This window comes from Pseudomonas soli (assembly GCF_021283165.2).
Lineage (GTDB): Bacteria > Pseudomonadota > Gammaproteobacteria > Pseudomonadales > Pseudomonadaceae > Aquipseudomonas > Aquipseudomonas soli.
In genome coordinates this window covers 4529329-4584230 of sequence record NZ_CP128543.1, presented here as the reverse complement: position 1 = coordinate 4584230, position 54902 = coordinate 4529329, and the positions used below count along the sequence as shown (strand labels likewise).

Annotated in this window: 59 protein-coding genes, 1 pseudogene and 1 riboswitch (2 of these 61 only partly in view); of the genes and pseudogenes, 39 read left to right on the top strand and 21 right to left on the bottom strand. The window is 65.1% G+C overall.

All coding sequences use genetic code 11. From position 1 onward, the window contains the following. Nucleotides 1-43, bottom strand: the 5' end (the start) of a protein-coding gene (locus LU688_RS21190; RefSeq protein ID WP_038706633.1) for a ribonucleoside-diphosphate reductase subunit alpha. It extends 2837 nt beyond the left edge of the window; only the first 43 of its 2880 coding nucleotides appear in the window; its start codon is at nt 41-43; the stop codon falls past the left edge of the window. A 775-nt stretch (nt 44-818) separates the two neighbouring features. Between LU688_RS21190 and LU688_RS21185 the strand changes: the two genes are divergently transcribed. Next, a complete protein-coding gene (locus LU688_RS21185; RefSeq protein ID WP_038706632.1) occupies nt 819-1514 on the top strand; it encodes a response regulator in 696 nt (231 codons plus the stop codon). After that, complete coding sequence (locus LU688_RS21180) at nt 1511-3115, top strand: ATP-binding protein (RefSeq protein ID WP_094011797.1); 1605 nt, start codon at nt 1511-1513, stop codon at nt 3113-3115. The genes LU688_RS21185 and LU688_RS21180 overlap by 4 nt, the downstream gene beginning before the upstream one ends. Here the strand turns inward: LU688_RS21180 and LU688_RS21175 are convergent. Both LU688_RS21175 and LU688_RS21170 read right to left on the bottom strand, forming a co-directional pair. Beyond that, nucleotides 3112-3813: a 4'-phosphopantetheinyl transferase family protein gene (locus LU688_RS21175; RefSeq protein WP_094011798.1), complete on the bottom strand. Its 702-nt coding sequence runs from the start codon at nt 3811-3813 to the stop codon at nt 3112-3114. The two genes, LU688_RS21180 and LU688_RS21175, sit on opposite strands and share 4 nt — an antisense overlap. A 159-nt stretch (nt 3814-3972) precedes the next feature. After that, nucleotides 3973-4764: a dienelactone hydrolase family protein gene (locus LU688_RS21170; RefSeq protein ID WP_094011799.1), complete on the bottom strand. Its 792-nt coding sequence runs from the start codon at nt 4762-4764 to the stop codon at nt 3973-3975. A 123-nt stretch (nt 4765-4887) separates the two neighbouring features. Here LU688_RS21170 and LU688_RS21165 point away from each other — a divergent pair, with 123 nt between their 5' ends. The 4 genes from LU688_RS21165 (at nt 4888) to LU688_RS21150 (ending at nt 9228) form a co-directional block, all read left to right on the top strand. Further along, nucleotides 4888-5493, top strand: a complete 606-nt coding sequence (locus tag LU688_RS21165) for an outer membrane beta-barrel protein (protein WP_023632176.1) — start codon at nt 4888-4890, stop codon at nt 5491-5493. Between the two features lie 86 nt (nt 5494-5579). Next, entirely contained in the window at nt 5580-6257 is a 678-nt protein-coding gene (locus tag LU688_RS21160; RefSeq protein WP_023632177.1) for a response regulator, read from the top strand. Beyond that, nucleotides 6254-7594, top strand: a complete 1341-nt coding sequence (locus LU688_RS21155) for an ATP-binding protein (RefSeq protein ID WP_094011800.1) — start codon at nt 6254-6256, stop codon at nt 7592-7594. The genes LU688_RS21160 and LU688_RS21155 overlap by 4 nt, the downstream gene beginning before the upstream one ends. Before the next feature lie 311 nt (nt 7595-7905). After that, nucleotides 7906-9228, top strand: a complete 1323-nt coding sequence (locus LU688_RS21150) for a dicarboxylate/amino acid:cation symporter (RefSeq protein WP_023630780.1) — start codon at nt 7906-7908, stop codon at nt 9226-9228. A gap of 57 nt (nt 9229-9285) precedes the next feature. Here the strand turns inward: LU688_RS21150 and LU688_RS21145 are convergent, their stop codons facing one another. Then, the gene (locus tag LU688_RS21145; RefSeq protein ID WP_046854519.1) at nt 9286-9780 is read right to left on the bottom strand and encodes a SprT family zinc-dependent metalloprotease; all 495 of its coding nucleotides are present in this window, start codon (nt 9778-9780) and stop codon (nt 9286-9288) included. Between the two features lie 140 nt (nt 9781-9920). Next, nucleotides 9921-10520 carry a Yip1 family protein gene (locus tag LU688_RS21140; protein ID WP_023630778.1) on the bottom strand — a complete coding sequence of 200 codons (600 nt, stop codon included), beginning with the start codon at nt 10518-10520 and terminating at the stop codon, nt 9921-9923. Between the two features lie 263 nt (nt 10521-10783). Here LU688_RS21140 and ttcA point away from each other — a divergent pair, with 263 nt between their 5' ends. Continuing rightward, a complete protein-coding gene (gene ttcA, locus LU688_RS21135; protein WP_023630777.1) occupies nt 10784-11608 on the top strand; it encodes a tRNA 2-thiocytidine(32) synthetase TtcA in 825 nt (274 codons plus the stop codon). A 4-nt stretch (nt 11609-11612) separates the two neighbouring features. Continuing rightward, nucleotides 11613-12284 carry a DNA-3-methyladenine glycosylase I gene (locus LU688_RS21130; RefSeq protein WP_023630776.1) on the top strand — a complete coding sequence of 224 codons (672 nt, stop codon included), beginning with the start codon at nt 11613-11615 and terminating at the stop codon, nt 12282-12284. A 33-nt stretch (nt 12285-12317) separates the two neighbouring features. Here LU688_RS21130 and LU688_RS21125 read toward each other — a convergent pair whose 3' ends face one another. Genes LU688_RS21125 through arsC form a run of 3 tightly spaced genes read right to left on the bottom strand, consistent with a single transcriptional unit; the run spans nt 12318 to nt 13679 of the window. After that, entirely contained in the window at nt 12318-12731 is a 414-nt protein-coding gene (locus LU688_RS21125; RefSeq protein ID WP_031315197.1) for a DUF2069 domain-containing protein, read from the bottom strand. Continuing rightward, nucleotides 12724-13329, bottom strand: a complete 606-nt coding sequence (wrbA, locus tag LU688_RS21120) for an NAD(P)H:quinone oxidoreductase (RefSeq protein WP_038706629.1) — start codon at nt 13327-13329, stop codon at nt 12724-12726. Before wrbA ends, LU688_RS21125 begins: the two co-directional genes overlap by 8 nt. Next, nucleotides 13326-13679: an arsenate reductase (glutaredoxin) gene (gene arsC, locus LU688_RS21115; protein WP_023632208.1), complete on the bottom strand. Its 354-nt coding sequence runs from the start codon at nt 13677-13679 to the stop codon at nt 13326-13328. The genes wrbA and arsC overlap by 4 nt, the downstream gene beginning before the upstream one ends. An 86-nt stretch (nt 13680-13765) precedes the next feature. Between arsC and LU688_RS21110 the strand changes: the two genes are divergently transcribed. After that, the gene (locus LU688_RS21110; RefSeq protein WP_023632209.1) at nt 13766-14233 is read left to right on the top strand and encodes a TlpA disulfide reductase family protein; all 468 of its coding nucleotides are present in this window, start codon (nt 13766-13768) and stop codon (nt 14231-14233) included. Nucleotides 14234-14307: 74 nt separating this feature from the next. Here the strand turns inward: LU688_RS21110 and LU688_RS21105 are convergent, their stop codons facing one another. The 4 genes from LU688_RS21105 to LU688_RS21090 form a co-directional block, all read right to left on the bottom strand. Beyond that, nucleotides 14308-14712 (bottom strand): META domain-containing protein, encoded by a 405-nt coding sequence (locus LU688_RS21105; protein WP_023632210.1) that lies wholly within the window; start codon nt 14710-14712, stop codon nt 14308-14310. After that, nucleotides 14713-15147: a hypothetical protein gene (locus LU688_RS21100; protein ID WP_094011801.1), complete on the bottom strand. Its 435-nt coding sequence runs from the start codon at nt 15145-15147 to the stop codon at nt 14713-14715. Nucleotides 15148-15178: 31 nt separating this feature from the next. After that, nucleotides 15179-16168: a 2-hydroxyacid dehydrogenase gene (locus LU688_RS21095; RefSeq protein WP_094011802.1), complete on the bottom strand. Its 990-nt coding sequence runs from the start codon at nt 16166-16168 to the stop codon at nt 15179-15181. Nucleotides 16169-16299: 131 nt separating this feature from the next. Then, nucleotides 16300-19056: a response regulator gene (locus LU688_RS21090; protein WP_094011803.1), complete on the bottom strand. Its 2757-nt coding sequence runs from the start codon at nt 19054-19056 to the stop codon at nt 16300-16302. Between the two features lie 196 nt (nt 19057-19252). Between LU688_RS21090 and LU688_RS21085 the strand changes: the two genes are divergently transcribed. The 7 genes from LU688_RS21085 to LU688_RS21055 all read left to right on the top strand — a co-directional run bounded on the left by LU688_RS21085 (nt 19253) and on the right by LU688_RS21055 (nt 27587). Continuing rightward, entirely contained in the window at nt 19253-19969 is a 717-nt protein-coding gene (locus LU688_RS21085; protein ID WP_094011804.1) for a response regulator transcription factor, read from the top strand. Nucleotides 19970-19972: 3 nt separating this feature from the next. Further along, complete coding sequence (locus LU688_RS21080; protein WP_160290649.1) at nt 19973-21373, top strand: HAMP domain-containing sensor histidine kinase; 1401 nt, start codon at nt 19973-19975, stop codon at nt 21371-21373. 94 nt (nt 21374-21467) lie between these two features. Next, nucleotides 21468-22367: a cysteine synthase CysM gene (gene cysM / locus LU688_RS21075; RefSeq protein WP_023631413.1), complete on the top strand. Its 900-nt coding sequence runs from the start codon at nt 21468-21470 to the stop codon at nt 22365-22367. Further along, nucleotides 22367-23725: a 23S rRNA (uracil(1939)-C(5))-methyltransferase RlmD gene (gene rlmD, locus LU688_RS21070; RefSeq protein WP_094011806.1), complete on the top strand. Its 1359-nt coding sequence runs from the start codon at nt 22367-22369 to the stop codon at nt 23723-23725. Before cysM ends, rlmD begins: the two co-directional genes overlap by 1 nt. A gap of 99 nt (nt 23726-23824) precedes the next feature. Beyond that, nucleotides 23825-26065: a GTP diphosphokinase gene (relA, locus tag LU688_RS21065; RefSeq protein ID WP_038706624.1), complete on the top strand. Its 2241-nt coding sequence runs from the start codon at nt 23825-23827 to the stop codon at nt 26063-26065. A gap of 122 nt (nt 26066-26187) precedes the next feature. Continuing rightward, the gene (gene mazG / locus LU688_RS21060) at nt 26188-27021 is read left to right on the top strand and encodes a nucleoside triphosphate pyrophosphohydrolase (RefSeq protein WP_023630168.1); all 834 of its coding nucleotides are present in this window, start codon (nt 26188-26190) and stop codon (nt 27019-27021) included. Between the two features lie 26 nt (nt 27022-27047). Beyond that, a complete protein-coding gene (locus LU688_RS21055; protein ID WP_023630169.1) occupies nt 27048-27587 on the top strand; it encodes a DUF2058 domain-containing protein in 540 nt (179 codons plus the stop codon). Between the two features lie 46 nt (nt 27588-27633). Here LU688_RS21055 and LU688_RS21050 read toward each other — a convergent pair whose 3' ends face one another. The 4 genes from LU688_RS21050 to purM all read right to left on the bottom strand — a co-directional run bounded on the left by LU688_RS21050 (nt 27634) and on the right by purM (nt 30496). Next, nucleotides 27634-27816: a hypothetical protein gene (locus LU688_RS21050; RefSeq protein WP_023630170.1), complete on the bottom strand. Its 183-nt coding sequence runs from the start codon at nt 27814-27816 to the stop codon at nt 27634-27636. Between the two features lie 249 nt (nt 27817-28065). After that, nucleotides 28066-28776 (bottom strand): DUF3108 domain-containing protein, encoded by a 711-nt coding sequence (locus LU688_RS21045; protein WP_023630171.1) that lies wholly within the window; start codon nt 28774-28776, stop codon nt 28066-28068. A gap of 8 nt (nt 28777-28784) precedes the next feature. Beyond that, entirely contained in the window at nt 28785-29438 is a 654-nt protein-coding gene (gene purN / locus LU688_RS21040) for a phosphoribosylglycinamide formyltransferase (RefSeq protein ID WP_023630172.1), read from the bottom strand. Beyond that, nucleotides 29438-30496, bottom strand: a complete 1059-nt coding sequence (purM, locus tag LU688_RS21035; RefSeq protein ID WP_038706623.1) for a phosphoribosylformylglycinamidine cyclo-ligase — start codon at nt 30494-30496, stop codon at nt 29438-29440. Before purM ends, purN begins: the two co-directional genes overlap by 1 nt. A 342-nt stretch (nt 30497-30838) precedes the next feature. On the opposite strand from purM, the gene LU688_RS21030 reads away from it, so the two are divergent. The 5 genes from LU688_RS21030 (at nt 30839) to LU688_RS21010 (ending at nt 35323) form a co-directional block, all read left to right on the top strand. Beyond that, the gene (locus LU688_RS21030; RefSeq protein ID WP_094011807.1) at nt 30839-31894 is read left to right on the top strand and encodes a DUF2066 domain-containing protein; all 1056 of its coding nucleotides are present in this window, start codon (nt 30839-30841) and stop codon (nt 31892-31894) included. A 12-nt stretch (nt 31895-31906) separates the two neighbouring features. Beyond that, nucleotides 31907-32980, top strand: a complete 1074-nt coding sequence (locus LU688_RS21025) for an AI-2E family transporter (RefSeq protein ID WP_038706621.1) — start codon at nt 31907-31909, stop codon at nt 32978-32980. Between the two features lie 197 nt (nt 32981-33177). Further along, nucleotides 33178-33882, top strand: coding sequence for a DnaA regulatory inactivator Hda (gene hda / locus LU688_RS21020; RefSeq protein WP_031314897.1), 705 nt, complete (start codon nt 33178-33180; stop codon nt 33880-33882). 125 nt (nt 33883-34007) lie between these two features. Further along, complete coding sequence (locus tag LU688_RS21015) at nt 34008-34643, top strand: C40 family peptidase (protein WP_031314898.1); 636 nt, start codon at nt 34008-34010, stop codon at nt 34641-34643. A 146-nt stretch (nt 34644-34789) separates the two neighbouring features. Further along, nucleotides 34790-35323: a C40 family peptidase gene (locus tag LU688_RS21010; RefSeq protein WP_094011808.1), complete on the top strand. Its 534-nt coding sequence runs from the start codon at nt 34790-34792 to the stop codon at nt 35321-35323. A gap of 63 nt (nt 35324-35386) precedes the next feature. On the opposite strand, the gene LU688_RS21005 is transcribed toward LU688_RS21010, so the two are convergent. After that, nucleotides 35387-35965, bottom strand: a complete 579-nt coding sequence (locus tag LU688_RS21005; protein ID WP_023630053.1) for a hypothetical protein — start codon at nt 35963-35965, stop codon at nt 35387-35389. Between the two features lie 149 nt (nt 35966-36114). Continuing rightward, a riboswitch (cobalamin riboswitch) is annotated at nt 36115-36332 on the top strand. Nucleotides 36333-36444: 112 nt separating this feature from the next. Here LU688_RS21005 and cobO point away from each other — a divergent pair. The 14 genes from cobO to LU688_RS20935 all read left to right on the top strand — a co-directional run bounded on the left by cobO (nt 36445) and on the right by LU688_RS20935 (nt 47778). After that, the gene (gene cobO, locus LU688_RS21000; protein WP_046854540.1) at nt 36445-37056 is read left to right on the top strand and encodes a cob(I)yrinic acid a,c-diamide adenosyltransferase; all 612 of its coding nucleotides are present in this window, start codon (nt 36445-36447) and stop codon (nt 37054-37056) included. After that, nucleotides 37053-38348 (top strand): cobyrinic acid a,c-diamide synthase CobB, encoded by a 1296-nt coding sequence (locus LU688_RS20995; protein WP_094011809.1) that lies wholly within the window; start codon nt 37053-37055, stop codon nt 38346-38348. The genes cobO and LU688_RS20995 overlap by 4 nt, the downstream gene beginning before the upstream one ends. Further along, entirely contained in the window at nt 38345-38995 is a 651-nt protein-coding gene (gene bluB, locus LU688_RS20990) for a 5,6-dimethylbenzimidazole synthase (RefSeq protein WP_094011810.1), read from the top strand. Before LU688_RS20995 ends, bluB begins: the two co-directional genes overlap by 4 nt. After that, nucleotides 38992-39900, top strand: a complete 909-nt coding sequence (gene cbiB, locus LU688_RS20985) for an adenosylcobinamide-phosphate synthase CbiB (protein WP_094011811.1) — start codon at nt 38992-38994, stop codon at nt 39898-39900. Before bluB ends, cbiB begins: the two co-directional genes overlap by 4 nt. Further along, nucleotides 39893-40885: a threonine-phosphate decarboxylase CobD gene (cobD, locus tag LU688_RS20980; RefSeq protein WP_094011812.1), complete on the top strand. Its 993-nt coding sequence runs from the start codon at nt 39893-39895 to the stop codon at nt 40883-40885. The genes cbiB and cobD overlap by 8 nt, the downstream gene beginning before the upstream one ends. Next, nucleotides 40882-42336, top strand: a complete 1455-nt coding sequence (locus LU688_RS20975) for a cobyric acid synthase (RefSeq protein ID WP_094011813.1) — start codon at nt 40882-40884, stop codon at nt 42334-42336. The genes cobD and LU688_RS20975 overlap by 4 nt, the downstream gene beginning before the upstream one ends. 1 nt (nt 42337) lies before the next feature. Beyond that, nucleotides 42338-42859, top strand: coding sequence for a bifunctional adenosylcobinamide kinase/adenosylcobinamide-phosphate guanylyltransferase (gene cobU / locus LU688_RS20970; protein ID WP_094011814.1), 522 nt, complete (start codon nt 42338-42340; stop codon nt 42857-42859). Continuing rightward, complete coding sequence (gene cobT / locus LU688_RS20965; RefSeq protein WP_094011815.1) at nt 42856-43911, top strand: nicotinate-nucleotide--dimethylbenzimidazole phosphoribosyltransferase; 1056 nt, start codon at nt 42856-42858, stop codon at nt 43909-43911. Before cobU ends, cobT begins: the two co-directional genes overlap by 4 nt. Further along, nucleotides 43908-44477, top strand: coding sequence for an alpha-ribazole phosphatase family protein (gene cobC, locus LU688_RS20960; protein WP_094011816.1), 570 nt, complete (start codon nt 43908-43910; stop codon nt 44475-44477). The genes cobT and cobC overlap by 4 nt, the downstream gene beginning before the upstream one ends. A gap of 1 nt (nt 44478) precedes the next feature. After that, nucleotides 44479-45210 carry an adenosylcobinamide-GDP ribazoletransferase gene (locus LU688_RS20955; RefSeq protein ID WP_038706612.1) on the top strand — a complete coding sequence of 244 codons (732 nt, stop codon included), beginning with the start codon at nt 44479-44481 and terminating at the stop codon, nt 45208-45210. Nucleotides 45211-45389: 179 nt separating this feature from the next. Then, the gene (locus LU688_RS20950; RefSeq protein ID WP_023632908.1) at nt 45390-45794 is read left to right on the top strand and encodes a MarR family winged helix-turn-helix transcriptional regulator; all 405 of its coding nucleotides are present in this window, start codon (nt 45390-45392) and stop codon (nt 45792-45794) included. A gap of 64 nt (nt 45795-45858) precedes the next feature. Further along, nucleotides 45859-47061 carry an MFS transporter gene (locus tag LU688_RS20945; protein ID WP_094011817.1) on the top strand — a complete coding sequence of 401 codons (1203 nt, stop codon included), beginning with the start codon at nt 45859-45861 and terminating at the stop codon, nt 47059-47061. Beyond that, the gene (locus LU688_RS20940; RefSeq protein ID WP_256586229.1) at nt 47058-47180 is read left to right on the top strand and encodes a hypothetical protein; all 123 of its coding nucleotides are present in this window, start codon (nt 47058-47060) and stop codon (nt 47178-47180) included. Before LU688_RS20945 ends, LU688_RS20940 begins: the two co-directional genes overlap by 4 nt. 46 nt (nt 47181-47226) lie before the next feature. Next, nucleotides 47227-47778: a glutathione peroxidase gene (locus LU688_RS20935; RefSeq protein WP_023632422.1), complete on the top strand. Its 552-nt coding sequence runs from the start codon at nt 47227-47229 to the stop codon at nt 47776-47778. Between the two features lie 38 nt (nt 47779-47816). On the opposite strand, the gene LU688_RS20930 is transcribed toward LU688_RS20935, so the two are convergent. Next, on the bottom strand, nt 47817-48077 hold the full coding sequence (locus LU688_RS20930; RefSeq protein ID WP_094011818.1) for a DUF2798 domain-containing protein: 261 nt from the start codon (nt 48075-48077) through the stop codon (nt 47817-47819). 116 nt (nt 48078-48193) lie between these two features. Between LU688_RS20930 and LU688_RS20925 the strand changes: the two are divergent. Then, a pseudogene (locus LU688_RS20925) lies at nt 48194-49112 on the top strand (LysR family transcriptional regulator). 147 nt (nt 49113-49259) lie between these two features. Beyond that, nucleotides 49260-50156: an RHS repeat-associated core domain-containing protein gene (locus tag LU688_RS20920; protein ID WP_160290648.1), complete on the top strand. Its 897-nt coding sequence runs from the start codon at nt 49260-49262 to the stop codon at nt 50154-50156. Nucleotides 50157-50347: 191 nt separating this feature from the next. Here the strand turns inward: LU688_RS20920 and LU688_RS20915 are convergent, their stop codons facing one another. The 3 genes from LU688_RS20915 to LU688_RS20905 form a co-directional block, all read right to left on the bottom strand. Next, entirely contained in the window at nt 50348-51625 is a 1278-nt protein-coding gene (locus LU688_RS20915) for an OmpP1/FadL family transporter (protein WP_046854555.1), read from the bottom strand. A 144-nt stretch (nt 51626-51769) separates the two neighbouring features. After that, nucleotides 51770-52252, bottom strand: coding sequence for a hypothetical protein (locus LU688_RS20910; protein WP_094011820.1), 483 nt, complete (start codon nt 52250-52252; stop codon nt 51770-51772). Between the two features lie 244 nt (nt 52253-52496). After that, on the bottom strand, nt 52497-52721 hold the full coding sequence (locus LU688_RS20905) for a hypothetical protein (protein WP_023632427.1): 225 nt from the start codon (nt 52719-52721) through the stop codon (nt 52497-52499). A gap of 937 nt (nt 52722-53658) precedes the next feature. Here LU688_RS20905 and LU688_RS20900 point away from each other — a divergent pair. Together LU688_RS20900 and LU688_RS20895 are read left to right on the top strand one after the other, a co-directional pair. Continuing rightward, nucleotides 53659-54078: a tetratricopeptide repeat protein gene (locus LU688_RS20900; RefSeq protein WP_038707589.1), complete on the top strand. Its 420-nt coding sequence runs from the start codon at nt 53659-53661 to the stop codon at nt 54076-54078. A 210-nt stretch (nt 54079-54288) separates the two neighbouring features. Continuing rightward, nucleotides 54289-54902, top strand: the 5' portion of a protein-coding gene (locus tag LU688_RS20895) for a DNA recombination protein RmuC (RefSeq protein ID WP_177182929.1). The gene runs 745 nt beyond the window's last position; the window shows 614 of its 1359 coding nt (coding positions 1-614); it begins with the start codon at nt 54289-54291; its stop codon lies beyond the right edge, outside the window.

The window sequence follows — 54902 nt, the reverse complement described above, 5'->3', positions numbered from 1 at the left end:
GCGCCTTGGCCTGCGGGTTCTCGCGAGTTGTGTCGGTTTGCATGGGTGGGTGTCTCCACAGTTTCTAGTTTGTTCAGGCGCCGTTGTCGGGCGCCACCGTTCCGTCCACTTGCTCGATGGCCCGGGCGGGGATGCGCGTGAAGCACACGCATCCGCCCGCTCGGGCTTACCGACTTCGGGACAGACTCAGGAATTAGGGGCAGTAACCTGCCGCTCCCTGGCCGAAGTCAAAGGTTCTGGGCGTACCCAAAATCTGTTGCTGATGAGTGCGGGCCTTGCCTGCAACACTCATACCCGAACAAGGCCGTCTGCGGCTTGCCTCGGTCGCCCTCCGCAGGAGCGGTTTGGCTGTTGAAATCACCTTAAGTTCAGCCAGAAAATTCGCTTGAATTTGCCTGTTGACTTGTGTTTGTGATTTTGCGCAAAACCCAATATCTAGTGGTTCGCTGCGATGGGGATACAAGATAATGCGGTCCAGGGGGCTTTGCAAGGTCGGCGCCTGTGGATAACTTGTGGGTACTTTGTGAGTCATCCGTGGGTATTCGCTGTAGGCCTTGTCCCAAGAGGTTTGCACGATTTTTTGCCTGTGCTACGCCGCCGCGAAGATTTTTTAGGGCGCGCACCCTATCACAAAAAACGGTTCAGTCGAGGGCTGTTTGCGGTGGTTGGCAGGGGTGGGGGCGGGACGTAGTATCCGGGGCTGATGTTGCGCTTTGGTGAAGGCGGATTTGCTCTGCAATCAAAGGGTTGTGCTGGCCCCGCGATAAGGCCGGCACGGATAACACAAGGCCAGACAATAAACAGAAGAAGGGGAGGCCATGGACCAACCAATCAATCGCATCCTGATCGTCGAGGACGACCAGCGCCTGGCCGAACTGACTGCCGAATACCTCCAGGCCAACGGCTTCGAAGTGGCGGTGGAGGGCGACGGTGGCCGCGCCGCGCGGCGCATCATCGACAGCCAGCCGGACCTGGTGATCCTCGACCTGATGCTGCCCGGCGAAGACGGCCTGAGCATCTGCCGCCGCGTGCGCGGCCAGTACGCCGGCCCCATCCTCATGCTCACTGCCCGCAGCGACGAGCTCGACCAGATCCAGGGCCTGGACCTGGGCGCCGACGACTACGTGTGCAAACCGGTGCGCCCGCGCGTGCTGCTGGCGCGTATCAATGCCCTGCTGCGCCGCAGCGACGCCCCGGAGCGCCGCCAGGACCTGACCTTCGGGCCCCTGCATATAGACAGCCGCCAGCGCGAGGCGCGCCTGCACGGCCAGCTGGTCGACCTGACCGGCGCCGAATTCGACCTGCTCTGGCTGCTGGCCAGCAACGCCGGACGCGTGCTGTCCCGCGAGGAGATCTTCACCTCGCTGCGCGGCGTCGGCTACGACGGCCAGGATCGCTCCATCGATGTGCGCATCTCCAAGATCCGCCCCAAGATCGGCGACGACCCGATCACCCCGCGGTTGATCAAGACCCTGCGCAGCAAGGGCTACCTGTTCGTCGGCGAGGCGCCATGAACTCGATCTTCCTGCGCATCTATGGCGGCATGCTCGCGGTGCTGGTGCTGGTGGCCGTGCTCGGTGTGCTGAGCCTGCACCTGCTCAACGAGATCCGCGCCGGCCAGCACCGCGAGCGCCTGGCCCAGGGCACCTTCAGCCTGATGGCCGACAACCTGGCGCAGCAGAACGCGGTGGAGCGCACCCGTTCGCTGGTGATCTGGGAGCGCCTGCTCGGCGTGCCGCTGGACCTGCAACCGCTGTCGGCCTTTACCCTCGACGGCGGGCAGCGGGCGCGCCTGTACCGAGACCTGGTGGTGGTGGAGAAGACCGGCCCGCATGCCGCCCGGGTGCTGCGCCGGGTTGGCCACGAGGACCTGCTGCTGGTGGCCGAGGTCAAGCAGATCAGCGAGCAGCTGGCCCGCGCCACCCTTTATCTGTTGGCCGACGAACTGGTGCGCTACCCGGTGACCGAGCAGCAGGCGCGCCTGGCGCAGCTGCGGCAGAGCAAGGGCTTCGGTTTCGACATCGCCTTGCAGCGCATCGAGCGCGCCGCCCTGGACGACGACCAGCGCCGCCGGGTGGAGGAGGGCGATACGGTGATGGCCCTGGGCAGGGACGGCGATTCGATCCGCGTGTTCTCGGGGTTGTCCGGTTCGCCCTGGGTGCTGGAGATCGGCCCGTTGTATCAGCTCAACCCCTATCCGCCGCAGTTGCTGATCCTCATCGCCTTTCTCGGCCTGTGCCTGATCGGCCTGGTGGTCTACCTGCTGGTGCGCCAGCTGGAGCGGCGAGTGTCGGGCCTGGAGGTGGCGGCCACGCGCATCGCCCAAGGCAGCCTCGACACCCGGGTGCCGGCCGGCGATGCCGACTCGGTGGGGCGTCTGGCCGAGGCCTTCAACGGCATGGCCGAGCACCTGCAACGTTCATTGACCATGCAGCGCGAGCTGGTGCGGGCGGTGTCCCACGAGCTGCGCACGCCGGTGGCGCGGCTGCGCTTCGGCCTGGAGATGATCGAGAGCGCCGGCAGCGACGAGGCCCGGGCCAAGCACCTGGCGGGCATGGACGGCGATATCCAGGATCTGGACAAGCTGGTCGACGAGATGCTGACCTACGCCCGCCTGGAGCAGGGCGCGCCGGCCCTGCATTTCCAGGTGGTGGACCTGGACGAGCTGCTGGCGCGGGTGATCGAGGAGCTGGCACCGCTGCGCGCCGAGGTGCGGGTGGTGCGTGGCGTATGCCACGGGCTCGACGGTGGCGACGCCCGGGTCGAGGCCGAGCCGCGCTACCTGCACCGGGCCCTGCAGAACCTGGTGCGCAATGCCATGCGCCATGCCGAGTCCGAAGTGCGCGTGAGCTATCACCTGGGGCAGCAACGTTGCCGCATCGATGTGGAGGACGACGGCCCCGGGATTCCCGAGGGCGTGTGGCACCGCATCTTCACCCCCTTCACCCGCCTCGACGACAGCCGCACCCGGACCTCGGGCGGGCATGGCCTGGGGCTGTCGATCGTGCGGCGGATCATCTACTGGCACGGCGGCCGCGCCCTGGTCGGGCACAGCGAGCAGTTGGGCGGGGCGTGTTTCAGCCTGAGCTGGCCGCGGGAGCAGCCACGCGACTAAACGCTGATCAGACTGAGCAGGTGGCCGTCCTGCAGGCAGAACTGGCCATCCAGCTCGACGCCGTGGTGCCATTCGGCCGACAGGTCGGTGAGCAGGCGCAGGCGCGCGTGGCCGTCGGCGGACCATTCCAGCAGTTCGGCGTGCTCGAAATAGAAGCGCTTTTTCGTCAGTGGGTAGAGCGTCTTGAACAGGCTTTCCTTGAGCGAGAAGGTCAGGGTCACGGCCAGGGCCTGTTGGCTGCGGTCCAGGCGTTCCAGTTCCGCAGGGGTGAGGATCTCCCCGGCCAGGCGTTCGGCGCGGTCCTCGCCGAGCAGGGTTTCCTGGTCAAGCCCGAGGCCGCGGCATTGGCCGTCAGCGGCGACCACGGCGGCGGCCCAGCCCTGGCCGTGGGTGATCGAGCCGTGGATGCCGGCGGGCCAGATCGGCGAGCGGTCTTCGTGGGTAGCGGGCGCGTAGTCGCGGCCATCCAGATGTTGCAAGGCTGCACGGGCGCAGACTCGGCCTGCCAGGTACTCGGCCTGGCGCTTGGCCACCGAGCGTTGCAGGCTGGCGGTCTGTTCGATGCCGGCGCGCTGGAAATCGTCCGGCGCGAGATTGGCCGGGTCGAAGGCGCAGCTGACCAGCACCGCGCCGGGGACCGGGCGCGGCAGGGGCCAGTGGTGCTGGAGCGGGGCGCAGCAGGTGGGGAGTCTGTTCATGGCGGGTATTGTGCCAGCCTGGTGGCTGGTGGTGGAGCACAGATTTTGGGGCTGCTGCGCAGCCCTTTCGCCGGCGAGCCGGCTCCCACAGGGGGCGTCGCCATCTTTTGTGGGAGGCGGCTTGCCGGCGAAAGGGCCGCAAAGCGGCCTCGGCGATCATCAGTCGAGCGCATCCTTCAAGAACGCCTGCATATCCTTCCACGAGCTCTCGTCAGCTGCCTTGTCATAGCCGATATCCGGCCCGCCATGCTCGCCATGGCTCAAGCGGTCGGCATCCGGGTTGGTGAAGCCATGCTTGGCCCCCGGGATCCCGACGAACTTGTAGTCGGCCTTGGCCGCATCCATCTCCGCCTTGAACGCCGCCACCTGCTGCGGGGTGACCATGCTGTCGGCCTCGCCATGCTCCACCAGGATCTTGGCCCGGATCACCTCCGGCTTGGCCGGCGTCTGGGTCACCAGCGCGCCATGGAAACTCACCACGCCGTCGAGCTTCTCACCGCGGCGCGCCGCGTCCAGCACCACCTTGCCGCCAAAGCAGTAGCCGATGGCCGCCAACTGGTGCTTGTTGGTGTTGGGCTGAATCTTCAGCAGCTCCAGCCCGGCATCGAAGCGCCGGGCGGCGGCCGCTGGGTCCTTCATCGCCGCGGCCATGAACGCTTGGGCATCCTGCGGGTGCTCGGTGTTCTTGCCGTCGCCGTACATGTCGATGGCCAGGGCGTTGTAGCCCAGCGCCGCGAGGTCGCGGGCGCGGCGCTTGGCGTAGTCGTTCAGCCCCCACCATTCATGCACCACCACCACGCCCGGGCGCTTGCCCTTGATGGCGTCGTCGTAGGCGTAGTAGCCGATCAGCGCAGTGCCGTCGGCGTCCTGGTAGCGGATCTCGCGGGTCTGCACCGCCGCCTGGGCGAGGGTGGCGCCGCACAACAGGGCCAGTGCAAGCAGGGTACGCATGGTCGAGCTCCTTGTTCGGTTCGTTCAGCCCAGGTTCAGGCCGGGTTCAGCAGGGGTTCAGGGCGCCCTCCCTACTCTAGTCCCCAGACAGAAACAACGCATCCAACCCGGAGTACCTGAACCATGAAAACGCTCAATACCCTGATCGCCGCCATGGCGGTTTGCGCCGCCGGCCTCACCACCGCCGCCCAGGCCGATGACAATTTCGCCAGCCTGACCTACGGCCAGACCAGCGACAAAGTGCGCAAGTCCGGCCTGCTGCAACGCAACACCGACGGCCTGAACGCCGACGGCATCATCGGCAAGGACAGCACCTGGGGCGTGCGCCTGGGCAAGATCAACGACCAGGGCCGCTACTACATGACCTACGACAACGTCTCGGGCGATCACAGCGGCGTCAAGCTGCGCCAGGAAAACCTGCTCGGCAGCTACGACCTGTTCCTGCCGGTGGGCGATACCACCAAGCTGTTCGGTGGCGGCACCCTGGGCATGACCAAGCTGACCCAGGACTCGCCGGGCGCCAGCCGCGACACCGACTACGGCTATGCCGTGGGCCTGCAGGCCGGCGTGATCCAGGAAATCACCGACAAGGCCTCGGTGGAGATGGGCTACCGTTACCTGCGCAGCAACGCCGCCACCGAGATCGGCGCCCACGGCGGGCCGAAGGACGGCACCCTGCGCCTGACCAGCAGCGCACAGACCTACCTGGCGGCGAGCTACAAGTTCTGAGGTCGCTGTTATCCTGTACCGGCCTCATCGCGAGGATGCCCCGCGATGAGGCCGGTACAGGCATTCGCTATTGGAAGGAGAACTGCATGAAATTGCTGGTGGTCGAGGACGAGGCGCTGCTGCGTCATCACCTGTTCACCCGCCTCGGCGAGGGCGGCCATGTGGTGCAGGCGGTGGCCAACGCCGAGGAAGCCTTGTACCAGGCCGAGCAGTACAACCATGACCTGGCGGTGATCGACCTGGGCCTGCCGGGCATGAGCGGGCTGGACCTGATCCGTCAGCTGCGCAACCTTGGCCAGACCTTTCCGATCCTGATTCTCACCGCCCGTGGCAACTGGCAGGACAAGGTCGAAGGCCTGGCCGCCGGCGCTGACGATTACGTGGTCAAGCCGTTCCAGTTCGAAGAGCTGGAGGCGCGCCTGAACGCCCTGCTGCGCCGCTCCAGTGGCTTCACCCAGTCGACCATCGCCGCCGGCCCGCTGGTGCTCGACCTCAACCGCAAGCAGGCGACCCTGGACGAGCAACCGCTGGCGCTGACCGCCTACGAATACCGCATCCTCGAGTACCTCATGCGTCATCACCAGCAGGTGGTGGCCAAGGACCGCCTGATGGAACAGCTGTACCCGGATGACGAGGAGCGCGACCCGAATGTCATCGAGGTGCTGGTCGGCCGCCTGCGCCGCAAGCTCGAGGGCGACAACGGCTTCAAGCCGATCGATACCGTGCGTGGCCTGGGCTACCTGTTCACCGAGCGCTGCCGATGATCCGCTCGCTGCGGGTGCGCCTGATGCTGGCGGCGGCGTTGCTGGCGCTGCTGTTCATGCTGGCGCTGCTGCCGGCGCTGCAGAAGGCCTTCAGCTTGGCGTTGCAGGAGTCCATCGAGCAACGCCTGGCCTCGGACGTGACCACACTGATTTCAGCTGCGCGCATAGAGCGTGGCCAGTTGCAGATGCCGGCGCTGCTGCCGGACGAACGCTTCAACCTGCCGTATACAGGCCTGCTCGGCTACATCTTCGACCGCCAGGGCAAGCTGGTGTGGCAGTCGCGGGCCACGCGCAACCGCAACATCAACTATCACCCGCGCTATGACGGGCGTGGCAACGAATTCGCGCGTATTCACCAGGACGACGGCGAGGAGTTCTTCGTCTATGACGTCGAGGTCAAGCTGCTTGGCGGCAAGAGTGCGGCGTTCAGCATCGTCGCCCTGCAACCGGTCCGCGAATACCAGGACACCCTCAATGGCCTGCGCGAGAAACTCTACTTCGGCTTCGGCGCGGCGCTGCTGGCGCTGATGGTGCTGCTGTGGGCCGGCCTGACCTGGGGCCTGCGCTCGCTGCGCCGGCTCAGCTCCGAGCTGGATGACGTGGAGAGCGGCGCCAGGGATGGACTGAGCCGCGAGCACCCGCGCGAGCTGCTGCGCCTGACCGGCTCGCTCAACCGCCTGCTGCGCAGCGAGCGCGAACAGCGCCAGCGCTACCGCGACTCGCTCGACGACCTGGCCCATAGCCTGAAGACCCCGCTGGCGGTGCTGCAGGGCGTGGGCGAGAGCATGGAGCAGGGCGACCGCGAGCAGGCGCGGGTGCTGCAGAGCCAGATCGAGCGCATGAGCCAGCAGATCGACTACCAACTGCAACGCGCCAGCCTGCGCAAGAGTGGCCTGGTAAAGCACCAGGTCCAGCTCAAGCCGTTGCTCGACAGCCTGTGCAGCACCTTGGCCAAGGTCTATCGCGACAAACGCGTTGAGGTCGGTTTCGATCTGCCGGCCGATGCGCGGGTGCCGATGGAGCAGGGGGCCTTGCTCGAGCTGCTCGGCAACCTGCTGGAGAACGCCTACCGGTTGTGCCTGGGACAGGTGCGGGTCAGCCTGCGCGAAGCGCCTGGGCAACTGGAGCTGTGGATCGAGGACGACGGCCCGGGTGTGCCGCCCGACCAGCGTGAGCGCATTCTCGAACGCGGCGAGCGGCTGGACCGCCAGCACCCCGGGCAGGGGATCGGCCTCGCGGTGGTCAAGGACATCATCGACAGCTACGACGCCGAGTTGAGCCTGGGCGACTCCGAATTGGGCGGGGCTGCGTTCCGCATCGCTTTCCGGCTCGATTGAAATCGCGCAAGACTTGTAGGCGCGCGCTGGGCGGAAATCCGCCAACCTGCCCTGTACGATTTCCGCCATCGGGCGGAAATCCGCCATTTCCCACTGGCTATTACGCCCCGCCCCGGGGCATTCACACCCTGTAATCATTGGTTGTGCACCTCAAGCGGGCACTTTGGCATCGCCCTTGCTATTCACCTGGCAGAGGCCTGCCCAGGCGCTCGAACACAACGACAAATCCCTCCGGGTACAGGAGGGTTCGCGATTCAGGTGCCCCGACATCCTGGGAAGGATGCGCCGGCCCACTTGAGGAAAAACTAGCCATGACGACTCGTCAGCCGCTGTACAAATCGCTGTATGTCCAGGTGATCGTCGCGATCACCATCGGTATCCTGCTCGGCCACTACTACCCGGAAACCGGCGTAGCCCTCAAACCCTTGGGTGACGGCTTCGTCAAGCTGATCAAGATGGTCATCGCGCCGATCATCTTCTGCACCGTGGTCAGCGGCATCGCGGGCATGCAGAGCATGAAGTCGGTCGGCAAGACCGGCGGTTACGCGCTGCTGTACTTCGAGATCGTCTCCACCATCGCCCTGATCATCGGCCTGGTGGTAGTCAACGTGGTGCAGCCGGGCGCCGGCATGCACGTCGACGTCAGCACCCTCAACGCCAGCAGCGTGGCTGCCTATGCCGCCGCCGGCGCGCAGCAGACCACCGTCGGCTTCCTGCTCAATGTCATCCCCAACACCGTGGTCGGCGCCTTCGCCAACGGCGACATCCTGCAAGTGCTGATGTTCTCGGTGCTGTTCGGCTTCGCCTTGCACCGCCTGGGCAGCTACGGCAAACCGGTGCTGGACCTGATCGACCGCTTCGCCCATGTCATGTTCAACATCATCAACATGATCATGAAGCTGGCCCCGATCGGCGCCTTCGGTGCCATGGCCTTCACCATCGGCCAATACGGCGTGGGTTCGCTGGTGCAGCTGGGCTACCTGATGGCCTGCTTCTACATCACTTGCCTGCTGTTCGTCCTGGTGGTGCTGGGCGGTATCTGCCGCGCCCACGGCTTCAGCGTGATCAAGCTGATCCGCTACATCCGTGAAGAACTGCTGATCGTGCTGGGCACCTCGTCCTCCGAGTCGGCCCTGCCGCGCATGCTGGCCAAGATGGAGCGCCTGGGCGCGAAGAAATCGGTGGTTGGCCTGGTGATCCCGACCGGCTACTCGTTCAACCTGGACGGTACCTCGATCTACCTGACCATGGCCGCGGTGTTCATCGCCCAGGCCACCGACACCACCATGGACATCACCCACCAGATCACCCTGCTGCTGGTGCTGCTGGTGGCCTCCAAGGGTGCCGCGGGCGTCACCGGTTCCGGCTTCATCGTCCTGGCCGCCACCCTGTCGGCCGTCGGCCACCTGCCGGTTGCCGGCCTGGCGCTGATCCTGGGTATCGACCGCTTCATGTCCGAAGCCCGCGCCCTGACCAACCTGATCGGCAACGCCGTGGCCACCGTGGTCGTGGCCAAGTGGGTCAAGGAGCTGGACACCGACACCCTGCAGGCCGAATTGGCGTCTGGCGGCTCGCCGCTGATCGACACCCGTCCGACCGACGACCTGGGCGTGGCCGAAGGCCCGGCGCGTTGAGCGTGAGTTGAAATGCGAAAAGGCGACCCTCGGGTCGCCTTTTTCATGCGTTGACGATTATTCGACCCGTGTCTCGCCGCTGTATACCAGGATCTCCCGGCAGCGCCGGCACAGGTAGCGTCGCCCCTGGCGCACCAGCTTGTGGCGCTGGGCGGTGAACGGGAAATCGCTTTCCGGGCACGGGCAACGGTAGATGTAGCGTGTCGCCACGCGCCGCTGCACTTCGTAGTTGTGGCAACGGTTCGGCGGCAGCTCGTACACCCCGCGCATGATCAACTGCCACTCCTCGCCATGGGCCTGGATGCGCTCGCCGAACAGCTGGTGGGCGATCAGGTGGGCGACCTCGTGGGCCACGGTCTGGCGCAGGAAGTCTTCGGCGTTCTCGCGGTACAGCTGCAGGTTGAAGCGCAGCAGGTTCTCGTGCAGGTGGGCGACGCCGGCCTTCTGTCCGCGCAGCTTGAAGCTGACCTGCGGGCGCGGGAAGGGGCGTTTGAAGAAGGTTTCGGCTTGCTGGTAACAGGTTTCGACGCGTTGTCTGAGCAGCTCGGGCATGGCGGGGTAGTTCTCCTGACCGGGCATTATGCCGCAGGCAACGGGCGGCTGCCGAGCCGCCGGTCAGGCACACGAAGCGAGGCCGCCTTGCGGCGGCCCCGGTGATGCCCCAGTGTTGGTTGGATCTGGTTGGTATGCGTTCAGTTGGTATAGACGGGCCCCACGCCCAGTCCCCAGATGATCACGGTCGCGGCCATGATCGCCACCAGAACCACGAGGCCCACCGCCAGCACCGAGCTGGAGAACAGGAAGCCTTCATCCGACGGTATGTTCATGAAGGTCGGCAAGCCGACATACAGCAGATACACGGTGTAGCAGATCGCCGCCGTGCCGATCAGCATGCCCAGCCACAGGTGTGGGTACAGCGCCGCAAGGCCGCCGATGAACAGCGGAGTGGCGGTGTAGGTGGCAAAGGCGATGCACTGCGCCATGCTCGGGTTGGCGTCGTAGGTGCGCGCCATCCAGTGGATGAAGGCGCCCATCACCGCCACGCCTGCGAGCATCGCCAGGTAGGACATGATGCTCATCCACAATGCGCTTTCCATGGTCAGCATCACGGCTGGCCGCTCGCCGATCACCCAGCCGACCTGGGTGGTGCCGATGAACGCCGACACGGCGGGGATCGCCGCCAGGATCAGCGTGTGTGTCAGGTACATGTGGCTGATGCTTTCATCCTCGCCACGAATCTCCCGCCACTCCTGGTCGGGGTGGGTGAACAGCCCAACAACGTGATGAATCATACGGGTCACTCCTATCGTCGTTGCCAAACGCCCCCCGGATGGAGCGCCTATGGCCCGAGGCCAGGACACCAGGTGCTGCGCCAATGTGGCCTTATGTCGCAGTATAGGAAGCGGATTCCCGCATAAAACCGGCTTTTTAGAGCAAATCGCGCTGTCAGGACGGTTGTTGATTCCCTTGAAGTCTTTATCGGATTCACCTACTGCGCCGCCCGGTTTGTGCGTAAAATAGCCGGCTTTTGTCACACCTCGCGGATCCAAGCGCTATGGGCACCCTCTCGGTCAACCAGAACAAACTGCAAAAACGCCTGCGTCGCCTCGCCGGCGAAGCCATCACCGACTTCAACATGATCGAGGATGGCGACAAGGTCATGGTCTGCCTGTCCGGCGGCAAGGACAGCTACACCATGCTCGACGTTCTGTTGCACCTGCAGAAGGTGGCGCCGATCAAGTTCGAGATCGTCGCGGTGAACATGGACCAGAAGCAGCCGGGCTTCCCCGAGCACGTGCTGCCGGCCTACCTCAAGGAACTGGGCGTCGAGTACCACATCGTCGAGAAGGACACCTACTCGGTGGTCAAGGAGCTGGTACCCGAGGGCAAGACTACCTGCTCGCTGTGCTCGCGCCTGCGCCGCGGCACCCTGTACACCTTCGCCGACGAGATCGGCGCGACCAAGATGGCCCTGGGGCACCACCGCGACGACATCGTCGAGACCTTCTTCCTCAACATGTTCTTCAACGGCGCGCTCAAGGGCATGCCGCCGAAGCTGCGCGCCGATGACGGGCGCAACGTGGTGATCCGCCCGCTGGCCTACTGCAGCGAGAAGGACATCCAGGCCTACTCGGACATGAAGGAATTCCCGATCATCCCGTGCAACCTGTGCGGCTCGCAGGAAAACCTGCAGCGCCAGGTGGTCAAGGACATGCTGGTGGAGTGGGAGCGCAAGCACCCTGGCCGTACCGAGAGCATCTTCCGCGCCCTGCAGAACGTCGCCCCGTCGCAATTGGCCGACCGCAACCTGTTCGACTTCACCAGCCTGAAGATCGACGAGAGCGCCACCCCGCGTTTCCTCGACGTGCTGAACATCTGACCTTATGCGTGACTACCAGTGGTTGCATGAGTACTGCCTGAACCGCTTCGGTTCGGCCCAGGCGCTGGAAGCCTTCCTGCCGCAGCCGCGCACACCCGCGCAGCTGCGTGACATCACCGACGACCGCTACCTGTCGACCCTGGCCCTGCGCGTGTTCCGCGCCGGGCTCAAGCACAGCCTGGTGGATGCCAAGTGGCCGGCGTTCGAGCAGGTGTTCTTTGGCTTCGACCCGGAGAAAGTGGTGCTGATGGGCGCCGAGCACCTGGAGCGACTGATGCAGGACGAGCGCATCATCCGCCACCTGGGCAAGCTCAAGAGCGTGCCGCGCAATGCGCAGATGATCCTCGACGTGGCGAAGGAGAAGGGCAGTTTCGGCGCGTTCATCGCCGACTGGCCCGAGACCGATATCGTCGGGCTGTGGAAGTACCTGGCCAAGCATGGCAACCAACTGGGCGGGTTGTCGGCGCCGCGTTTCCTGCGCATGGTCGGCAAGGACACCTTCATCCCCACCGACGACATGGCCGCCGCGTTGATCGCCCAGAAGATCATCGACAAGCCGCCGACCAGCCTGCGTGACCTGGCACTGGTGCAGCAGGCGTTCAACCAGTGGCATGCCGAAAGCGGGCGGCCGCTGTGCCAGTTGTCGGTGATGTTGGCGCATACCGTCAACCATTGAGATCGCCGGGGCCGCAATGCGGCCCCGATACGGTCAGGCACCTTCGCCGGCCAGGCGTCGATCCTGCTGGAACTTCCAGCGCACGAACAGCAAGCCGCTGACGAACAGCCCCAGGCTCACCAGCACTTCGACCCAGCCGAACAGCGCTCGGGCGGGGTCGAAGGCGGCCAGCACGCCCTTGATGAAGTAGATATTGACCACGAAGCAGGTCCAGGCATGCGCCCGGGCGCTGCCCATCAGCATGCCCGGCAGCAACAGCAGCAGGGGGATCAGCTCGATGGCCAGGATCACCTCGACCCGCGCCCCGTGCAGGTTGGCGAACCACAGGTTGTTCACCACCAGCAGGGCGATCAGACCGAAGAAGCAGGCCAGGCTCAGGGCGCGGGTCAGCCGTACGCGTGGGGCGAGCCACTCCAGCGGCGGCAGCACCTTGGGTTTTCTAGCCACGCTGGCCACCCAGGGCCTTGGCGGTGTTGGCCAGGCGTTGGCCGAGGGCGCGGCACAGGGTGATCTCGTGCTGGTCCAGCTCGCGCTTGCCGTCAGCGCCTGCATGGTGGCTGGCGCCGTACGGGGTGCCGCCGCCGCGGGTATCGAGCAGCGCCGACTCGCTGTAGGGCAGGCCGGTTACCAGCATGCCGTGGTGCATCAGCGGCAGCAGCATCGACAGCAGGGTGGTTTCCTGGCCGCCGTGCAGGCTGGCGGTGGAAGTGAACACCGCCGCCGGCTTGCCCACCAGTTCGCCGCCCAGCCACAGGCTGCTGGTGCCGTCGAGGAAGTACTTGAGCGGCGCGGCCATGTTGCCGAAGCGGGTCGGGCTGCCCATGGCCAGGCCCGCGCAGTGGCGCAGGTCGTCGAGGGTGGCGTACAGCGCGCCGCTGGCCGGGATGTCCGGGGCCACGGCTTCGCACTCCGTGGAGATCGCCGGCACCGTGCGCAGGCGTGCCTCCATGCCGGCCATCTCGACGCCGCGGGCGATATGCCGGGCCATCTCGCTGGTCGAGCCGTGGCGGCTGTAGTACAGCACCAGGATGTAGGGTTCGCTCACGGCAGGATCTCCAGGACCTTCTCGGGTGGGCGACCGATCACGGCCTTGTTGCCTGCGACCAGGATCGGGCGTTCGATCAGCTTGGGATGCTCGACCATCGCCTTGATCAACTGAGCGTCGCTCAGGGCAGGGTTGGCCAGCTCCAGGGCCTTGTATTCGTCTTCGCCGGTGCGCAGCAGTTGGCGCGCGCCGATGCCCAGCTTGGCAAGCAGCTGTTCGAGGGTGGCGGCGTCCGGCGGGGTCTCGAGATAGCGCACGATGGTCGGTGCGAGGCCGCGTGCCTCGAGCAGTTCCAGGGCGCCGCGGGATTTCGAGCAGCGCGGGTTATGATAGAGGGTCAGATCGGTCATGACGGGTCGCATCCAGCTGGGTGTGGCGGCTATTCTAACCGCAGCGACCGACTTCAATGCTTGAAAACTTCGAGAAGGATTGACCCATGGCAAGGCGTTTGGCAGCTGCACTGGCCATCACCGCGAGCCTGCTGCTCGGCGGCTGCGGTGCGGACTACGGCGTGGACCAGCACGGCAATACGGTGAAGGCCGAACAGGTCGAGGGGCACTGGCTGGTGCTCAACTACTGGGCCGAATGGTGCGGCCCGTGCCGTACCGAAATCCCCGAGCTCAATGCTGCGGCGAAGCAGTGGGATGCCGAGGGCATCAAGGTGCTGGGGGTGAACTTCGATGGCTTGCAGGGCGCCGACCTCAAGGCCGCCGCCGAGACCCTCGGCATCGGCTTCACCGTGCTCGCGCAAGACCCGGCCGAGCGCTATGAGCTGCCGCGCAGCGAGGCGCTGCCGGTGACCTATATCATCGATGACAAGGGCAAGGTGCGCGAGCAACTGCTGGGCGAGCAGACCCTCGAGGGTTTGCAGGCCAAGATCAAGGCGTTGAAAGGCGGCGCCTGAACCCTGCATCGCGGGGCAAGTCGCATCGGCGCACCGTCGCTCCCACGTAGGAGCGGGCTTGCCCCGCGATGGTTTCAGCCTTCCTCAGGCCAGAACCGCAGCGGCTTGCCCTCGGCCGGCCAGAAGCGGATCTGCTCGATTGGCGACACGTCCCAGCGCTGCACCGTTTCCAGCGCCTGCAGGAAGCGTTTCTCCTGGTCCATCAGCGCTGGCGCGCATAGCTTGCGGGTCTTGCCGACCTTGCCGAAGCTTAAGTGCTCGCCGTCCAGCGTATAGGGCGCGAACCAGTGGTTGCAGCCGGCATTGCCATAGGCACGACCATCGCTGGCCAGGGTCAGGGTCAAGTGGCTGTAGTCGATCAGCGGGCGTTCACCGATCCACTCCAGCAGGTAGCTTTGCTCCTGCTGCAGCTTCGAAGGTTGCGACGCGCAGCCCATCAGGCCAGTGGCGATCAGCACGCCGGTCAGCAGCTGTTTCACTCAGGCGCGCTCCTGGCACTGCGGGCACAGGTGCTTGTCGCCCTGGCTGGCCCAGCCCAGCTCCTGGACACGGGCGGTGGCTGCCGGGGCGTGGCCCTTCTTGCCGAGCTTGGCTTCGGCGGCGAACTCGAAGTCCAGCACCGCGTCGCAGCCGTCGCACTTGACCTGCCACTCGTGGATTTCCAGTTCGTTGAATACTGGCCCCTGGGCCACGGCCACCCACTGCCCGGTGGGGTTGATCAGGTGGCGTACGCTGTCCACGGTCAGGCGCATGGACAGGGTTTTGCTGCCTTTGAGCGAAACCAGCAGTGCGTCGCCTTTCTGGATCGAGCCGCCGTTGCCGGTAACCTGGTAGCGGCCCGGTACCAGCGCGCGGCACTCGATCAGGGTGTGTTGCGGGTTGAAAAGGGTGTAGCGGAAATCGTGTTCGACCATGGGTCCTCCAGAAATGCCGCGTATCCTAGCATCATCCCGTGACCAGATTCTGCGGATTGCCTGCCGCCCAGCGGGCGATGTTGTCCAGGGTGATGGCCGCGATGGCATCCAGGGCCTCGCGGGTAAGGAACGCCTGGTGCGCGGTGACGATCACGTTGGGGAAGGTCAGCAGCCGTGCCAGCACGTCGTCCTGCAGCGGCAAGTCGGAGCGGTCCTCGAAGAACAGCTGCGCCTCTTCTTCATACACATCTAGCCCCAGGTAGCCGAGCTGGCCGCTCTTGAGCGCGTCGATCAGTGCCGGGGTGTCGACCAGCGCGCCGCGGCCGGTGTTGATCAGCATGGTGCCGGGCTGCAGCTGGGCCAGGCTCTGGGCATTGATCAGGTGGCGGGTATGTTCGGTCAGCGGGCAGTGCAGGCTGATGATACGTGCCTGGCGCAGCAGCTCGGGCAGCTCCAGGTAGCGGGCGCCGAGGGCGACCAGCTCAGGGTTGGGGTAGGGGTCGTAGGCCAGCAGCTGGCAGCCGAAACCGGCCATGATGCGGGCGAAGGCCGCGCCGATCTGGCCGGTGCCGACCACGCCGACGGTCTTGCCGTGCAGGTCGAAGCCGGTCAGGCCGTGCAGGGTGAAATCACCTTCGCGGGTGCGGTTGTAGGCGCGGTGCAGGCGGCGGTTGAGGGCCAGGATCAGGGCCACGGCATGTTCGGCGACGGCGTGCGGCGAGTAGGCCGGCACGCGCACCACGCTGAGCCCGAGGCGCTGCGCGGCAGCCAGGTCGACGTGGTTGTAGCCGGCCGAGCGCAGGGCGATCAGGCGCGTGCCGCCAGCGGCCAGGCGCTGTAGGACCTGGGCGTCGAGTTCATCGTTAATGAAGGCGCACACCACTTCGAAGCCCTGGGCGAGGGCGGCGGTGTCCAGGGTCAGGCGGGCGGACTGGTAGTGCAGCTCCAGGGCGTCCGCGCTGGCGGCGCGGGTGAAGCTTTCCTGGTCGTAGTGCTGGCTGCTGAACAACAGGGCGCGCATGGGGGCTTCCTTCTGTGAGTCGGCAACAGTCTAGGCCGTCAGGGAGATCGGGTATTGATCTGTGACGGCCCTGTCGCGGGGCAAGTCGCACCTCCGCTGCCACGACTCTTGCAAAGCCTGTGGGGGGGGATTCAGGCGCTTTCGCGTGCCTGCTCGGCCAGTCGGCTGATGGCCTGGTCCAGTTCGTCCAGGGCCTGCAACGCCTGGGGGCTGTCCTGCTTGAGCAAGGTCTCGCTGCGCTGGCAGGCCGCGCGCAACTGCGGTACGCCGCAATAACGCGAGGCGCCGTTGAGCCGGTGCACCCGCTCGATCATGGCGTTGCGGTCGGCAGCGTCGCGGGCGGCCTGGATGGCCTCGCGGTCGGACTCCAGCGAGGCCAGGAGCATGGCCAGCATATCCGCCGCCAGGTCGGGCTTGCCGGCGGCCAGGCGCAGCCCTTCCTCCGGGTCGAGCACCTTCAGCTCGCTGCTGTCGGGCAGGCGCTCACTGGGCCGTTCCTGTGGCGGTGATCCCAGGCTCAGGCCGGTCCATTTCATCACCACCTGGGCCAATTGGCGCTCGCTGATCGGCTTGGTCAGGTAGTCGTCCATGCCGCTGTGCAGCAAGGCACGCTTTTCGTTGGCCATGGCGTGCGCGGTGAGGGCCACGATGGGCAGGGCCGGACCGCTCTGGCTGGCCTCCCACTGGCGAATCTGTTCGGTGCAGGCACGGCCATCCATGCCTGGCATCTGCACATCCATCAGCACCAGGTCGAAGGGCTCGTCCTGCACGGCCTGCACCGCGGCATAGCCGCTGTCCACCGCCAGTACCTCGGCGCCCATTCCTTCGAGCAGGGTCTGCACCAGCAGCAGGTTGGCCGGGTTGTCGTCGACGCACAGGAGTTTGGGCATGCGTTGGCCGCCGTTGCTGCGTTGCTCGCACACCGGCCGGCGCGGCTGCACCAGTTCCAGCAGCAGGCGACGCAGCTTGCGCGTGCAGGTGGGCTTGGCCAGCAACTGGCCGTGGGCGTTGGGCAGGTAAGGGTGGTAGAGCGGCTGCTCGGTGGTGGGGCACAGCACCACGCACTGGCATCCCAGGCGCTCGAGCTGTTGGTGGTATTGCCCCAGTTGTTCCGGCGCCAGGCTGCCGAGATTGACCCCGAGCACGGCGAAGTCGAACGGCTGCCCGGCCTGGCTTGCCGCCTGCACGCCGTGCAGCAGTTGGTCGCAGGAAGCGAACACGGTGACCGCCAGGCCGCAGTCCTCGAGCTGGTGCTGCAATGCCTGGCGGGCCAGGTCGTGCCCGTCGACGATGGCCACGCTACGGCCGACCAGGGCCTGGGCGGGTTGCTCCTCGGTGTCGTCGTGGGCCTTGGGCAGGTTGAGGCTGATCCAGAACTGCGAGCCTTCGCCCGGCGTGCTGTCGACGCCGATTTCGCCACCCATCTGTTCGATCAGGCGCTTGGAGATCACCAGGCCCAGGCCGGTACCGCCGGGCTGGCGTGACAGCGAGTTGTCGGCCTGGCTGAAGGCCTGGAACAGGGTGCGCACATCCTGCGGCGACAGGCCGATGCCGGTGTCCTGGACGCTGATGCGCAGTTGCACGCTGTCTTCCTGCTCGTCCTCGAGCATGGCGCGCACGACGATGGTGCCTTCGCGGGTGAACTTGATGGCATTGCTCACCAGGTTGGTGAGGATCTGCTTGAGCCGCAAGGGGTCGCCCACCAGCGACAGCGGGGTGTCGCGGTAGACCAGGCTGAGCAGCTCCAGCTGCTTGGCATGGGCGGCCGGGGCAAGGATGGTCAGGGTGTCCTGGATCAGGTCGCGCAGGTTGAGCGGGATGCTGTCGAGTACCAGCTTGCCGGCCTCGATCTTGGAGAAGTCGAGGATCTCGTTGATGATCCCCAACAGGTTGTCGGCGGATTTCTCGATGGTGCCGAGGTAGTCGAGCTGGCGAGGGCTCAGCTCGCTCTTCTGCAACAGATGGGTGAAGCCGAGGATGCCGTTGAGCGGGGTGCGGATCTCGTGGCTCATGTTGGCGAGGAACTCGGACTTGATGCGGCTGGCCTCCAGGGCCTCCTTGCGCGCCATGTCCAGCTCGATGTTCTGGATCTCGATGGTTTCCAGGTTCTGGCGCACGTCCTCGGTGGCCTGGTCGATGCTGTGCTGCAGCTCTTCGTGGGCGCTGTGCAGGGTCTCGGCCATGCGGTTGATGCCAGCGGCCAGTTCGTCGAGCTCGTGGCTGCCCATGGCTGGCAGGCGTTCGTCGAGGTGGCCGTCCTTGAGCTGGTTGACCGCGTGCTTGATGCGGTTGATCGGGTCGTTGATGGTGCGGCTCATGCGCAGGGCGAGCAGCGCGGTCAGGCTCAGGCAGGCGAGGATCAGCAGCAGGCTGGTGAACAGGTTGCGGTAGCCGCGCAGCAGGGTGCCGTCGTGGGATAGCTCGATCTCCACCCAGCCGAGCAGGCGCTCGGCTTCGGCGGGTACGGCGTCGGTGGCCAGGTCGCGGTGATGGCCGAACACCGGCATCAGGTAACGGGTGGCATCGTTGCCGGTGCGCTGCAGCAGTTGCGTGCCGGTGCCGCCGCTGGGCGGCTGGTTGAGCATGCTGGGGCCGGCGTGGGCCAGGCGCGTGCGGTCGGCGGCGAGGAACGCCACGGCGCGCACGTCGACCTGCTCCAGGGCCTGGGCCGCGATGCGCTCCAGCTGCGCCGGGGACTGGCGGGCCAGGGCCGGCGCCGCCAGGGGCGCCAACTGCTCGGCGATCATCTTGCCGCGTTGCAGCAGCTGCGTGCGCAGGTCGCTCTGCTGCAACCAGGTGAAGTAACTGCCCAGCACCAGGGCCATCAGGCTGGCGGGGAGCAAGGCCAGCAGCAGGACGCGGCTGCGGATTCCCAAACGGTCGAGCACACCTGTCTCCTGTCATGTGCCTTGAAAAGCGCTGTTCGCGCATCAGCGGGAACGTTACTCCGCGCCGCAGGCATTTGTAAGGCTTTTGTTTGCCAAGTAAGGCCGGCTGTACGATGGCGCGTCAGTCGGGCGACGGTTGCCTTGCCAGGAGCGCTTGCCCAATAATCACGCAACTGAGAATCGATGGCAGTTGCCAATGCATCCTGAAGCTATTCACGCCACCCACATCCTGGCCATCGAGGACGATCCCGTGCTCGGTGCCTACCTGCGCGAAGAATTGCGTCGCGGCGGCTTCCAGGTGACTTGGTGCCGTAGTGCTCTGGAGGGGCTTGAGGAGGCGGGACGACAAGCCTTCGACCTGGTCCTGCTGGACATCCTGCTGCCCGGCCTCAATGGCCTGGATGCGCTGACCAGCCTGCGCCGACGCAGCGCCACGCCGGTCATCCTGATGTCGGCGCTGGGGGCCGAGGCCGATCGTATCAATGGTTTTGAACGCGGCGCGGACGACTACCTGCCAAAGCCTTTCAGTTTCGCCGAGCTGCGGGTGCGCATCGAGGCCATCCTGCGCCGAGTGGCTTTCGAACGACGGGCGTTGGCGCCGCGCAAGGAGGCGGAGCCGCTGTTGCGCTTTGACGAGCAAGCGGCCGATATCTGCCTTGCCGGCCAGTGGGCCGGGCTGACCCCCAGCGAATACCGCCTGCTCGACACCTTGTATCGCAGCGAGGACGAGGTCCTCAGCAAGCCGTTCCTGTACCAGCAGGTGCTGCAGCGCGGATACTCGCGCCATGACCGCAGCCTGGACATGCACGTCAGCCAGATTCGCCGCAAGCTCAAGGCCATCGGTTATCACGAGCGGCAGATCCGCACCGTCTGGGGCAAGGGCTATGTATTCGGCGTGGGCGAGGTCGACTGAGTCGTGCTCGATCGCCATTCGCTGTTCTGGAAATTGGCCGTCCTGCTGGTGGGCTTCTGCCTGCTGATGATCGGCCTCAGCTACAGCTGGGGTCGCCATATGGAAACCCAGGACGCCTTCCTTTCCGAACCCGCGCGTCAGGTGCTGCGTGGTTACGCGGCCGAGGCGGAGCTGGCCTGGCGCAGGGGCGGCGCTGATGGTGTCGATGCCTGGCTGGCCGAGATGCGTGGGCGCGAGCAAGGCTGGGCGGGGGTGCTTGATGGCGACCTGCAGCCGTTGGGCAACGCTGATCTCACTGCCCGGCAGGCCCAGCGCCTGACCCGCCTGCGCGGCGTTGACTGGCCGATGAGCCGGCGCAGTATCGGCCAGCCCTGGTTGCGCCTGCCGTTCCCCGGCGCGCCGGAGCAGGGCATGTTAGTGATCGAGCTGCCGGAGCGCTTCAACCCGGGCCAGTACCGGTTGTTCTGGCGCATCGTCACCAACGGCATCATTCCTGGACTGTTTACCCTGCTGTTGTGCGTCGGCCTGTACCGCATGCTGATCGTGCCGCTCAACCAATTGCGAGAACAGGCCAGCGCCTGGCACGCCGACCAACTGGCGGCGCGCCTGGATCCGCGCACCACCCGGCGCAAGGACGAGCTGGGCGAACTGGCCAGGGCCTTCGACCAGATGGCCGAGCGCCTGCAGGGCACCGTGGCCTTGCAGCAGCAGTTGCTGCGCGACCTGTCCCACGAGATGCGCACGCCGCTCAGCCGCCTGCGCGTGGCCTGCGACGGCGAAACCGACCTGCAGCGCCTGCGCGAACGCCTGCACCGCGAGGTGGACGGCATGCAGCAACTGGTCGAGGACACTTTGCAACTGGCCTGGCAGGACGCCGAGCGCGCCCCGGTGAACCTGGAACCGATCCAGGTGCCGGCGCTGTGGGACCTGCTCAGCGAGAATGCCTGTTACGAAAGCGGCTGGGCACCTGGGCAGTTGCGCTGTGCGTTGCCGGCGGACTGCTGGGTGCGGGGCAGCCTCAACGACCTTGCCCAGGCGCTGGAGAACATGCTGCGCAACGCCATCCGTCACTCGCCGGAGGCGGGTGTGGTGCGCCTGGGCGGCTGGCGTGAAGGCGGGTATTGGCGTATCGACCTGGAGGATGACGGCGGTGGCGTGGCCGAGGAAGACCTCGAGCGGATCTTCGCGCCGTTTTCCCGGTTGGACGGGGCGCGGCCCGGGGACGGTGGCTTTGGCTTGGGCTTGAGCATTGCCCGCAATGCGATCCGCCGCCAGGGTGGGCTGGTGTGGGCGGTTAATGGCGAGCGTGGCCTGCGCCTGTGCATGCGCCTGCCTGCCCATGAAGCGGGGCCGTCGGTTGGTCCGGCGCGGACAAGCCCGGTGCCAGGGAACAATTGCTTATAGCTACCCGCTATAACCACCGACAATTGCGTGATATGGCCGCGCCGGGTTTGCCGGTATGATAGGCGCCCCTGCCGTCCGGATTGCGAAAACGCCCATGACCCTGCAGTACCCAACCATCGCCGACTGCGTCGGCCATACGCCGCTGGTTCGCCTGCAGCGCATCGCCGGGAACACCAGCAATACCTTGCTGCTCAAGCTCGAAGGCAACAACCCGGCAGGTTCGGTCAAGGACCGCCCGGCGTTGTCGATGATCACCCGTGCCGAACTGCGTGGCCAGATCAAGCCCGGCGACACTCTCATCGAAGCCACCTCCGGCAATACCGGCATTGCCCTGGCCATGGCCGCGGCGATCAAGGGCTACAAGATGATCCTGATCATGCCGGACAACTCCACCGCCGAACGCAAGGCGGCCATGACCGCCTATGGCGCCGAGCTGATCCTGGTGACCAAGGAAGAGGGCATGGAAGGCGCCCGCGATCTCGCGGAAAAACTGCAGGCCGAAGGCCGTGGGCTGGTGCTTGACCAGTTCGCCAACGGCGACAACCCGATCGCGCACTACAACAGCACGGGCCCGGAGATCTGGCAGCAGACCCAGGGCACGATCACCCACTTCGTCAGCTCCATGGGCACGACCGGCACCATCATGGGTTGTTCGCAATACCTCAAGGAGCAGAACCCGGCGGTGCAGATCGTTGGCCTGCAGCCGATGGAAGGCTCGGCCATTCCGGGCATTCGCCGTTGGCCCCACGAGTACCTGCCGAAGATCTTCGACGCCACCCGGGTCGACCGCGTGGTCGACATGTCCCAGCAGGAGGCCGAGGAAACCACCCGTCGCCTGGCCCGCGAAGAGGGCATTTTCTGTGGCGTATCCTCCGGCGGGGCGGTGGCGGCGATGTTGCGTCTGTCCCGTGAAGTCGAGAACGCGGTGATGGTCGCCATCATCTGCGACCGCGGCGACCGTTACCTTTCCACCGGCCTGTTCGATCCGACCTGATGTCCAGAAAGAAAAGCAATACCGGCCTGCGTTTTCAGCCGGCCGGCGGCAACCGTGCCGCACAAGTGCCGGTGGGCAAGAAGCAGCGCTTGCTTATCGAGCGCGTGGCCGGTGACGGCCGTGGCATCGCCTTCAGCGAGGGTCGTACCTGGTTCGTCAGCGGCGCGCTGGGCGGCGAAGACGTCGAGGCGCGGGTGCTTGCCGCACGCGGCAAGGTGGTCGAGGCGCGCCTGGAACGGGTGTTCCAGGCCAGCGCCGAGCGCCGCGAAGCGCCCTGCCGTCACTACGCCCGCTGTGGCGGCTGCAACCTTCAGCACCTACCCCATGACGGCCAGCTGGCGCTCAAGCAGCGCCTGCTCGCCGAGCAGTTGCAGCGGGTGGCCGGCGTGCAGCCCGAAGAGTGGGCTGTTCCCTTGTGCGGACCGGAATTCGGCTACCGTCGCCGGGCGCGGGTAGCGGTACGCTGGGACACCAAGGCGCGTCAGCTGGAGGTCGGTTTCCGCGCCGAGGCCAGCCAGGACATCGTTGCCATCGACGACTGCGCGGTGCTGGTACAGCCCTTGCAGGCGATCATGCGCCACCTGCCGACCGTGTTGCGCAGCTTGAGCAAGCCGCAGGTGTTGGGGCATGTGGAGCTGTTCAGTGGTACCGCGGAAGCAGTGATGGTCCGGCATGTGGCGCCCTTGCCAAGTGAAGACCTGGCGCGGCTCGAGGCATTCTGCCGCGAGGCCGGCGCCCAGTTATGGCTGCAGGGCGAGGGCGAGCCGGCGCCAGTAGACGCCGCGGCGCAACTGGGCTTTGCTTTGGAGCCCTGGGGCCTGGAGCTGGCCTGGCGGCCGGGGGATTTCGTCCAGGTCAATGCCCAGGTCAACACCTCGATGATCCAGCAGGCTTTGGCCTGGCTGGCGCCCCAGGCGCATGAGCGGGTCCTGGACCTGTTCTGCGGCCTGGGCAACTTTGCCTTGCCACTGGCCCGCCAGGCGCGCGAGGTGGTGGCGGTGGAAGGCGTGCAGGCCATGGTCAGCCGTGCCGAGGCCAACGCCCACGCCAACAATGTGCATAACGCACGGTTTTTTCAGGCCGATTTATCGCAGCCTTTGGCAGGCGCTGGATGGGGTGCCGAGGGCTTTTCTGCGGTACTCTTGGATCCACCGCGCGACGGGGCTTTCGAGGTGGTGCAAGGCCTCGCCCGGCTGGGTGCGAAACGGCTGGTCTATGTATCGTGCAACCCCGCCACGCTTGCGCGTGATACGCAAGTGCTGGTCGGGCAGGGGTACCGGTTAAAAAGGGCCGGGATTCTCGACATGTTTCCTCAGACGGCGCATGTCGAAGCCATGGCGTTATTCGAAGCGGGCTAGCCGGGCTGGCCCTCTTGGTGCGGCCATCAGGGAGTGAGGGACGCACAGGTGATAGCCAGTGCACCTGCGTGGTGCGCTGTATGGAAAGGTAAAGCAAAGATGGTACAGGTGAGAGTGCACCAGCCGGTCAACAACGACGGCAGTATCAATCTCGAAGCATGGCTCGATCATGTGGTGAGCGTCGATTCGCAACTCGATCGCCCGGGGTTGAAGGAGGCCTGCGAGTTTGCCCACGAGGTCGAGAAGAAAGGCAACCCTGCCAAGCATTCCTGGGCCGATGGCACGTCCAGTTTCCAGGCGGGGCTCGAGATCGCCGAAATCCTCGCCGACCTCAAGCTCGACCAGGATTCCCTGGTGGCGGCTGTCATCTACCGTTCGGTGCGCGAAGGCAAGGTGACCTTGGCCGAGGTCGGCCAGCGCTTCGGGCCGGTGGTGTCCAAGCTGATCGACGGCGTACTGCGCATGGCGGCCATCAGTGCCAGCCTCAGCCCGCGCCAGTCGCTGGTGCTCGGCTCCCAGGCGCAGGTCGAGAACCTGCGCAAGATGCTGGTGGCGATGGTCGACGATGTACGCGTGGCGCTGATCAAGCTGGCCGAGCGTACTTGTGCCATTCGGGCGGTCAAGGCGGCCGATGACGAGAAGCGCCTGCGTGTGGCGCGCGAGGTGTTCGATATCTATGCGCCGCTGGCGCACCGCCTGGGTATCGGCCATATCAAGTGGGAACTCGAGGACCTGTCGTTCCGCTACCTCGAGCCTGACCAGTACAAGCAGATCGCCAAGTTGCTGCACGAGCGCCGGCTGGATCGTGAGCGCTTCATCAGCGACGTGATGAACCAGTTGCAGAACGAGCTGCTGGCCACCGGCGTCAACGCCGATATCAGTGGCCGGGCGAAACACATCTATTCGATCTGGCGCAAGATGCAGCGCAAGGGCCTGGAGTTCAGCCAGATCTACGACGTGCGCGCGGTGCGCGTGCTGGTGCCGGAAGTGCGTGACTGCTACACCGCGCTGGGCATCGTGCACACCCTGTGGCGGCACATTCCGAAAGAGTTCGACGATTACATCGCCAACCCCAAGGAAAACGGCTATCGCTCCCTGCACACCGCGGTGATCGGCCCCGAGGGCAAGGTGCTCGAGGTGCAGATCCGCACTCATGGCATGCACGAGGAAGCCGAGCTGGGTGTCTGCGCCCACTGGCGCTACAAGGGCACCGATGTCAAGCCCAGCTCGAACCACTACGAAGAGAAGATCTCCTGGTTGCGCCAGGTGCTGGAGTGGCACGAGGAACTGGGCGACATCGGCGGCCTGGCCGAACAGCTGCGCGTCGATATCGAGCCGGATCGCGTCTACGTGTTCACCCCCGACGGCCACGCCATCGACCTGCCCAAGGGCTCGACGCCGCTGGACTTTGCCTATCGGGTACACACCGAGATCGGCCACAACTGTCGCGGCGCCAAGATCAACGGGCGCATCGTGCCGCTGAACTACAGCCTGCAGACCGGCGAGCAGGTGGAGATCATCACCAGCAAGCACGGCAGCCCGAGCCGCGACTGGCTGAACTCCAACCTGGGCTACGTGACCACCTCGCGGGCCCGGGCCAAGATTGTCCATTGGTTCAAGCTGCAGGCTCGCGACCAGAACGTCGCCGCCGGCAAGACTCTGCTCGAACGCGAGCTGTCGCGCCTGGGCCTGCCGCAGGTGGACTTCGAGCGCCTGGCCGAGAAGGCCAACGTCAAGACCGCCGAGGACATGTTCGCCGCCCTCGGTGCCGGCGACCTGCGCCTGGCGCATATGGTCAACGCCGCCCAGCAGTTGCTCGAACCCGAGCGCCTGGAGCCGGTTGAGCTGATCCCGCGCCAGGCGCGGGGCATCCGTTCGGGCAAGCGCAACGACATTCAGATCCAGGGCGTCGGCAACCTGCTCACGCAGATGGCCGGCTGCTGCCAGCCGCTGCCGGGCGATGCCATCGTCGGCTACATCACCCAGGGCCGTGGCGTGAGCATTCACCGCCAGGACTGCGCCTCGGTGCTGCAGTTGGCGGGCAAGGAGCCGGAGCGCATGATCCAGGTCAGCTGGGGACCGATCCCGGTGCAGACCTACCCGGTCGACATCATCATCCGTGCCTACGACCGCCCGGGTTTGCTACGCGACGTTTCGCAGGTGCTGCTCAACGAGAAGATCAACGTGCTGGCGGTAAACACCCGCTCGAACAAGGAAGACAACACCGCCTTGATGTCGCTGACCATCGAGATCCCTGGCCTGGACGCCCTGGGGCGCTTGCTCGGCAGGATCTCGCAGTTGCCCAACATCATCGAGACGCGGCGTAACCGTACCCCTTGAGACAGAACGGGGCCGCTGTGCGGCCCATCGCTGGCAAGCCAGCTCCCACAGGTACGGCATAACCCTGTGGGCGCCGGCTTGTCGGCGATCGAGGGCAAGGCCCTCGCTGAGGAAAGATATTCATGACCTACACCCTCGACGACCTGCTGCACCTGATGGCCCGCCTGCGTGACCCGCAATACGGTTGCCCCTGGGACCTCAAGCAGGACTACGCCAGCATCGTCCCGCACACGATCGAAGAGGCCTACGAAGTGGCCGACACCATCGAGCGCGGCGACTTCGAGCACCTGCAGGGCGAGCTGGGCGACCTGCTGTTCCAGGTGGTCTACTACAGCCAGCTGGCAAGGGAAGAAGGGCGTTTCGAGTTCGACGGCGTGGTCGATGCGATCACCCGCAAGCTCATCCGCCGCCACCCCCATGTATTCCCCACCGGCGAGCTCTATGCGCCGCTGGACACCCCCATGCTGGACGAGGCCCAGGTCAAGTCGCGCTGGGAAGAGATCAAGGCCGAGGAGCGCGCCGAGAAGAGCGAGCCTGAACAGCTCTCGCTGCTCGACGACGTGCCGGCGGCCTTGCCTGCGCTGTCACGGGCGGCCAAGCTGCAGAAGCGCGCCGCCACGGTCGGCTTCGACTGGCCGGACGCGCTGCCGGTGCTGGACAAGGTCCGTGAAGAGCTCGACGAAGTGCTGCAGGCCATGGCCGATGGCGACAGCGATGCGCTGGAAGATGAGCTGGGCGACCTGTTGTTCGCCACCGTCAACCTGGCCCGCCACCTGCGCCACGACCCGGAAAACGCCCTGCGCCGCGCCAATCGCAAGTTCGAGCGGCGCTTCCGATTCATCGAACAGGCATTGCGCGAGCAGGGCCTGAACATCCAAGATCGTACCCTCGACGAGCTGGACGCCCTGTGGGGCGAGGCCAAGCGTCAGGAAAAGAACCTGCCCAGCTGCGGCTGAGCTGATGCATAAGTGAGTGAACTTCCATGAGCCTTTCCCTTCGCGACCAATTGCTCAAAGCCGGTCTGGTCAACCAGAAACAGGTTTCTCAGACCAACAAGGCCGAGAAAAAACAGAAACGCCTGGAGCACAAAGGCCAGGTCGAGGTGGACGACAGCCAGCAGCGCCTGGCCAAGGAAGCCCAGGCCGAGAAGGCCCGAAAAGACCAGGAGCTGAACCGCCAGGTCCAGGAGAAGGCCGAGCAGAAGGCCCGTGCCGCGCAGATCAAGCAGTTGATCGAGGCGACCCGCCTGCCCAAGCTGAATACCGAGGACTACTACAACTTCGTCGATGACAAGAAGGTCAAGCGCATCGCCGTCAACGCCCTGATGCGCAGCAAGCTGAGCAACGGCGCGCTGGCGGTCGTCGCCCATGGCGGTGGCTACGAAGTGATTCCACGCGAGGCGGCGGTGAAGATCCAGGAGCGCGACCCCAAGCGCATCCTGCTGCTCAACACCCATGTCGAGGAGGCGGACGAGGACGACCCGTACGCAGCCTACAAGATCCCTGACGATCTGATGTGGTAAGCATGAAAAACCCCGCCTAGGCGGGGTTTTTCGTTTGAAGAGGGTGTTATTGCGACGGTCGCTGGTTCTCTAGGTATTCCAGCTCCATGCGGTATTGCTGGGCCTGGTGCTCATCATGGAACATGCCGACCAGTTGGCCCTGTTGATGCACATCCCAGATCCGCACACCAGCGGCCAGGCCTTCGTGGGACATTTTCGATTCGTCGCGTTCGGTTACTTGGACTGTCATCGTTAAACTCCACTGCTTCAGTTGGCTGCGACAGCGTGTCGCACACCCTCTTTATAGAGTTTGTTAGCAGGCTAAGTAAATAAAACAGCGATGAAACAAGTTTCATGAAGAGGCCAGTCGCGGGGCAAGCCCGCTTCCACGAATCGAACACAAATACGTGCGGGCTTGGCCCGCGATTGGGCGGTGCAGGCACTCACCGAAAAAGAAGCCCCGCACAAGGCGGGGCTTCGGGTATTGCAGGCAGCGCCATCAGTTACCCTTGACCGCCTTGCCGTCTACCGTGCCATCCTGCAGCACGATCACGTATTCCTTGCCATCGGTCTCGACCTGGCGCAGTTGCACCAGCAGGTAATCCCAGTCCTTGGCGAACCATAGCTCGGTGATGCGCTTGCTCTGGCTAGGATCGCGCACGCGCTCGACCTTGACCGCATCGACCTGGCCGGTCTTGGTGGCCACTTTCTCGGTGCCCAGCACGCGGAAGTCGTAGGTGTCGATCTCGTCACCGTCGACCACCTGGTAGGTCATGCTTTTCTTGCCGGCGGCCACGTCATGCTGCAGCGCCAGTTGATAGGACGACTTGTCCAGCACGCCGCGGTTGAGCGGCAGGCTGATCGCGTCGCCACGGTCGCTGCCGGTCACCTTCTTGCCGGTCCAGTCGAAGGTGAGGTCGACTTTCTTCGCCTTGCCCAAGCCGCCACGCTCGAAGTGGTACTTCTGCGGCAGCAGGGTGTCATTGTCGAGCTTGAGGGTGCTTTGCTCGGTCAGGCTGGCGATCATCATGGAGGCCTTGAAATTAAGGTCCCAGGTACCGTTGGCGTTCTTCACCAGGCTGCGCTCGGCAGTGCCGCTCATGGGCAGCTGCTTCCAGTCGGCGGTGTAGCTGGCCGCGAAAGGCTTCAGATCAGCTGCCTGGAGGGGCAGGGCGAGCACGGCGAGAGCCAAGAGCAGGGCGCGACGCATAAATTCTCCTAGGATCGAATCAAGTGACCGCTGGCCGCCAGCGGCTGGCCATCCAGTAATGCACCGTGCTCGCCCAGACGCAAGCGTCCTTCGGCGAACCAGCGCACCGCCAGCGGGTAGATCTGGTGTTCCTGCAGGTGCACGCGCTCGGCGAGCGTCTGCTCGGTGTCGTCCGTTGCAACCGGCACCACAGCCTGTACGACCAAAGGCCCGCCATCGAGTTCCTCGGTGACGAAGTGCACGCTGCAGCCGTGCTCGGCATCGCCAGCCTCCAGCGCGCGCTGGTGGGTGTGCAGCCCTTTATACTTGGGCAACAGTGACGGATGTATGTTGAGCAAGCGGCCTTGATAGTGGCGCACGAAGCCGCCACTCAAGATGCGCATGAAACCGGCCAGCACCACCAGGTCGGGGGCGAAGCCGTCGATCAGCGCCATCAGCGCCGCATCGAAGGCTTCGCGACCGTCGAAGCCGGTGTGCGCGAGCACCGCGGTGTCGATACCGGCGGCCTTGGCGCGTTCCAGGCCGTAGGCATCGGCGCGGTTGGAAATTACCGCGCGGATGCGTACCGGGCTGTCACTGGCGCTGTTGCTGTCGATCAGCGCTTGCAGGTTGCTGCCGGAGCCCGACAGCAGTACCACGACGTTGCAGGTCTTGCCCGGCATCAGTGTGCCTTGAGGTTCTTGAGCTCGACCTGGGCGGCGCCTTCGGCGGCTTCGGCGATCTGGCCGATGACCCACGGCTGCTCGCCGGCGGCGCGCAGCACGTTCAGGGCGTTGTCGACCTGGTCCTGGGCCACGCAGATGACCATGCCCACGCCGCAGTTCAGCACGCGGTGCATTTCATGTTCGTCGACGTTGCCTTTTTCCTGCAGGAAGTCGAACACCACCGGGCGCTGCCAGCTGGCCACGTCGACCACGGCCTGGGCGCCTTTTGGCAGTACGCGCGGGATGTTGTCCAGCAGGCCGCCGCCGGTGATGTGGGCCATGGCCTTGACCGCGCCGGTCTGTTTGATCAGCTGCAGCAGGGGCTTGACGTATATGCGGGTCGGCGCCATCAGCAGGTCGGCCAGCGGCTTGCCATCGAGCTGGGTGTTGTCGATGTCGGTGCCGGACACTTCGAGGATCTTGCGGATCAGCGAGTAGCCGTTGGAGTGCGGGCCGGAGGATGGCAGGGCGATCAGGGCGTCGCCGGTGACCACTTTCGAGCCGTCGATGATCTCGGCCTTTTCCACCACGCCGACGCAGAAGCCGGCCAGGTCGTAGTCTTCGCCTTCGTACATGCCTGGCATCTCGGCGGTTTCACCACCGACCAGCGAGCAGCCGGCCAGTTCGCAACCGGCGCCGATGCCGGTGACCACGGTGGCGGCCACGTCGACGTTGAGCTTGCCGGTGGCGTAGTAGTCGAGGAAGAACAGCGGCTCGGCGCCGCACACCACCAGGTCGTTGACGCACATGGCGACCAGGTCCTGGCCGATGCTGTCGTGCTTGTTCAGGTTCAGCGCCAGGCGCAGCTTGGTGCCGACGCCGTCGGTGCCGGAGACCAGCACCGGCTGCTTGTAGCCGGCCGGGATCTCGCAGAGGGCGCCGAAGCCGCCCAGGCCACCCATGACTTCAGGGCGTGCGGTGCGCTTGGCGACGCCCTTGATGCGTTCGACCAGTGCTTCGCCGGCGTCGATGTCTACACCGGCGTCTTTGTAGCTCAGGGAGGGTTGCTTGCTCATTGATCCAGGCCTTTAGGAGGGAGGGATTCAGAAAAACGACCGGGACGGCCAAGGCCACTTTCAGAAACGGCGGCTGCCTGTACGTCACTGGTCTGCGAAGGCGCGCGATTTTATCAGGGTTGCCCCAAGGCGGCCATCCTCAGGCCGACGGGCAGGCGGGAAATCTGGGCAAAAAACGCTGTTTCACCCTGTGCGACTGGTTGCCGCGTCGGCGCCTGTATAAGGTATAGGCATGGCGACGCGCGCAAAGGCGTGGCGCGGCGGAGCATTTTCCGGCGTGGCGCGGTCACAGCCCACAGGCAAGGGCGCGTCGCCCCAAGGTCATCTGGACAGGAATCCTCAATGCGTCTTCTCAATTTCCTTGCTGGCGCCTGCCTCGTCGTGGCCGGCACCCTCGCGCAGGCCGAAACCGTCTCGGGCCTGTATCAGGTTCGCGAGCCCGTCGAAGGGCAGGGCAGCGAGGCTCGCGCCCAGGCGACCGGCAAGGCGCTCGACACCCTGGTGTTGCGCCTGACCGGCGACCCCAAGGCCGCGCAGAACCCGGCACTGGCCGCGCTGCGCAAGGACCCGCAACAGATCATCAATCAGGTCGGTACCGAGGCAGGCCCACCGGAGTCGGTGCTGGTCGAGTTCGACCCCGGCAGCACCGAGCGCGCCCTGCGCCAGGCGGGGCTGGCATTGTGGGGCAGCAACCGGCCGTCGGTCCTGGGCTGGTGGCTGAACGACAGTGTCGAGGGCAGCAGCCTGGTCGGCGATGGCCAGAGCGCCGCCGAGCCATTGCGTCGGGCAGCCCAGCATCGCGGCCTGCCCCTGCGCCTGCCATTGGCCGATCTGCAGGAGCAATTGGTGGCCAATGCCAAGCTGCTCGAGGGTAACGACCCCGCGCCGCTGCGCGAGGCGTCCGAGCGCTATGGTGCCGACGCCTTGCTGGCGGTGCACGCCCATGAGGCCGACGGCAAGTGGCAGGGCAAGTGGCAGTTGTGGCTGGGCGACAACCGCGAACAGGGCAACGCTGAAGGCAGCGACCAGGCGGCCCTGGCCGATGCGGTGCTGCTGGCAGTGAGCAACCGCCTGGCGCCGCGTTATGTCACGCGGCCCGGCGCCAGCAGCGACCTGCAGGTACAGGTGCAGGGGATGAACCTGCAGCGTTACGCCGAACTGAGCCGGGTGCTGGAACCTTATGGCGCCCGCTTGCAGATGGCAGAAGGCGACACCCTGACCTACCAGGTCAGCGGCAATCGCGAGCAATTGCGCGCCCAGCTGGGCCTGGCCAAGCTGCAGGAGCTGCCTGCCGAGCCAGCCGCCGCCACGCCTGCGCCGAGCGCGCAGGGCGATACCGGCACACCGCCGCCCACCACTGCCGCAACGCCGTTCGACGGCCTGCGCTTTCGCTGGTAAGGAGTGGCGCGAATGACTGACATGCGTCGTTGGATCTGGCTGGGCGCGGCCCTGGTGATCGCCGTGCTGCTGTACTTCCTGCACAACATCCTCTCACCGTTCCTGGTGGGCATCCTGCTGGCCTACCTGGCCGACCCGCTGGTCGATCGCCTGGAGCGCCTCGGGCTGTCGCGCACCTGGGGCGTGGTGGTGGTGTTCAGCCTGTTCACCCTGATCTTCCTGGCCCTGCTGCTGGTGCTGGTGCCGATGCTGGCCAAGCAACTGCTGCGCCTGTACGAGCTGGCGCCGCAAATGCTCGACTGGCTGCAGCACGTGGCGCTGCCCTGGGTGCAGAGCCGCCTGGGCCTGGCGGATGGCTTCTGGAAATTCGACAAGATCAAGGCCGCGATCGGCGAGCACATGGGCCAGACCACCGACATCGTCGGCGTGCTGTTGTCCCAGGCCACCGCCTCGAGCCTGGCGCTGATCGGCTGGCTGGCCAACCTGGTGCTGATCCCGGTGGTGGGCTTCTACCTGCTGCGCGATTGGGACCTGATGATGGCCAAGCTGCGCAGCCTGCTGCCGCGCCAGCGTGAGCCGCAGGTGGTGGGGTTGGCCGGCGAGTGCCACGAGGTGCTCGGGGCGTTCGTGCGCGGGCAACTGCTGGTAATGCTGGCGTTGGGCGTCATCTATTCCTCGGGGCTGATGCTGGTGGGCCTGGAGCTGGGCCTGCTGATCGGCATGCTGGCGGGGCTGGCGGCGATCGTGCCGTACATGGGCTTCATCATTGGCATTGGCGCGGCGCTGGTCGCCGGGTTGTTCCAGTTCGGCGGCGACCTCTATCCCATGCTCGGTATCGTCGCGGTGTTCATGGTCGGGCAGGCGCTGGAGGGCATGGTGCTGACTCCACTGCTGGTGGGTGACCGCATCGGCCTGCATCCGGTGGCGGTGATCTTCGCGATCCTGGCTGGCGGCGAGCTGTTCGGCTTTACCGGGGTGCTGCTGGCGCTGCCGGTGGCGGCGGTGATCATGGTGCTGCTGCGCCATGTCCACGACCTGTACAAGGAATCGGACATGTACGCCGGGGAAGTGGACCCGGATCTGTGAGCGATCACGGGGCAAGCGCGCTCCCATGCCCGGAGCCTTGAACACTAGAGGGCGTGGCAGCGGGCTTGCTCCGCAACGCAACTGCTTGATTTTACTTGTGCTATTCCCCTGCCGGATTGTGCCGCCCGCGTTGCGGGTATAGACTTTGCACACTGTTCATCAAAGGCCCCCTGTGGTCCCCGCGACCGCCCGCGAGCATGAAACCGATCCAGTTGCCCCTGGGTGTGCGTCTGCGCGACGACGCCACCTTCATCAACTACTACCCCGGCGCCAATGCCGCGGCACTGGGCTATGTCGAGCGGCTCTGCGAAGCCGACGCCGGCTGGACCGAAAGCCTCATCTACCTGTGGGGCAAGCAGGGCGTGGGCCGTACCCACCTGTTGCAGGCCGCCACCCACCGCTTCCAGCAACTCGGCGAGCCCGCCGTGTACCTGCCCCTGGCGCAATTGCTCGAGCGTGGCGTCGAACTGCTCGACCATCTCGAGCAATACGAGCTGGTGTGCATCGATGACCTGCACGTGATCGCGGGCAAGGCCGACTGGGAAGAGGCGATGTTCCACCTGTTCAATCGCCTGCGCGACAGTGGCCGGCGCCTGCTGCTGGCAGCCTCCAGCTCGCCCCGGGAGTTGCCGATCAAGCTGGCCGACCTCAAGTCGCGGCTGACCCTGGCGCTGATCTTCCAGATGCGCGGGATGTCCGACGAGGACAAGCTGCGCGCCCTGCAACTGCGCGCCTCGCGCCGCGGCCTGCATCTGACCGACGAAGTCGGCCACTTCATCCTCACCCGTGGTACGCGCAGCATGAGCGCGCTGTTCGACCTGCTCGAGCGCCTCGATCAGGCCTCCTTGCAGGCCCAGCGCAAGCTGACCATTCCGTTCCTCAAGGAAACCCTCGGCTGGTAGCGCTGAAAACACGGTGCCAGAGCGTCGAATCAGAAAAGTCACATGTTTTTCGATAAAATTTGCAAATGGGTCCGATAGAAGGCATAGTTTCCCCCTTCTAAAGGACTACAGACACGGTCGTGCCCATGCTGAAGCGCTTCGCACCCCTCGTGCCACTTGCACTTGTCACCCTTCTTTACGGCTGTGCCTCCACCGGCCCGGTCGCACCTTCGCAGGATCAACGCATGGCCACCGAGCAATCGGTCAAGGCCAAGGCCTCTGCCTCTTCCGTATTCACCGAGGAAGAGCTGGCCAGCGAAGATGACCTCGAGGCCTTCTCCAGTAACAGCAAGCCGTACCAGTTGCCCGTACTGGCCGACAGCATTCTCGAACGCGGCATGGCCCTGATCGGTACTCGCTACCGCTTCGGTGGCACCTCCGAGAAGTCCGGCTTCGACTGCAGCGGTTTCATCGGCTACCTGTTCCGCGAAGAGGCCGGCATGAACCTGCCGCGTTCGACCCGCGAGATGATCAACGTCGACGCACCGAAAGTCGCCCGCAACAAACTCAAGCCCGGCGACCTGCTGTTCTTCAGCACCAACGGTCGTGGTCGCGTCAGCCACGCTGGCATCTACCTGGGTGACAACCAGTTCATCCATTCCAGCAGCCGCCGCAGCGGTGGCGTGCGCATCGACAGCCTTGGCGATCGCTACTGGAGCAAGACCTTCATCGAGGCCAAGCGCGCGCTCGCCATGGCGCCGACCACGATCTCGCGCAATTGAATTGATATCAAAATGCTGTACCCTGCCACGGCGGCGTAGCTGAAAAGCTCGCCGCCGTGCGCATTTACAGAAAGCAGCTAATCTAAATTCTCAACTCTTTTTACCTTCGGTCATGGCCGAGGGCTTCCCGACAGGACGTTTACATCATGGCGATGTTGGCGCGCTTCGCATTCCTCTCCCTCGTGGCCCTGCTCGCGGCCTGTTCCAGTCGTGCTCCCGCTCCGGCGACAATGCCCACAGCGCCGGTGGTGTTCAATTCGTCGCCGTCTTCGCCCGCGGCGGATGATGTGCTGTTTCGTGCCATCGGGCTGGTGGGCACTCCCTATCGCTGGGGCGGCAACACTCCAGACTCTGGTTTTGATTGCAGTGGCCTGATCGGCTACGTATATCGTGATGCCGCGGGTATAAGCCTGCCACGCACCACCCGCGACATGATCGTCATGCGTGCGCCGAACGTGGATATCAATGCGCTGCAGTCCGGCGATCTGGTGTTCTTTGCCACCAATGGCGGCTCGCATGTCAGCCATGCCGGGATCTACGTGGGTGAGGGGCGTTTCGTCCATGCGCCCTCCACGGGGGGCACCGTGCGTCTGGACTACCTGTCGAACAGCTACTGGGCCAAGGCCTATCTTCAGGCCAAACGGGTGCTACCCCCTGAACATCTGGCGCAGAATCCCTGACTGCTGTTCGCTAGATAAGGACGCGGACAGCGTCTGGTTGTTCATTGGCCTGTGCCAGGGGCATCAAGCTTGCTTGAGCAGTAATGCCACGCCGGGATAGTACTGGCCCAATTCGTTGTGCAGTTTGCGGTAGCCATAGGGGAAGTACCAGGCGATCGCGCAAGCGGTGTGTTTCTGCAGGTCATCTACCAGGTCCTGGAGTTCCTCGGGGCTGGCATGCTGGCCGGCCTTCCACGGAGTGACGAACAGCGCCCCGGCCTTGAATTGGCTGGCGTAGGCGATCGTCTTGGCGTGGTTGGCGGTTTCCTGCAAGGCCGGGCCCATGTCGAGACGGGCCATGCGCGGCCAACGTTGGCTGGTGTGCAGGTGGATCGACTCTTCGGCGCTGTTGATACTCAGGTCGCCGCGGGCCTCACGCTCGCCTTCGTCACGCTGTTTCTTGCTCGTGTACTGCTGCAGCGCCGTCAGCTCGGCCTGCCAGGCGGCCGCTGCGAGCAGTCCGGTGTTGGCGGCGGCGCCATGCCAATAGGGGGCTTCGTTGTCGCCCTGGAACTGGTTGAAGCGGTCGATGCAGTCGACCCAGCGTTCCAGGGCCGGGCGCAGGAATTCCAGGCGCGGGTTATTGATGATCAGGCCTTGCATGCTGCGCTCCTTGTCATTGTGATTGAGGCCAGCCGAAATGGTGGCTAAGTGATATCACCGCTTTGAGTGTGGCACAAGCTGGCGGATCGGCCATTGACCCAGGCCAGAACGGTCTTCGTTCGATTGACGCTCCCGGTGCAACCCTCTAACCTTCGCGGCGTGTTTCAGGTGCCCGGCGAACTGCGGTTCGGCAGGGTGAAACTGGGAAGCCGGTGAGCGCCAGCAGGCGCGAGTCCGGCGCTGCCCCCGCAACGGTAGGTGAGTAAAAGACGGCGCATGGCCACTGGGTAAAGGTATCCGGGAAGGCGCGTCGTCCGGGCATGTCCCGCTCGCGAGCCCGGAGACCGGCCTGTCACTGCCAACGGCATCACGGAGGGTGATGTGCGGTGCGATGTGGCCTGGGGCCACGGCCCCTGCGCGTTCTCCGTCTGCCCGCCTTTTCCCTGTCGCCAACCGGCGACAGCCTGCGGAGACCCCTGATGAGCGAATCCACCGAACGCGACGAACGTCACCTGGCGCGCATGCTGCGCAAGAAGGCGATCATCGACGAGCGCATCGCCAATTCCCCCAACGAGTGCGGCCTGCTGCTGGTACTGACCGGCAATGGCAAGGGCAAGAGCAGTTCGGCCTTCGGCATGCTCGCCCGCGCCCTGGGCCATGGCATGCAATGCGGTGTGGTGCAGTTCATCAAGGGCCGCAACAGCACCGGCGAAGAGCTGTTCTTCCGCCGCTTCCCCGAGCAAGTGCGCTATCACGTGATGGGCGAGGGCTTCACTTGGGAGACCCAGGACCGCCAGCGCGACATCGCGGCCGCCGAAGCGGCCTGGGCGGTATCGCGCCAGTTGCTGCAGGATCCGTCGATCCAGTTCGTGGTGCTCGATGAGCTGAACATCGCCCTCAAGCATGGCTACCTCGACCTCGACCAGGTGCTGTCGGACATCCAGGCCCGCCCACCGATGCAGCATGTGATCGTCACCGGCCGTGCGGCCAAGCCCGAAATGATCGAACTGGCCGATACCGTCACCGAGATGGGCATGCTCAAGCACGCCTTCCAGGCCGGTATCCGCGCACAAAAGGGCGTCGAGCTGTGAGTGACTCGCGCCAATGCCCCGCCGTACTGATCGCGGCCCCGGCCTCGGGCCAAGGCAAGACCACGGTCACCGCCGCCCTGGCCCGCCTGCACCGCAACCTCGGGCGCAAGGTGCGGGTGTTCAAGTGCGGGCCTGACTTTCTCGACCCGATGATCCTCGAGCGTGCCAGTGGCGCGCCGGTCTACCAGCTGGACCTGTGGATGATCGGTGCCGAGGAGAGTCGTCGCCTGCTGTGGGAAGCGGCGGGGGAAGCCGACCTGATCCTGATCGAAGGCGTGATGGGGCTGTTCGACGGCACGCCGTCGAGCGCCGACCTGGCCCGCCATTTTGGCGTACCGGTGCTGGCGGTGATCGATGGCACGGCCATGGCCCAGACCTTCGGCGCCCTGGCCCTGGGCCTGGCACGTTACCAGCCCGACCTGCCGTTCGCCGGGGTGCTGGCCAACCGGGTTGGCAGCCTGCGCCATGCGCAGTTGCTCGAAGGCAGCCTCACCGAAGGCCTGCGCTGGTACGGCGGGTTGTCCCGCGAGCGTGGCATCGAGCTGCCCAGCCGCCACCTCGGCCTGGTCCAGGCCAGTGAACTGAACGACCTGGATGCGCGCCTGGATGCCGCCGCCGAAGCGCTGGGTGCCAGCTGCGATGCCGCATTGCCGCCACCGGTCGGTTTTGCCCGACCTGAGCTGCTGGGCGTGACCACGCCGCTTGCCGGGGTGCGCATCGGGGTGGCCCACGACGAAGCCTTCGCCTTCACCTATGGGGCCAACCTGGATCTGCTGCGCAGCCTCGGCGCGCAGCTCGAATTCTTCTCGCCGTTGCATGATCGTGAGTTGCCTGATGTAGACAGCCTGTACCTGCCAGGCGGCTACCCGGAGCTGCACCATCAGGCCCTGGCCGCCAACTCACCGATGCTGGAGGCGATCCGAGGCCACCACGCCGAGGGCAAGCCGTTGCTGGCCGAATGTGGCGGCATGCTCTACCTGCTCGACGCACTGACCGATGTGGCCGGTGTGCGTGCGCCGTTGGCAGGCCTGCTGCCGGGCGAGGCGACCATGCAGAAGCGCCTGGCGGCCCTGGCCCTGCAGGCCGTCGAGTTGCCCGAAGGCACCCTGCGCGGCCACACCTATCACCATTCGCTGACCAGCACCGAGCTGCAACCGATAGCCCGGGGCCTGAGCCCCAACGGCGGCCGCGGCAACGAGGCGGTCTTCCGCCTGGGCCGGCTGACCGCTTCCTACGTGCACTTCTATTTTCCGTCCAACCCCGACGCGGCGGCGGCGCTGTTGCGACCATGAGCGAACACGCGTACAGCGCCGTTGAACGCGCGGCTATCTACCGGGCCATCGGTGAGCGCCGCGACATGCGCCATTTCGCCGGCGGCGAGGTGGCGCCCGAGTTGCTCGGGCGTCTGCTGGCCGCGGCTCACCAAGCCCCCAGCGTGGGCCTGATGCAGCCCTGGCGCTTCATTCGTATCAGCCAGCGCGGTTTGCGCGAACGTATCCAGGCTTTGGTGGAGGAAGAGCGGGTGCGCACCGCCGAAGCCCTGGGCGAACGCTCCGATGAGTTCATGAAGCTCAAGGTCGAAGGCATCAACGACTGCGCCGAGGTGCTGGTGGCAGCGCTGATGGACAAGCGCGAGGCGCATGTCTTCGGCCGTCGCACCCTGCCGGAGATGGACCTGGCTTCGCTGGCCTGCGCCATCCAGAACCTGTGGCTGGCGGCGCGGGCCGAAGGGCTGGGCATGGGCTGGGTGTCGCTGTTCGAGCCCCGGGCCTTGGCCGAGCTGCTGGGCATGCCCGCGGGCGCCAAGCCCATGGCGGTGCTGTGCCTGGGGCCGGTGACCGAATTCTACCCGGCGCCGATGCTGGTGCTGGAAGACTGGGCCGAGCAACGGCCGTTGAGTGACATGCTGTACGAGAACCAGTGGGGGGAATGTCCATGAGCGTGGCCTTGCTGACCGTGGCCGGCGTGGCCCTGGACGCACTGCTGGGTGAGCCGCGGCGGCGCCATCCCCTGGTCGGTTTCGGCAACCTTGCCGCGCGTCTGGAGCAGCGTTTCAACGCCGGTGGCCGGGGCTGGCGCAGCCACGGTGTCACGGCCTGGTTCCTGGCGGTGGTGCCGCTGACCTTGCTGGCGCTGATCCTTTCCTGGCTGCCTGTTATCGGCTGGCTGGTGGATGTGCTGGCGCTGTATTGCGCCCTGGGCCTGCGCAGCCTGGGCGAGCATGTGCTGCCGGTGGCCCAGGCGTTGCGCCAGGGCGACCTGGAGGAGGCGCGGCGGCGCGTCGGTTACCTGGTCAGCCGCGAAACCCGCGAGCTGGACGAGCCTGCCGTGGCCCGGGCGGCCACTGAGTCGGTGCTGGAGAACGGCAGCGATGCGGTATTCGCCGCGCTGTTCTGGTTCGTCGTGGCCGGGGCGCCGGGGGTGGTGCTGTATCGCCTGAGCAATACCCTGGATGCCATGTGGGGCTATCGCAACGAACGTTTCGAGCGCTTCGGCTGGTGCGCGGCACGCATCGACGATGGGCTGAACTATATTCCCGCCAGGCTGGTGGCGCTGACCTATGCGCTGCTGGGCAAGACCCGCCTGGCCCTGGCCTGCTGGCGCAAGCAGGCGCCGCTGTGGGACAGCCCCAACGCCGGCCCGGTGATGGCGGCGGGGGCCGGAGCCCTGGGCGTGGAGCTGGGCGGCCCGGCGGTGTACCACGGCGAGTTGCACGAACGCCCGCGCCTGGGCGAGGGGCCGATGGCCGACGCCGACGCCATCGAGCGTGGCTGGAACCTGGTACAGCGCGGCGTCTGGCTGTGGGTGCTATTGATCTGCGTGGGAGCCTACCTGAATGCTTGAGCACGGTGGCCGTCTGCTACGGGCGGTGAAACAGTACGCGATCCCTCGGCACCAGTGGCTCGACCTGTCCAGTGGTATCGCGCCCTGGCCCTACCCGATACCGCCGATTCCCGTGGACGCCTGGGCTCGACTGCCCGAGACCGAGGACGGCCTGGAGGCGGCTGCACGGCGCTACTATGGCGCGCAGCCGCTGCTGGCGGTGGCCGGCTCGCAGGCGGCGATCCAGGCTTTGCCGTACCTGCGTTCGACCGCTCGGGTCGGGGTGCTGACGCCATGCTATGCCGAACATCCGCATGCCTGGGCGCGGGCGGGGCATGCGCTGGTCGAGCTGGATGAGGCCCAGGTCGAGGACGTACTCGACAGCCTGGATGTCCTGGTGCTGGTCAATCCCAACAACCCCACCGGTCGCCGTGTGCCCCGCGAACGCCTGCTGGCTTGGCATGCGCGTCTGGCTGCGCGGGGTGGCTGGTTGCTGGTGGACGAAGCCTTCATGGACAACACGCCGGCACACAGCGTGGTCGATCAGGCCGGACAACCCGGGCTGATCGTACTGCGCTCGTTCGGCAAGTTCTTCGGTCTGGCCGGCGTGCGGCTGGGCTTCGTCGTCGCCGAGGCGGATGTGTTGCGGCAACTGGCCGAGGCGCTCGGGCCCTGGACCGTCAGTGGCCCGACCCGGGTGCTGGGGCAGGCGTGCTTCGCCGACGAGGCGACGCACCTGGCGCAGATTGCCCGTTGCGCCCAGGCCAGCCAGCGTCTGGCCATGACGCTCGAAGGCGCTGGCCTGCCACCCAGTGGCGGTTGCGACCTGTTCCAGTACGTGCGTGACGAACGTGCCGCGCACCTGCATGACTATCTCGCTCGCCGGGGCATCCTGGTGCGGCTGTTCGAGCGGCCATCGGCGCTGCGTTTCGGCCTGCCCGCCACGGCGGCGGACGAACAACGTCTGGCCCAGGCTTTGGCGGACTACCACAAGGAATCGGCATGACCACCCTCATGGTGCAAGGCACCACCTCCGATGCCGGCAAGAGCACGCTGGTCACCGCCCTGTGCCGCTGGCTGCTGCGCCAGGGCATCGCCGTGGTGCCGTTCAAGCCACAGAACATGGCGCTCAACAGCGCCGTGACCGCCGACGGCGGCGAGATCGGTCGCGCCCAGGCGGTGCAGGCCCAGGCCTGCCGGCTGGCGCCGCACACCGATATGAACCCGGTGCTGCTCAAGCCCAACAGCGACACCGGCGCCCAGGTGATCGTCCATGGCCGGGCGGTGACCAGCATGAACGCCGTGGCCTATCACGACTACAAGACCATCGCCATGCGGGCGGTGTTGGCCTCCCACGAGCGCCTGAGCGAGGCCTATCCGGTGGTGATGGTCGAGGGCGCGGGCTCTCCGGCGGAGATCAACCTGCGGGCCGGCGATATCGCCAACATGGGCTTCGCCGAGGCCGTCGACTGCCCGGTGATCCTGGTGGCCGATATCAACCGGGGCGGCGTGTTCGCCCATCTGGTCGGCACCCTGGAGCTGCTGTCGGCGAGCGAGCAGGCGCGGGTCAAGGGCTTCGTCATCAACCGTTTCCGTGGCGACATCGCCTTGCTGCAGTCTGGCCTGGACTGGCTGGAGCAGCGCACCGGCAAGCCGGTGCTGGGCGTGCTGCCCTACGTCACCGACCTGCACCTGGAGGCCGAGGATGGTATCGATACGCGCCAGGGCGAAAAGAGTGAGCGCCTGCTGAAGGTGATCGTCCCGGTGTTGCCGCGCATCAGCAACCACACCGACTTCGATCCGCTGCGCCTGCACCCTCAGGTGGACCTGCAGTTCATCGGCCCCGGCCAGCCGATCCCGCCTGCCGACCTGATCATCCTGCCTGGCTCCAAGAGCGTGCGCGGCGATCTGGCGCAACTGCGCGAGCGCGGCTGGGACGCGGCCATCGCCCGGCACCTGCGTTATGGCGGCAAGCTCATCGGCATCTGCGGCGGCCTGCAGATGCTCGGCGAGCAGGTGCATGATCCCCTGGGCCTGGAAGGACCGGCCGGCTCCAGTGATGGTCTGGGCCTGCTGGCGTACAGCACCGTGCTGGAAGCCGAGAAGCAGTTGCGTAACGTGACGGGCACGCTCGATCTCGAGCAGGCCCCGGTGGCGGGGTATGAGATCCATGCCGGCGTCACCAGCGGGCTTGCGCTGGAGCGCCCTGCAGTGCAGTTGGCCGACGGCCGTGCCGATGGCGCCATCAGCGCCGACGGGCAGATCCTCGCCACCTACCTGCATGGCCTGTTCGAGGGTAGCCAGTCGTGCGCTGCGCTGCTGCGCTGGGCTGGGCTGGCCGACGCGCAGACCATCGACTACGAGGCCCTGCGCGAGCGCGATATCGAGCGCCTGGCCGATCTGGTCGAGCAGCACCTGGACACCGCGCGCCTGCGCGAACTGTGTGGAGTCGCCTGAAATGCACAGCCTGATCCTCGGCGGCGCCCGTTCGGGCAAGAGCCGCCTGGCCGAACAACTGGCCGAAGCCAGCGACCTGCCGGTGACCTATATCGCCACCAGCCAGCCGCTGGACGGCGAGATGAATGAACGCGTGCGCTTGCACCGCGAACGGCGTCCGGCCCATTGGGGGCTGGTGGAGGAGCCCGTGGCGCTGGCCGCCGTGCTGCACGCCGAAGCCCACGAAGGGCGCTGCTTGCTGGTGGACTGCCTGACCTTGTGGCTGACCAACCTGCTGATGCTCGAGGATGACCAGCGCCTGGCGCAGGAGCGCGACGCGCTGCTCGCCAGCCTGGCGCAACTGCCGGGCACGATCATCCTGGTCAGCAACGAAACCGGCCTGGGCGTGGTGCCCATGGGCGAACTGACCCGCCGTTACGTCGACCTCGCAGGCACATTGCACCAAACCGTGGCCGAACGCTGCCAGCGCGTGGTGCTGACCGTCGCCGGCCTCCCTCTCATGCTCAAAGGACCCGCCTTATGACCCCGATGTGGTGGCGTGACGCCTGCCAACCCCTTGACAGCGCCGCCATGGACCAGGCTCGCGCCCGTCAGCAACAGCTGACCAAACCGGCCGGCTCCCTCGGCCAGCTCGAAGGCCTGGCGGTACGCCTGGCTGGCTTGCAGGGGCGCGAGCGTCCCAGCCTGGAGCGGGTCGCCATCACGATCTTCGCCGGCGACCATGGCGTGGTGGAGGAGGGCATCTCCGCCTATCCGCAAGCAGTGACCGGGCAGATGCTGCGCAACTTCGTCGGCGGTGGCGCGGCGATCAGCGTGCTGGCGCGCGAGCTGGGCGCCGAACTGCAGGTGGTGGACCTCGGCACCATCGACGCGGACCTGCAACTGCCTGGCGTGCATCACTTGCGCCTGGGGGCCGGAACCGCCAATTTCGCCCGCCAGCCCGCGATGACCGAGGGGCAACTGGCGGCGGCATTGCAGGCTGGTCGCGACAGCGCCTTGCGCGCCATCGACAAGGGCGCCCAACTGTTCATCGGCGGCGAAATGGGCATCGGCAATACCACTGCTGCGGCGGCCCTGGCCAGCACCCTGCTGGGCTGCGCGGCACATGAGCTCAGTGGCCCTGGCACTGGCCTGGACAGCGCAGGTGTACGCCACAAGGCCGAAGTGATCGAGCGCGCCCTGGTATTGCACGGTTTGCGCGCCGACCAACCGCTGCAGGCATTGGCCTGTGTCGGCGGCTTTGAAATCGCCGCGCTGGCAGGTGCGTACCTGGCCTGCGCCCAGCATGGCGTGGCGCTGCTGGTCGACGGCTTCATCTGCAGTGTCGCCGCCCTGGTGGCGGTGCGCCTCAACCCGCAATGCCGTCCGTGGCTGCTGTTTGCCCACCAAGGCGCCGAGCCAGGCCACAAGGCCCTGCTGGCGGCGCTGGAGGCCGAGCCGCTGCTGGCCCTGGGGCTGCGCCTGGGCGAGGGCAGTGGAGCGGCGCTGGCGGTGCCGCTGATGCGCCTGGCCTGCGCCCTGCACGGGCAGATGGCGACCTTTGCCGAGGCCGCGGTGGCGGATCGTCCGGCATGATCCTCGAGCTACTGCGCCATGGTGAGACCGAGCTCGGCGGCGGCCTGCGCGGCAGCCTCGACGATGCCCTTACCGAAAACGGCTGGGCGCAGATGCGTCAGGCCACCGTCGCTGCCGGCCCCTGGGATGTGCTGGTGAGCTCGCCGTTGCAGCGTTGCGCGGCGTTTGCCGAAGAGCTGGGGGCCCGGATCAACCTGCCGGTGCAGCGCGAGGCCGGTGTGCGCGAGCTGCATTTCGGCGACTGGGAAGGGCAGAGCGCCGCCCAGATCATGCAGGCCGACGCCGATGCCCTGGGACTGTTCTGGAGGGATCCTTATGCGTTCACCCCGCCTGCGGGCGAGCCAGTGCTGGTCTTTGCCGAACGGGTGCTGGCCACGCTCAAGCGCCTGCGCCGCGAGCATGCCGGCAAACGGGTGCTGGTGGTGACCCATGGTGGGGTGATGCGCTTGCTGCTGGCGCGTGCACGCGGCCTGCCACGTGAGCAACTGTTGCAGGTCGAGGTCGGCCATGGGGCGCTGGTACGCCTGGCCGTGGCACAAGACGGTCAGTTGCACGAGGTGCGCTGAGATGCTGCCGTTCTGGATTGCCCTGCAGTTTCTCAGCAGCCTGCCGGTGCGCCTGTCGGGTATGCCGACGCCACAGGAAATGGGGCGTTCGCTGCTGTTCTATCCCGTGGTGGGGCTGCTGTTCGGCTTGCTGCTGTGGCTGGCCAGCCAGCTGCTGGATGGCGTGGCGGCCCCTCTGCACGCGGCCTTGCTCCTGGCGCTGTGGGTGTTGCTCAGTGGCGCGCTGCACCTGGATGGCCTGGCCGACAGCGCCGATGCCTGGCTGGGTGGCTTCGGCGACCGCGAGCGCACCTTGCAGATCATGAAGGATCCGCGCAGCGGGCCGATCGCCGTGGTCACCCTGGTACTGGTGCTGTTGCTCAAGTTCTGTGCCCTGTGGGTACTGGTCGAGCGGGGGGCTGGCGGCCTGCTGGTGCTGGCACCGGTGGTCGGGCGCGCGGCGATGCTGGGGTTGTTCCTCGGTACGCCCTATGTGCGCCCCGGTGGGCTCGGGTCGGCACTGGCCGAGCATCTGCCGCGGCATGGCGCTATCTGGGTGTTGCTGGCCACTGTGGCACTCTGCGTGGTCATGGGCGGCTGGCCGGTGCTGGGGGTAATGCTGCTGGCACTGCTGGTGTTCGCCTGGCTGCGACGGTTGATGTGCAAGCGGTTGGGTGGGGCCACCGGGGATACCGCCGGGGCACTGCTCGAATTGCTGGAACTGGTGGTGGTGCTTGGCCTGGCGTTGCAATAGGCCGCCGGCCGGGTGATCTGGTCGAGTATGCCGATCTTGTACGGATGAAAAAGTGGCGGGCCCGCGGGCGGTTCGGGTCGCATGACCTGCCTGCACTCAAAGCCCGTCGACACCTGCTGCCTGGCCTCACTTCCTGAAATGTCTTGCAACGTTGTGGATGCGGGTATATACACGTATCCATGCTGACCAGTGAATGCATCTGCACCCATCTACGTCGTGCCGCCCGTGGGGTGAGCCGGCATTACGACGAGGCCCTTGTCGGCTTCGGCATCAATGTCGCCCAGTTTTCCCTGCTGCGTCATGTCCAGCGCCTCGACCGCCCCAGCATCACTTGCCTGGCCGAGGCCATGGGCCTGGAGCGCAGCACCTTGGGTCGCAACCTCAAGGTGCTCCAGGCCGAGGGCTTGGTGCGGCTGGCCGACGGAGAAGACCAGCGCAACCGTGTGGTGCTGTTGAGTGAGGCGGGCAGGGCATGCCTGGATGCCGCCTACCCGGCCTGGCAGCAGGCCCAGGCGCAACTGGTGAAGCGGCTGGGTGAGGGGCAGCGTGACGAGTTGGTGCGCTTGTTGGAGCAACTTGCCTGATATTCGACGATTAAAAGCGGGTATATACCCGCATCAACCTTGCGATGGGCTGGAGACAACGACAATGACTTCCCTTTGGCGGAGCAGCGGTTGGGTACTTCTGGGGGCGGCGCTGATCCTCGCGCTGTCGCTGGGGGTGCGGCATGGTTTCGGTCTGTTCCTGGCGCCGATGAGCGCCGATTTCGGCTGGGGTCGCGAGGTATTCGCCTTCGCCATCGCCCTGCAGAACCTGATCTGGGGCCTGGCCCAGCCGTTCACCGGGGCCTTGGCCGACCGCCTGGGCGCGGCCAAGGTGGTGATCATCGGCGGCATTCTCTACGCAGTCGGCCTGGCGATGATGGCCTTTGCCGATTCGGCCTGGTCGCTGTCGCTCAGCGCCGGCCTGCTGATCGGCATCGGCCTGTCCGGCACTTCGTTCTCGGTGATCCTCGGCGTGGTCGGCCGCGCCGTGCCGGCGGAGAAGCGCAGCATGGCGATGGGCATCGCCAGCGCCGCCGGCTCTTTCGGTCAGTTCGCCATGCTTCCCGGCACCCTGGGCCTGATCCAGTGGCTGGGCTGGTCGACAGCCTTGCTGGTGCTGGGCCTGCTGGTGGCCTTGGTCGTGCCGTTCGTAGGCATGCTGCGTGACCGCCCGCTGCCCAGTCATTGCGCCGAGCAGACCCTCGGCCAGGCATTGCGGGAAGCCTGCGCGCATTCAGGTTTCTGGTTGCTGGCGCTGGGCTTTTTCGTCTGTGGTTTCCAGGTGGTGTTCATCGGCGTGCACCTGCCGGCCTACCTGGTCGACCAGCACCTGCCGGCGACTACCGGCACCACCGTGCTGGCGCTGGTCGGCCTGTTCAACATCGTCGGCACCTACACCGCGGGCTGGTTGGGTGGGCGCATGTCCAAGCCGCGCCTGCTCACCGGCCTGTACCTGCTGCGCGCCGTGGTCATCGTGCTCTTCCTCTGGGCGCCGGTGACCCAGTTCAGCGCCTACCTGTTCGGTATCGCCATGGGCCTACTGTGGCTTTCCACGGTACCGCTGACCAATGGCACCGTGGCCACGCTGTTCGGCGTGCGCAACCTGTCGATGCTCGGTGGCATCGTGTTCCTGTTCCACCAGCTGGGCGCCTTCCTCGGCGGCTGGCTGGGTGGCGTGGTGTATGACCAGACCGGCAGCTACGACCTGGTATGGCAGATCTCGATCCTGCTCAGCCTGCTGGCCGCGGCGCTGAACTGGCCGGTGCGCGAACGCCCGGTCGCCCGCCTGCAGGCCCAGGCGGCATGAACCGCCTGTTGGGGCACGGCCTGCTGGTGGTTGCCGCAGTGCTGGTATTGGCGCTGGTGTGGTGGGGCTGGCACAAGGGTGGCCTGGCACTGATGCAGTTGGGCATGAGCCTGTGTTAAGCGCTAACCTGCACATTCAAGGAATCATGTGCAGGAGACCGATATCATGCATGCGCGCTGGCTGACCCTACCCCTGCTGGCCCTGGCCGCCGCCACTTCGAGCTGGGCGGCGGACTGCCCGGCGCTGCTTCAGGGCAGCCTGCCCGAGCTGCGCGGCAAGGAGCAGATCGACCTGTGCCAGCGTTTTGCCGGCAAGCCGCTGGTGGTGATCAACACCGCCAGCTATTGCGGCTTCGCTCCGCAGTTCGAGGGGCTCGAGGCGACCTACAAGGATTACCGCGAGCAGGGCCTGGAAATGCTCGGCGTGCCGTCCAACGACTTCAAGCAGGAAGACGCCGACAGCGAGAAGACCGCCAAGGTCTGTTACGCCAACTATGGCGTGACCTTCACCATGACCAAGACCCAGGCTGTTCGTGGCAAGGATGCGATCCCGATGTTTGTCGAGCTGGCCCGGCAGAGCAGTGCGCCGAAGTGGAATTTCTACAAGTATGTGGTGGATCGCAAGGGCAAGGTGATCGGTAACTTCTCCAGCCTGACCAAGCCGGATGATCCGGCGTTCAGGGCGGCGATCGACAAGGCGATTGCTTCGCAGCCTTGAAGGCGCTCAGGAATAGACGCGGAGCGTCTGGCCTGGCGTTATTCAGGGTGTACAGTCAGTGATACCAGCCGGAGGACTACTGGTCGAACCATCAGGACACAGAAAAACGCCACCGGCATCGCTAGTTGATAAGCCTTCAGCACATTGTGCAGGTAGTCGGCATCGATCCCGCCGTTGGCTGCGGTAATCACGAAGCACATCAGCAGTGCCATGATGGCCGACATGTAAAAAGCAAAAACATAGGGCGTTGTGCCTCGGTGCAGCTTGCGTCGGCGACGCGGCGTAGCGAGTCCAGTCATGGTACTTCCTCGACGATGGGGTGGAGGCGCAGGTTAGCAACGGGGGTGCGAGGTGCTGTAGACCTTGATTGGTGAGTTCTTTATAAAGAGAAACTTACGAATCAGTCAGGCATCTCATGGACCTACTCAATGCCATCCGCAGCTTCATCAAGGTCGTCGAGGCTGGCAGCATCGCCGGTGGAGCCCGCAGCCTGGGGCTCACTCCAGCGGCCGTGAGCCAGAACCTGGCGCGGCTCGAAACTCACCTGCAGATACGGCTGTTGACCCGTACTACCCGCAACATGGCCCGGCAGCTTGTACTACGAACGTGTACGGCATATCGAGCGCGAGCTTGCCTTGGCCGAGTAGGCGGTCACCACGCCGGACAGCGAGCCCCAGGGACGATTGTGCATCGCCTCGACCTCAGCCTTCGGCCGGCATGTGCTGGCGCCGTTGATCCCGGCATTCAGCGCCCGCTACCCGCTGCTTTCGATAGAGTTGGTGATGGCTGATCGCAAGGTCAATCACGCCCTGGAAGATGTGGATGTCAGCCTGCGCATCACCCCGCAGTTGGAAGACCACCTGCTGGCCCGGCATATCGCCCGTATTCCATTTATCTGCTGCGCATCGCCTGGCTACCTGGTCAGCGCTGGCCGGCCCACCACCCCGGAAAACCTGCAAGACCACAGTTGCCTGGTGTTCCGCTACCCGGTGGATGGGCGCTTGCTGCCCTGGGGCTTCATGCGCGACGGGCTGCGTTTCGAGGCCCGATTCGGCAGGGTATTGATCAGTGACGACATCGATGCGCTGACCCAGATGGCCCTGAATGACGGCGGCATTACTCGCCTGGCGGAGTTCGTCGTGCGTCCGCACCTGGATGCCGGCCGGCTGGTGCCGTTGTTTGAAAACAATGGCGGTGGCCACGCTTATGCCCGGACTGAACCGATGGATGTCTATCTGTGCCTGGCCGACCGCTTTGCGCTGACGACCAAGGTGCGTGTATTCATGGAATACCTGCAACAGTGCCTGGGTGAACAATGGCCCGTACAGGCATGAAAAAACCGCCACAAGGGCAGCTTTTCCTGCAGCGGTGTAATAGGTCCAACGTGGAGCGAAAGGTGGGCTGACCTGATATTTTTCCCAGTTACCTCCGGCGTCTGAGTGATGCACGCTTGCTGAAGTCATACGTGCGCGGAGAGCATCATGGCAATGCAAAATCTAACAGTATGTGACCAGCAACAGTCAGTTCTGGCCTCGGCGGATGCTGCTCGAAGCTATCCGCCTTATGGTGCATTGCCAGTAGCCATTGGCCCACGGCTGGCGTATTGTGGTCAGGCGCGTGAAGCAGCGACGGGCTTTTATCACTTGGGTAATGGGTATCGAAGTTATGATCCTTGCTTGATGCGTTTCTTGTCTCCCGATGCGTTGAGCCCGTTCGCAAAGGGAGGTATCAATGCATATAACTATTGCGCTGGAGATCCGATCAACTATCAGGATCGAAATGGTCGGGCGCCTCTCCGTAATACTTTGCCGGCGATTGGCGCACCTGGTTGGAACCTTAGAGGTAATATGTTCCAATCCGCCCCTAGCCCTGGAAGTACTTCCCCAATACTGACCTCGACACAAACTTATGACATAAGTACGTCGCCCTCGCCGGCAGGTGCCCTAGGGGTGGACGAATATGCATTGGCGGTTGGTTCAGCGGCTGCTGCCATGGGGCATGCACTGGTGGGCTTTAAACAGCTTGGCAGTAATCGCAAAGCAGCGCTTGCTAATTTTTTTGCAGCAGGCGTCCATGTCGTGGGGGCGGGCGTCGCAGCGGTGGAGTCTCGAGCGGGTTTATGGAACGATATTCCCGATCAAGAAAATTTACACCTTAGTCAATTCGGCTTTGGGGTGCTTTCAGGTTTTGTAAAAGGTGCACAAGCTGTAAGTAGCGCTTATGCAGCTTATCTGTCTGTGCCTGGTTCTAATACAAGGGCTAATGATGGGCAGTCAGAAATTGGTATTGAGCTGCAGGTGCTTAATCCAGGTGCAAGTTCTTCGTCAGCTGCAGCTGGAAATAGTATAGAGGGCGCGCAATTGCGTGGCAGCAATTGAGCACCTTTTGGAGACAGTCATAATCGAAGGATTCGTCCGAAGTCCAGGGCCCGGGTGACGACTTTACTGCGTCACCGCACGCTCGTTGCGGTGCGAGGTGAAGTTCATGCAAATGGATTTGGGCAAATAATGGCCCGTGCAGGCATGAAAAAACCGCCACGAGGGCGGTTTCTTCATGCAGCGGGTGACACTCAGAAGCGGTAGGTCAGCGAAGCACCAATGCCGTGGGCACTGTTTTCGTACTTGGCCTGGTAGCTGCCTTTGAGGCCGGCTTCGGTCGGGCTGTGCGGCTGGTTGTTGACCTTGGTGTCCTCTTCCCACAGGTAGGAGTAGGCCACGTCGATGGTCATGTCGTCGGACGGGCTCCAACCGGCACCGATGCTGAAGATCTTGCGATCGCCCGTGGGGATGCGCGGCGAACGGTTGGTGTTGTTGGTCGGCGACTGGTCAACCGAGAAACCGGTCCGCAGGACCCATTCCTTGTTCACCTTGTACGAGGCACCAATGGCGTGAGCCCAGGTGTCGTGCCAGTTCTGCTCTTCGTTGATGGTCGCGAACTGCCCGGCAGGGCCTGCCGGCACTTCGTTGTTGACCGTGATGTTCTCCAGGCGGCTCCAACGGGTCCAGGTGCTGCCTGCGTACAAGGTCCACTGGTCGTCAAGCTCGTGGGTGACCGAGAAGTCCACCGACTCGGGGGTCTTGATCTTCAGGGTGGCATCGAACTTGTTGCCGTCCAGTCCCAGCAGCGGGTAGCTGACCTTGGTCTTGCCTTCGAGCTTGTAGTCGACCATCGAGTGGTAGGTCAGGCCGACGCGGGTGCGGTCGGTGGCCTGGACCAGGATACCGATGTTGTAGCCAACCGCGGTGTCGTCACCCTTGATCTTCACTTCGCCGTCGGCCGGACGCAGCGGCGAGATACTGGCCAGGTTCGAGCCCAGTTCACCCTCGATGCGGTTGATGGTCGGGCCGAAACCGATCGAGACCTTGTCGTTGAACGCATAGCTCACGGTCGGCTGGAAGGTCACGACCTGAACATGGCTTTTCTTGCCCCAGTAGCGCGCAGCATCGTCGCTGCCGTAGTCGGTGACCAGGCCGAATGGCACGTAGACGCCGAAACCGACGCTCCAGTGATCATCGATGGACTTGACGTAGTAACCCATCGGCACGCCGACCAGAGGCACCATGTCGCCGTCCATTTCCCCCCCTTTGTTGCTGCCGCGTCCGGAAATATCGGATTTGGCGATGACCGCGGCACCACCGACGGTCATTTGATCGCGCTTCAGGCGGGACATGCCCGCCGGGTTGCCATACACGGTGCTGGCATCTTCGGCAGAAGAAGAACGACCCGCAAAACCTGTCCCCATGCCGCTGATGCTCTGTTCGTTCAGGGCAAAGCCGCTGGCGAGCAATTGGCTGGAAGCGAGGGCAACGGCAACGCCGAGAGAGGTTTTGAGCATAACTTTTTTCATTATTAGAAACTCCTTGGGATCTCCGGGGCGAAACGCTACCAACAAATGCCGCGCTGCGCTATAGGCTAGAACGCAGGAGATAGAGCGGTTTTGTAGGACAATCCGACCAAAATTCCGTTTATTCCGGTTGTAGGACGTGGCTGTTCAGGAGGCGTGGGTAAGCATCGGCTCGATGCACTGGTGCCAGGCGTGGGTGAAATCCCGCAGGCGCCCCTGGGGGTGGAAGGTCTGCCGCCAGATCCGCGCCAGGCCCAGTAAATCGTCGGCGGCTGGAAGCGGCGTGGCCTGCTCTTCTATGAGCATCCAGGCGATGGCGGTGGCGTAGCGCAGGTTGACGGTGAGTTCGAGGTGGGGGCCACCGAGAAAGGCGTGCTGACTGGCCAGACCGCGGACCAGGCTGGCCAGTTCGGGGTCGCGGGCCAGGTATTCGTCCCACAAACAACTGTGACGATTCTCACCGATCCGGTAAAGCCCATGGCCGCGTCGGTCATGCAGGGCAGCGCCCAGCCCCGACTGGCTTGCGGCAACGCCCAGTAACAACGCTTCTGCGCTGTCGCAGTGGCGGCCCAGGTAGATCAGGGTCGGTCGGATCACGTATCGACTCAACTCGTTCGCAGCGATGCCCATGATGGCCTCTTACGAAAAGGGCCGACGGGCGCTGGAGCTTGGCAGCTGGTGAGTGGTCAGGCCCGCCGGAAGCGGCAGGTGCCGCTCGAGTTGAAGTGTAGTGTGATAACTGTGGTGTAAAGGGCTGTTTTTAAATCGATTGCGGCCAGAAGGCGTGGAGCATATGCCCGCTGGCGATTAAGCCAATTACCTTCAGGCTGGCGCGTGCAGGGTGTATTCATGGGGTGAATCACCTGCCATTCATTCATGCGGTCAACGATTGGCGCGCACGCTCGATCACGGCCTGCAGCGGCTCGGCCCGGTTGTATTGGTCCGGATAGAGACGCTCGCTGTGGCAAGCCACACCGTATTCGTCGACCAGGGTGAAGCTGAAGCTGCCCTTGCGTGGGGCAACGATAAGGCACTTGAGTGGAGCGAAGGCCTGGGAAAGGGTGCCAAAGGCAGCCTGGATTTGTTGATGGTTACTCATATTGTTGGATGTTCCTGCATAAGACACGGTATGTGATCCGTGCACAATAGAAACGTTCCAGTGACGTCTTTATTAAGGAGACGCAGAACCTGACTGGAACAGGGCAGCCAGAGGGGCGCATGCAATAAGTGGCGCTGGGCTGACTGGTAGGTACGACAGAAGGCAGGCAGCACACCGACACCAGGGTTCTGGGCGCCGGGGAAGATCCTGATCAATCTGAAAACGTGATTCGTGCTGGGCAGGGTCTGCCGAGTGAATCATCGAATGGGCCGGTCCCGATGGGGCAGCGCCTGCTCGTCTTGAGCGCCGGGCTGTAGGGACTAAGTGGCCAGAATGACTTCAGCTGGGTACTAACAGGGCGCAACCCTACGCGAACATACAAGGGTTGGCAAGCTTTTTTTTATTGCGGGGAGCCGAACATTATGTCGCCTATTGCACCTGCTGTGAAGAGGGGTAAATGCCCCGGCAATCGCCTGGATGTGCCGTTTTCGGGCGCAGTCGTGCCGTTTGATGGTGCACTTGTACACACTCGCCCGGAGACTTGTAACGCACTTGCAACATCCTGTGGAAGGCTCGCCAATGACTTGACTGCGGGCTTAAGTCAATGAAAAAAAACACTAATTTTTGCTGGTGAAAAAATCGACAGTTTGACTGAAAGCCCCATTTCACAGGGGTTTGCGGGCTGCCTTCAGGGGTTGTCCACCGACTTATCCACAGGTTCTGTGGATTGTCCCGGGCGCTTGCTCTAGGACGGGCGTGCCAGCTGTTTCATCGATTGTCCGACAATTGGTGGCGCGGTCTGGCATGGGCATTTTCACCGTGAAAACGTCAAGAAAAAATCATCGAAAAAAATGTCGATCAGCCGAAAGTCGCCCAGGCCAGTTTGCAAAAAATCGAGTAGAGTGGCGCGCCTCTCGAGTCACCCTTGCTGTTGGTCATGAAGCTTCGCGGTAAACACTTCGCCAGTCCTGATGCCTCTCCAGCGCTGCCGTCCCCCAAGCGCTTTTCCCTGAAAGTGGCCCTGTGGCTGCTCGACAGCCCGCGCCTGGGCGACAAGCCCAGCGTCAAGCACCTGGCCGGGCGCATGCTCAAGCAACCGGCGCGCCAGGGCGTGGTGGTGGCGCAAAGCCGCCTGGGGCAGATGCTTTGCCGGGATTGCGGCAATGCCCGCGACCGGCGTATCGGTCATGAGCTGTTGCGTCAGGCGGCCCGTGCCGGTGACCGTCGGGCACAGCTGGAGTTTGGCCGGTTGTGCCAGGCCCAGGAGCCTGAACAGGCCCGTTACTGGTTGGAGCTGGCGGCGGGGCAGGGTTCGCAGGAGGCGCGGCGGCTGTTGCGTCAGTGGTTCCCCGCCTGAACAGGCGCGGGCTTGCCCGCGACAGGGCTGCACAGGCAACCGCGCCAGCAGCCTGATAAGCTGCGCAGCATCAATCAGTGTTCGATCGGGGTAGGCATGACAGTGGATCTGACCAGCATTCTGCTGGGCTTGGTGGCAGGTGCCGTGCCTTGCCTGGGCTGGGTCATGCAGGTACAGCGCGGCCAGGGTGCGCGCAAGGCCGAGCAAGCACTGCTTGCAGAGCGCCTTGCCGCCGCGCAACTGGCCCAGGCTGGCCTGCAGGCGCAGCTGGAGGCCAGCCGTGACGAGATCAGCGACCTCAGCGAGGCCAACACCATCAAGCAGACCCAGCTGGCCGCCCAGGGGCGTGAGCTGGAGTTGCTGCAGATCGACCGCGACAACAGCCGCGATGCCGCCCACGCCTGGCACCTCGAGCGCGCCAACCGTGAGGCCGAGCTGCGCCGCCTGGAGGCGCAGGCCGCACGGCTGGAGGCCGAGTTGCGCGAGCAGCAGGAAAGCCACCAGCAACGCCTGGAAGACTTGCAGCAAGCCCGCGACACCTTGCGTGCCCAGTTCGCCGACCTGGCCACTAGAATCTTCGATGAGCGCGAACAACGCTTCGCCCAGACCAGCCAGCAGCACCTGGGCCAATTGCTTGACCCGCTCAAGGAGCGCATTCAGGCGTTCGAGAAGCGTGTCGAGGAAAGCTACCAGCAGGAAGCCCGCGAGCGGTTCTCCCTGGGCAAGGAGCTTGAGCGTCTGCAACAGCTCAACCTGCGCCTGTCCGACGAAGCCACCAACCTTACCCAGGCACTCAAGGGCCAGAAGACCCAGGGCAACTGGGG

Bases quoted from the DNA above. Each gene is read 5' to 3' on its own strand.
- purN (WP_023630172.1), bottom strand. From the start codon at position 29,438: ATGCCGGGCAAGACCTGCAACGTCGTGGTACTGCTGTCGGGCTCCGGC.
- LU688_RS20975 (WP_094011813.1), top strand. From the start codon at position 40,882: ATGACCACCCTCATGGTGCAAGGCACCACCTCCGATGCCGGCAAGAGC.
- LU688_RS21175 (WP_094011798.1), bottom strand. From the start codon at position 3,813: ATGAACAGACTCCCCACCTGCTGCGCCCCGCTCCAGCACCACTGGCCC.
- LU688_RS20920 (WP_160290648.1), top strand. From the start codon at position 49,260: ATGGCAATGCAAAATCTAACAGTATGTGACCAGCAACAGTCAGTTCTG.
- LU688_RS21150 (WP_023630780.1), top strand. From the start codon at position 7,906: ATGACGACTCGTCAGCCGCTGTACAAATCGCTGTATGTCCAGGTGATC.
- purM (WP_038706623.1), bottom strand. From the start codon at position 30,496: ATGAGCAAGCAACCCTCCCTGAGCTACAAAGACGCCGGTGTAGACATC.
- LU688_RS21045 (WP_023630171.1), bottom strand. From the start codon at position 28,776: ATGCGTCGCGCCCTGCTCTTGGCTCTCGCCGTGCTCGCCCTGCCCCTC.
- cbiB (WP_094011811.1), top strand. From the start codon at position 38,992: ATGAGCGTGGCCTTGCTGACCGTGGCCGGCGTGGCCCTGGACGCACTG.
- LU688_RS21160 (WP_023632177.1), top strand. From the start codon at position 5,580: ATGAAATTGCTGGTGGTCGAGGACGAGGCGCTGCTGCGTCATCACCTG.
- LU688_RS21005 (WP_023630053.1), bottom strand. From the start codon at position 35,965: ATGCAAGGCCTGATCATCAATAACCCGCGCCTGGAATTCCTGCGCCCG.
- bluB (WP_094011810.1), top strand. From the start codon at position 38,345: ATGAGCGAACACGCGTACAGCGCCGTTGAACGCGCGGCTATCTACCGG.
- LU688_RS21130 (WP_023630776.1), top strand. From the start codon at position 11,613: ATGCGTGACTACCAGTGGTTGCATGAGTACTGCCTGAACCGCTTCGGT.
- LU688_RS21110 (WP_023632209.1), top strand. From the start codon at position 13,766: ATGGCAAGGCGTTTGGCAGCTGCACTGGCCATCACCGCGAGCCTGCTG.
- LU688_RS21145 (WP_046854519.1), bottom strand. From the start codon at position 9,780: ATGCCCGAGCTGCTCAGACAACGCGTCGAAACCTGTTACCAGCAAGCC.
- LU688_RS21030 (WP_094011807.1), top strand. From the start codon at position 30,839: ATGCGTCTTCTCAATTTCCTTGCTGGCGCCTGCCTCGTCGTGGCCGGC.
- relA (WP_038706624.1), top strand. From the start codon at position 23,825: ATGGTACAGGTGAGAGTGCACCAGCCGGTCAACAACGACGGCAGTATC.
- LU688_RS21165 (WP_023632176.1), top strand. From the start codon at position 4,888: ATGAAAACGCTCAATACCCTGATCGCCGCCATGGCGGTTTGCGCCGCC.
- LU688_RS20910 (WP_094011820.1), bottom strand. From the start codon at position 52,252: ATGGGCATCGCTGCGAACGAGTTGAGTCGATACGTGATCCGACCGACC.
- cobC (WP_094011816.1), top strand. From the start codon at position 43,908: ATGATCCTCGAGCTACTGCGCCATGGTGAGACCGAGCTCGGCGGCGGC.
- LU688_RS21185 (WP_038706632.1), top strand. From the start codon at position 819: ATGGACCAACCAATCAATCGCATCCTGATCGTCGAGGACGACCAGCGC.
- LU688_RS20940 (WP_256586229.1), top strand. From the start codon at position 47,058: ATGAACCGCCTGTTGGGGCACGGCCTGCTGGTGGTTGCCGCAGTGCTG.
- cobD (WP_094011812.1), top strand. From the start codon at position 39,893: ATGCTTGAGCACGGTGGCCGTCTGCTACGGGCGGTGAAACAGTACGCG.
- cysM (WP_023631413.1), top strand. From the start codon at position 21,468: ATGACCCTGCAGTACCCAACCATCGCCGACTGCGTCGGCCATACGCCG.
- hda (WP_031314897.1), top strand. From the start codon at position 33,178: ATGAAACCGATCCAGTTGCCCCTGGGTGTGCGTCTGCGCGACGACGCC.
- LU688_RS20955 (WP_038706612.1), top strand. From the start codon at position 44,479: ATGCTGCCGTTCTGGATTGCCCTGCAGTTTCTCAGCAGCCTGCCGGTG.
- LU688_RS21010 (WP_094011808.1), top strand. From the start codon at position 34,790: ATGGCGATGTTGGCGCGCTTCGCATTCCTCTCCCTCGTGGCCCTGCTC.
- LU688_RS20950 (WP_023632908.1), top strand. From the start codon at position 45,390: ATGCTGACCAGTGAATGCATCTGCACCCATCTACGTCGTGCCGCCCGT.
- LU688_RS21095 (WP_094011802.1), bottom strand. From the start codon at position 16,168: ATGCGCGCCCTGTTGTTCAGCAGCCAGCACTACGACCAGGAAAGCTTC.
- LU688_RS20930 (WP_094011818.1), bottom strand. From the start codon at position 48,077: ATGACTGGACTCGCTACGCCGCGTCGCCGACGCAAGCTGCACCGAGGC.
- LU688_RS20935 (WP_023632422.1), top strand. From the start codon at position 47,227: ATGCATGCGCGCTGGCTGACCCTACCCCTGCTGGCCCTGGCCGCCGCC.
- LU688_RS21180 (WP_094011797.1), top strand. From the start codon at position 1,511: ATGAACTCGATCTTCCTGCGCATCTATGGCGGCATGCTCGCGGTGCTG.
- LU688_RS20915 (WP_046854555.1), bottom strand. From the start codon at position 51,625: ATGAAAAAAGTTATGCTCAAAACCTCTCTCGGCGTTGCCGTTGCCCTC.
- LU688_RS21050 (WP_023630170.1), bottom strand. From the start codon at position 27,816: ATGACAGTCCAAGTAACCGAACGCGACGAATCGAAAATGTCCCACGAA.
- LU688_RS21085 (WP_094011804.1), top strand. From the start codon at position 19,253: ATGCATCCTGAAGCTATTCACGCCACCCACATCCTGGCCATCGAGGAC.
- LU688_RS21140 (WP_023630778.1), bottom strand. From the start codon at position 10,520: ATGATTCATCACGTTGTTGGGCTGTTCACCCACCCCGACCAGGAGTGG.
- cobU (WP_094011814.1), top strand. From the start codon at position 42,338: ATGCACAGCCTGATCCTCGGCGGCGCCCGTTCGGGCAAGAGCCGCCTG.
- cobT (WP_094011815.1), top strand. From the start codon at position 42,856: ATGACCCCGATGTGGTGGCGTGACGCCTGCCAACCCCTTGACAGCGCC.
- arsC (WP_023632208.1), bottom strand. From the start codon at position 13,679: ATGACCGATCTGACCCTCTATCATAACCCGCGCTGCTCGAAATCCCGC.
- LU688_RS20900 (WP_038707589.1), top strand. From the start codon at position 53,659: ATGAAGCTTCGCGGTAAACACTTCGCCAGTCCTGATGCCTCTCCAGCG.
- LU688_RS20945 (WP_094011817.1), top strand. From the start codon at position 45,859: ATGACTTCCCTTTGGCGGAGCAGCGGTTGGGTACTTCTGGGGGCGGCG.
- cobO (WP_046854540.1), top strand. From the start codon at position 36,445: ATGAGCGAATCCACCGAACGCGACGAACGTCACCTGGCGCGCATGCTG.
- LU688_RS21170 (WP_094011799.1), bottom strand. From the start codon at position 4,764: ATGCGTACCCTGCTTGCACTGGCCCTGTTGTGCGGCGCCACCCTCGCC.
- LU688_RS21100 (WP_094011801.1), bottom strand. From the start codon at position 15,147: ATGGTCGAACACGATTTCCGCTACACCCTTTTCAACCCGCAACACACC.
- LU688_RS21155 (WP_094011800.1), top strand. From the start codon at position 6,254: ATGATCCGCTCGCTGCGGGTGCGCCTGATGCTGGCGGCGGCGTTGCTG.
- rlmD (WP_094011806.1), top strand. From the start codon at position 22,367: ATGTCCAGAAAGAAAAGCAATACCGGCCTGCGTTTTCAGCCGGCCGGC.
- ttcA (WP_023630777.1), top strand. From the start codon at position 10,784: ATGGGCACCCTCTCGGTCAACCAGAACAAACTGCAAAAACGCCTGCGT.
- LU688_RS20905 (WP_023632427.1), bottom strand. From the start codon at position 52,721: ATGAGTAACCATCAACAAATCCAGGCTGCCTTTGGCACCCTTTCCCAG.
- LU688_RS21015 (WP_031314898.1), top strand. From the start codon at position 34,008: ATGCTGAAGCGCTTCGCACCCCTCGTGCCACTTGCACTTGTCACCCTT.
- LU688_RS21055 (WP_023630169.1), top strand. From the start codon at position 27,048: ATGAGCCTTTCCCTTCGCGACCAATTGCTCAAAGCCGGTCTGGTCAAC.
- mazG (WP_023630168.1), top strand. From the start codon at position 26,188: ATGACCTACACCCTCGACGACCTGCTGCACCTGATGGCCCGCCTGCGT.
- LU688_RS21025 (WP_038706621.1), top strand. From the start codon at position 31,907: ATGACTGACATGCGTCGTTGGATCTGGCTGGGCGCGGCCCTGGTGATC.